Consider the following 57,671-nt stretch of genomic DNA (forward strand, 5'->3'; position numbering starts at 1 on the left):
GAGATCGGACGGATACCTTGTGGAACCGCGTTGGCGGTGCACGGGGTGTTGCGGTCTGGTAAGTTTGCTCTTTGATAAGTGAATAGGTTGGTGCGTTTGTGGACGTGCCTCTGTCGCGGGTTGGTCTGACCCGTGGATGGTCCGAGCAGTCGGAGTATCCATGCTAAGTGACGGAGGCGTTGGCGTTCATAAGCGATAAGTTAAGTGTTGATTGTGTGAATGCACTGCACTTTCTCTGTGCGGGTGTCACTTGCTCGGTCTGCCGGTCATTATCTGACCGGTGGTTTGAGTGGATGGCTCCTGTGCATGTGTGGGCAATGAGCGCGATAAGGGCATTCGGTGGATGCCTTGGCACCAGGAGGCGATGAAAGACGTGGCACGCTGCGAAAAGCCATGGGGAGCCGCGAGCAGGCTTTGATCCGTGGATATCTGAATGGGGCAACCCACCCAGCGATGGGTATCATGTTCTGAATACATAGGGACATGAGGCGAACCCGGGGAACTGAAACATCTAAGTACCCGGAGGAAAAGACATCAATTGAGATTCTGCTAGTAGTGGCGAGCGAACGCGGAACAGGCCCGTGATGATTGTGGAAGAAGCAGAACGGAATGGAAAGTCCGGCCAGAGCGGGTGATAGCCCCGTATGCGTAGTGTCCACAGTGATCCTTGAGTAGGGCGGGACACGTGAAATCCTGTCTGAACATGGGGGGACCACCCTCCAAGCCTAAATACTCCCTGGTGACCGATAGCGAACAAGTACCGTGAGGGAAAGGTGAAAAGCACCCCGACGAGGGGAGTGAAAGAGACCTGAAACCGAATGCCTACAAGCAGTCGGAGCCTCTTATGGGGTGACGGCGTACCTTTTGTATAATGGGTCAGCGAGTTTCTGTTTGCAGCAAGCTTAAGCCGTTAGGTGTAGGCGCAGCGAAAGCGAGTCTGAACAGGGCGACGAGTTGCTGGCAGAAGACCCGAAACCGAGTGATCTAGCCATGGCCAGGCTGAAGGTGCGGTAACACGCACTGGAGGGCCGAACCCACGCCTGTTGAAAAAGTCGGGGATGAGCTGTGGCTAGGGGTGAAAGGCCAATCAAACTCGGAAATAGCTGGTTCTCCGCGAAATCTATTGAGGTAGACCGTCGAGTATTACCCCGGGGGGTAGAGCACTGGATGGGCTAGGGGGGCCCAAAGCCTTACCAAACCTAACCAAACTCCGAATACCCGGAAGTATGAGCTCGGCAGACAGACAGTGGGTGCTAAGGTCCATTGTCGAGAGGGAAACAGCCCAGACCACCAGCTAAGGCCCCCAAATCGTGGCTAAGTGGGAAAGGATGTGGGGATTCCAAAACAACCAGGAGGTTGGCTTAGAAGCAGCCATCCTTTAAAGAAAGCGTAATAGCTCACTGGTCTAATAGAAACCCTGCGCCGAAAATGTAACGGGGCTCAAGCCACGTGCCGAAGCTGTGGGTGCATACTATGTATGCGCGGTAGCGGAGCGTTCCGTAGGTCTGTGAAGGAGACGGGGTGACCCTCTCTGGAGATATCGGAAGTGCGAATGCTGACATGAGTAGCGACAAACAGTGCGAGAAACACTGTCGCCGAAAGTCCAAGGGTTCCTGCGCAAGGTTAATCCGCGCAGGGTGAGCCGGCCCCTAAGGCGAGGGCGAAAGCCGTAGTCGATGGAAACCGGGCAAATATTCCCGGGCCTGCCAGAAGTGACGAATACAATATGTTGTCGGGTCTTATCGGATTGATCCGGCTTTTGGCGTATTCCAGGAAATAGCTCTGGCATATAGACCGTACCCGAAACCGACACAGGTGGACTGGTAGAGAATACCAAGGCGCTTGAGAGAACGATGCTGAAGGAACTAGGCAAATTACTTGCGTAACTTCGGGATAAGCAAGACCCGTCAGTGGGCAACCATCGGCGGGTGGCACAGACCAGGGGGTAGCGACTGTTTAGTAAAAACACAGGGCTGTGCGAAGTCGAGAGACGACGTATACGGCCTGACGCCTGCCCGGTGCCGGAAGGTTAAGAGGAGGTGTGCAAGCACTGAATTGAAGCCCCGGTAAACGGCGGCCGTAACTATAACGGTCCTAAGGTAGCGAAATTCCTTGTCGGGTAAGTTCCGACCTGCACGAATGGCGTAACGACTTCCCCGCTGTCTCCAGCATCGGCTCAGCGAAATTGAATTCCCCGTGAAGATGCGGGGTACCCGCGGTCAGACGGAAAGACCCTATGAACCTTTACTGCAGCTTTGCAGTGGCATCAGAGACATTCTGTGTAGGATAGGTGGGAGGCTTTGAAACCGGGGCGCCAGTTCCGGTGGAGCCATCCTTGAAATACCACCCTGACTGTTTCTGATGTCTAACCGAGGCCTGTTAGCCAGGTCCGGGACCCTGCATGGTGGGCAGTTTGACTGGGGCGGTCGCCTCCCAAAGTGTAACGGAGGCGCGCGATGGTGGGCTCAGGCCGGTCGGAAACCGGCTGTCGAGTGCAATGGCATAAGCCCGCCTGACTGTGAGAGTGACAGCTCGATCAGAGACGAAAGTCGGCCATAGTGATCCGGTGGTCCCGCGTGGAAGGGCCATCGCTCAACGGATAAAAGGTACTCTAGGGATAACAGGCTGATCTCCCCCAAGAGTCCACATCGACGGGGAGGTTTGGCACCTCGATGTCGGCTCATCACATCCTGGGGCTGGAGCAGGTCCCAAGGGTTCGGCTGTTCGCCGATTAAAGTGGTACGTGAGCTGGGTTTAGAACGTCGTGAGACAGTTCGGTCCCTATCTGCCGTGGGTGTTGGAGACTTGAGAGGATTTGTCCCTAGTACGAGAGGACCGGGATGAACATACCTCTGGTGCACCGGTTGTCGCGCCAGCGGCACAGCCGGGTAGCTAAGTGTGGACGGGATAACCGCTGAAAGCATCTAAGCGGGAAACCCACCTCAAAACAAGGTCTCCCCAAGGGCCGTGATAGACCATCACGTCAATAGGCCAGGTGTGGAAGCGCAGTAATGCGTGCAGCTAACTGGTCCTAATCGCCCAATAGGCTCATTCCATAGCCCCCTTGAAAGGGCAACACACATGCACAGCAGTCATCCACTCTCAACACATGACAAAAAACACCAACCCATCCACATCCCCTCCCCATACCGGGGAGACTGGATGACCTGGTGGCAATGGCGGGGAATGATCCACCCGATCCCATCCCGAACTCGGCCGTGAAATGCCCCAGCGCCCATGATACTGTGCCTCAAGGCACGGGAAAGTCGGTCGCCGCCAGGTCTTCCAGTCTCCCCAAACAAACGCGGGGTGGAGCAGCCCGGTAGCTCGTCAGGCTCATAACCTGAAGGCCGCAGGTTCAAATCCTGCCCCCGCAACCAAGCTTAATACACTGAATATGATACAAAAATGCCGCCCCCAGAGGCGGCTTTTTTGCGTCCAGATTTCCACCGCAGGAAACACATAGGAAACAGACGGAAAGGTACCGGAGCGCATTTTTGTCAACTTTCACAAATGCGTGATTTGAGAGCGGGGCACCCGGTCGCCTGTTTCGGGGTATCATTCTAGGCTTGTCGAGTCAGGACAGTCTGCCCTTCTGCTGTCCGTATCAGGAGATGCACGAGCAGCCATGGCCGCAGACGAACTCACGGGACTGATCCATTATCTCGGTCAGGAGGACTGGCAGGAGTGTTTTGGCGAAGTGCTCGGCGATCACATCGGTCCGGCGCTGGAAGCGGGCGACATCTCCTTCGAGGAACTGGCGGAGATGATCGGCCCTGACGTTGCCATGACGCTGTGGGGCTGCGCTTTCGAAGATTTTCTCGGGCAGGACCGGGACGATGGCCGGAACTTCGTCGACGTTTACCTCAAACGGCGGGGCTGGAAGGAAGGGCCGCGCAACAGCGCCTACATGCGTGCCCTCAAGGCTTCGGTCATGAGCCTGTATGAAGTCTCGGATATCAAACCCGGCCAGAGCCTGATGGCGCGTGACCTGCTGCGGGGTGGGGAACCCGTTCTGGTGCATGAAGGCACGGCTACCCGGACGCTGGAACAGTGGGACCGGATTGCAGCGCGTCTCGTACCGTCCGATGGAAAGACCATTCTGGCAGGCGGGCTGCTCGCCTATTCACGGGGTGCCTGCGAAGATCTGGCTGCGAACCTTTATAGGGCTCTGCGGAAAAGACGGGGCAAGGCCGAGTTTCCGAAAGTCGATACGCAGACGCTGCATGAACTTGCGCCGATGTTCACGCTGACCTGGCTGTTTCGGACACTGGAGGACACAGCCCGGCAGATGGAGGGGCCAGCGCTGTTCAATGGGGACGGAGAGGATCTGGTCTTCCACGAAGTATGTTTCCCGCTGGCAAAGGGCGTGACACAGAAGATAGTGGCGGACGTGCTTGACGGGATCATGGCCCTGCGACCGGAAAACCGGTCATTCTGGAACTGGCTGAAAGAGCCGATGAGCAATCCCGTGGGCAAGGCTGGACGAGATGAAAACGGGCGGTTCCTGCGCACGGAGATGGATGATGGTGCGATCGTGCTGGGCACGCTGGATCTTAAGGGGCGGCAGTTGAGGCTGCAGGTGAACTCGAAAGAGCGTGCCGAACGTGGCCGTGCCATGCTGCAGGCTGGTCTGGGAGATCTCGTGCGCGCTCCGCTCACGCAGATCATGACGCCGGCGCAGGCGATGGAAGACCGGGGGACGCATGGACGTGAGGTCTCGCCAGAACTGCAGATCCCGCCCGAGGAGGAAGCCCGGATTATCGGGCAGATGCTGGAGCGGCACTATCGGCAGGTGCTTGATGAGCCTGTTCCGGCTCTGGGGGATATGACGCCACGTCAGGCCGTCCAGACAGCCTCAGGGCGTAAAAAGGTGGCCATCTGGTTGAAGGATATCGAAAACACTACGGTCCACGCCCAAGGGAGTGGCGGTGCCATGGCTGCCTACGATTTTGGGTGGATGTGGCGCGAACTCGGAATCATCAGGCTCAGGAAATAGTCCGCTTACGCCTCATGTCGGACATACAGCTGTCCAGATCGTTTTCTGCATAAAGCCAGCGTGATCTCATCAGAACTCTGAAATTGCTTGGAATTCCCGCCTTGAAGGAAACCACAAATTTCCATAGAAATCCCCAAAAAGGTGATCTTGGGAAAGTGCTTCGTATGGCAGCTGACATCATGAGCATTGATGAAGTCGCCCACTATCTCAGTATCAACAGGAAAACCGCTTGGCACTTTGCGGTCGACAGCAAACTGTCAGGCTTCCGCGGTGGTGACACCGAGCGGTTTTGGCGCATGGATATTGAGGACTGGATCAAGCGTGAAGCCAGTCCGAAGAAGGACAAAAAGAGATGACCGGCCAAGCACAACGCGCAGCGCTACAACGGAAAATCTGGGACATCGCGAACGATGTGCGCGGCTCAGTCGATGGCTGGGACTTCAAGCAATATGTCCTCGGCACGCTCTTTTACCGCTTTATCAGCGAGAATTTCGCTGCGTATATCGAGGGGGGTGAAGAGGGCATCGATTATGCGGCTCTATCCGATGACGTCATCACTGATGACATTAAGGACGATGCCATCAAGACCAAGGGCTATTTCATCTACCCCAGCCAGCTGTTCACCAATGTGGCAGACGACGCCAACACGAATGACAGCCTGAACACCGATCTGGCGCAGATTTTTGCGGCTATTGAATCCTCGGCCAATGGCTATCCGTCTGAGCCGGATATCAGGGGCCTGTTCGCCGATTTCGACACGACCAGCGCGCGCCTCGGCAATACCGTCACGGAAAAGAATAGCCGATTAGCCAAGGTGCTTAAGCGCGTTGCGGAACTGGATTTCGGAGACTTCGACAACAGCCAGATTGACCTGTTCGGTGATGCCTATGAATTCCTGATCTCTAACTATGCCGCCAATGCGGGCAAGTCTGGCGGGGAGTTTTTCACTCCGCAACATGTCTCAAAGCTCATCGCGCAGCTTGCCATGCACGGGCAGGAAAAGGTCAACAAGATTTACGACCCGGCCTGCGGCTCCGGCTCACTGCTGCTGCAAGCCAAAAAGCAGTTCGATGAACACATCATTGAAGAGGGTTTCTTCGGGCAGGAGATCAATCACACGACCTATAACCTCGCCCGCATGAACATGTTCCTGCACAACATTAATTATGACAAGTTCAATATACAGCGTGGCGATACGCTCACCCAGCCGCATTTCCAGGACGAAAAGCCCTTTGATGCCATCGTTTCCAACCCGCCCTATTCGGTGAAGTGGATCGGCTCGGACGATCCGACTCTGATCAACGATGACCGCTTTGCTCCGGCGGGAGTGCTGGCGCCCAAATCAAAGGCCGATTTCGCCTTTGTACTCCATGCGCTCAGCTATCTCTCGGCCAAGGGTCGCGCGGCGATCATATGCTTCCCGGGGATCTTCTATCGCGACGGCGCAGAGAAGAAGATCCGTCAATATCTGGTCGATAACAACTATGTCGAGACGGTCATCGCGCTCGCCTCCAACCTTTTCTACGGAACGACCATCGCGGTAACGATCCTGATCCTCGCCAAGAACAAGACCGACACGGCCATCCAATTCATCGACGCCAGCGGGGAAGAATTCTTTAAGAAGGCCACCAACACCAATCTTATGACGGACAAACACATCGCGCGGGTGATGGAGATTTTTGATCGCAAGGAAGACGTCGATCATGTCGCCGCCTCTGTGCCGTATGAGACCATCGTGGAGCGCAACTATAACCTCTCGGTCAGCTCCTATGTCGAGCCGTGCGACACGCGCGAAGTGATCGACATCAATGTCCTCAATGACAAAATTAGCACGACAGTTGAGCGGATCAATTGGCTTCGTGCCGATATTGACGCCATCATTGCGGAGATCGAGGCATGAGCGCGGCGGGGTTTCTGGAGAAGCTTCTGGATGGGGCTGAGGTAGTGTGGGTGCCTTTGGGAGATGAAAGCTTTTTCGAGATCGCCAATACCGCACGCAGGCCGGTCAAAGCCTCTTTGCGCGCAGCTGGAGAAATCCCCTACTACGGCGCGAACAACATTCAGGACTACGTCGACGGCCATACGCACAACGGCGAATACGTCCTTATCGCTGAAGATGGTTCAGCAAGTCTCGAAAATTACTCGATCCAATATGTTCAGGGGAAATTCTGGGCCAACAACCATGTTCACGTTGTGAGGGGAGCCGACGGAGTCGATACGCGGTTTCTATTCCACTATTTGACGACGGCCAACTTCCTCCCGTTCCTATCGAGCAAAGGACGGGCAAAGCTGACAAAGGGAAATTTGATTCAAATCACGGTCCCTATCCCATGCCCTGATGATCCGGAGAAGTCGCTGTCGATACAGGGGGAAATTGTCCGGATACTCGACAGCTTCACTGAGCTTACCACTGAACTTACTACTGAGCTTACCGCCGAGCTTACCCAGCGCAAAAAGCAATACAACCATTACCGCGAACAACTTCTGACTTTCGATGACGGTGAGGTGAAGTATTTGCCAATGGGTGATGAGCGAGTGGGAAAATTCATTCGCGGCGGCGGACTGCAAAAGAAGGATTTCATCAGTTCAGGCGTCGGCTGCATTCACTATGGTCAGATTTATACGCACTATGGAACTCATACCGGCAGAACCAAAAGCTATGTTTCGGAAAACTTTGCTCGCAAAGCTCGCATGGCGAAACCTGGAAATCTGGTAATCGCAACCACAAGTGAAAATGATGACGATGTTTGCAAGGCTGTCGCTTGGTTAGGTGATCAAGACATCGCAGTTAGTAGCGACGCTTGCTTTTATGCACACAAATTGAACCCTAAATTTGTTTCGTACTTCTTCCAAACCGAACAGTTTCAATTACAGAAAAGGCCTTATATTACTGGTACAAAAGTCAGACGCGTGAACGCCGATAACCTTGCCAAAATACTGATTCCCATACCCTCTTTGGGGGAACAAGCCCGTATCGCTGCCATCCTCGACAAGTTCGACACGCTAACCACCTCCCTGACCGAGGGCCTGTCCCGCGAAATCGAGTTGCGCGAAAAACAATATGCTTATTATCGCGATCAGCTGCTGAGTTTTCCCAAGCCTGACGCAGGGGCAGCGTAAATGGGACAGACGCTGCCCGAGATCGCGGAGAAGCTGCGAGACGCCTCCAAAAAGGTGCAACTGATCTATGCGTTCAACGCCTCCGGCAAGACGCGCCTTTCACGTGAATTCAGGGAGCTGATCGACCCGAAGACCGAGGCGCGGGATGACGAGCATCGCCCCAAGGTGCTCTACTACAACGCCTTCACCGAAGATCTGTTCTACTGGGACAACGATCTTGAGGGGGACATTGAGCGCAAGCTCAAAATTCAGCCGAACGCCTATACAAAATCCGCCTTTGAAGATTTAGGCCTTGATGGCAATGTCATCGCAACATTCCAGCGCTACACGCAGCCAAATCTGACACCACGATTCAGTACGGACTTTTCGGAGGTCACTTTCTCCCTTGAGCGCGGCACCGATACGAGTACCGGCAATCTGAAGATCTCCAAGGGCGAGGAAAGCAACTTCATCTGGAGCGTCTTCTACTGCCTGCTGGATCAGGTCATCAGCACCCGTAACGTCCCTGACGTCGATGAGCGCGAGACGGATCAGTTTAATGATCTCGAATATGTCTTCATTGACGACCCGGTTAGCTCGCTTGATGACAACCACCTCATTCAGCTTGCAGTTGATATCGTGGACCTGATCAAGAGAAGCGACACGGTGAACGGTCTAAAGTTCATCATCACAACGCACAGCCCGCTTTTTTTCAACGTGCTGTTCAACGAGCTAAATAGCAAAACGTGTTACATGCTGAATCGGTTTGAGGATGGAACGTTCGAGCTGACAGAGAAGAGTGGCGATTCAAACCAATGCTTTTCTTATCACCTGTACCTTAAGAAGACGTTGGAGGAGGCAATCGCGACGGACAAGATCGAGCGCTATCACTTCACCCTGCTGCGCAATCTCTATGAAAAGACATCGAACTTTCTGGGCTATCCGCGATGGTCAGACCTGCTGCCGGGCGAACAGCGCCTTTACCTGAAGCGCATTATTCAGTTTACAAGCCATAGCACGCTCTCCAGCGAGGCTATCCCCGACCCCTCGCCGGAGGAAAAGCGGACGGTGAAGCTCCTGCTGGATCATCTGCGCAACAATTACAGCTATTGGCAGGGGGAGGCCCCAAATGCCTGAGCAGACGACGTCGATCGCCGAGACTAATCGCTTTATCGTTCTCGATAAATATGTGCGCGCCTGGGAGGTGGCTGACAGCTATCAGTCTGAGGCCGACTTGGAGCGCGAGTTTGTTCAGGACCTGCACGATCAAGGCTATGAGTATCTGCCTGACCTTAAATCAACCAGCGCCATGCTAGCGAATATTCGCGTTCAGCTGCAAACTCTCAACGATGTTCAATTTACAGATAAGGAATGGGTGCGCTTCGTTGAGACCTACCTGGATCGACCCAGCGACACTGCCACGGACAAGACCCGCAAGATCCACGACGACTACATCTTTGACTTCGTCTTCGATGATGGTCGTATCCAAAATATCTATCTGGTTGATAAGGCCAATGTCTGCCGCAACAAGGTTCAGGTCATCAAGCAGTTCGAGCAAACAGGCACTCATGCGAACCGCTATGATGTGACCATTCTGGTGAACGGACTGCCGCTGGTGCAAGTCGAGCTGAAAAAGCGCGGCGTCGCCATTCGGGAAGCGTTCAACCAGATCCACCGTTACAGCAAAGAAAGCTTCAACTCGGACAATTCGCTCTTTAAGTACCTTCAGATCTTCGTAATCTCGAACGGTACGGATACGCGCTATTTTGCCAACACGACCAAGCGCGACAAGAACAGCTTTGACTTCACGATGAACTGGGCGCAGGCTGATAACAGCTTGATCCGGGACCTGAAGGATTTTACGGCGACCTTCTTTGAGAAGCGCACGTTGTTGAACGTGTTGTTGAACTATTCCGTTTTCGATGTTAGCGACACGCTGCTGGTGATGCGCCCCTATCAGATCGCGGCGACTGAACGAATCTTACGAAAGATCAAAAGCTCGTTCGAAGGCAAGACGCTTAGTAAGCCGGAAAGTGGCGGATATATCTGGCACACTACAGGCTCAGGCAAAACGCTGACCAGCTTCAAGGCGGCCCGCCTTGCCACGCAGCTCGACTTCATCGACAAGGTCTTTTTCGTGGTCGACCGCAAGGACCTCGATTTCCAAACGATGAAGGAATATCAGCGCTTTTCGCCGGACAGCGTCAATGGATCGGACAGTACAGCCGGGTTGAAGCGAAACCTCTCCAAGGACGATAACAAGATTATCGTCACGACCATCCAGAAGCTCAACAATCTGATGAAGAGCGCAGGGGACCTGCCGGTCTATACCCAGCGCGTCGTCTTCATTTTCGACGAGTGCCATCGCAGCCAGTTTGGTGAGGCACAGAAGAACCTCAAGCGGAAGTTCAAACAGTTCTGCCAGTTCGGCTTCACCGGCACGCCGATCTTTTCGGAAAATGCTTCGGGTGCGGAGACGACGGCCAGCATATTCGGAAGCGAACTTCATTCCTATGTGATCACCGACGCGATCCGCGACCAAAAGGTGCTAAAGTTCAAAGTCGACTACAACGATGTGCGCCCGCAGTTCAAAGCGATTGAAACCGAACAGGACGAAAAGAAGCTGACCGCCGCTGAAAACCAGCAAGCTCTTCAGCACCCAGCACGAATCTCTGAAATTTCTCAGTACATTCTCGATAACTTCCGCCGCAAGACGCATCGTCTTTATGGAGACAATAAGGGCTTCAATGCCATGTTCGCGGTGAGCAGTGTTGATGCAGCTAAGCTCTATTATGAAAAGCTGAATGCGCTTCAGGACGGTAGCGACAAGCCGTTGAAGATCGCGACCATCTTTTCATTTGCCGACAACGAAGAACAGGATGCGATTGGCGACATTCCTGACGAGAGTTTTGAGGTTTCAGCGCTGAATAGCAGCGCCAAGGAATTCCTGAACGCTGCGATCACGGACTACAACGCCTATTTCCGAACGAATTTCAGCGCAGATAGTAAGGGCTTCCAGAATTATTACCGGGATCTGGCGAAACGGGTGAAGTCCAAGGAAGTTGACCTGCTCATTGTGGTTGGCATGTTCCTGACCGGCTTCGACGCGCAAACCCTGAACACGCTGTTCGTCGACAAGAATTTGCGTTTTCACGGTCTTATACAAGCCTACTCCCGTACCAACCGCATTTATGATGCGACCAAGTCCTTCGGCAACATCGTTACCTTCCGCGACTTGGAAGAGGCGACCGTCAAGGCAATCACACTCTTTGGCAACGCCAATACCAAGAATGTTGTTCTGGAGAAAAGCTACTCAGAATACATGGAAGGTTTTACGGACCAGACGACAGGCGAGGCAAGGCGAGGCTTTATCGATGTCGTCCGTGAGTTGAAAGAGCGTTTCCCGGATCCCACTGCCATCGAAAAGGAAGCGGACAAAAAGGCCTTTGCAAAGCTGTTCGGCGAGTATCTCCGTATTGAGAATATCCTTCAGAATTATGATGAGTTCTCCAACCTAAAAGAACTTCAGGAGATCGACGAGAGTGACGTGGAAGCGATGGGCGCGTTCAAGGAGCGGTGTCATTTAAGTGATGATGACGTTGACGAGCTCAAAAGCATCGAAATGCCCACTGATCGAAAGGTCCAGGATTACCGTTCGACCTACAATGATATTCGGGATTGGCTTCGCCGTGAAAAGGCTAGCGCCGAGCAGGGTGAGTCAACGATCGACTGGGAGGATGTCGTCTTTGAGGTCGACCTCTTGAAGTCCCAGGAAATAAATCTGGATTACATCCTTGAGCTAATCTTCGAGCACAACAAAAAAACGAAGAGCAAGTCAGAGCTCGTTAGCGAAGTTCGTCGTGTCATTCGTGCCAGTATTGGCAACCGCGCGAAAGAAAGCCTCATTGTGGATTTCATCAATCAGACAAACCTAGACGAACTGAGGGACAAGGCAGGGGTAATTGAGGCTTTTTTTGCCTTCGCACAAGCCGAACGATGCCGGGAAGCGAAAGAATTGATAACCGATGAAAAATTGAACGCGGAGGCCGCCAAGCGCTATATTGCAACGTCGATCAAGCGTGAATATGCGAGCGAAAATGGCACAGAGTTGAACTCGATCCTTCCAAAAATGAGCCCGCTCAATCCAAAATACCTGACCAAAAAAAGAGATGTGTTCCAGCGCATCTCTGCGTTCGTTGAAAAGTTTAAGGGTGTGGGCGGAAAAATTTAGGCATGTTCACGACTTTAGATGACTGTACCTATTAAGCGCAGTCAACAGTCCACCGCACATAACCCTCGAAAACAATCTAGGAATCCGGCCGCTTCCGGATCGGGAGAATGCTTTCGCAAGGGCACGAACTATACGCCGGAGTAATCGGCTGGCGCTAGCAGCCTGTCGGGTTGGGGTACCCTGTGAAGGGGTAAGGCTGTAGAGTGTCGCGATGAGCCGCTTCATCCCGTTTGACCGATCCCAGCCGTATCTTCTGCCGCCTGATCTGACGTCGTGGCTTCCGGCTGACGATATGGCGCATTTCATTGTCGCAGCTGTTGAGCGGGTTCCGATGAGTGCGTTCTGCGTGCCAGTGCGCACGGGAGGCAAGGCGCAGTATCATCCGCGCCTGATGCTGGCCCTTCGTAAGCACCCGGCGACTGCCGCCTTGCTGAATATTTCTATTCTGGTTCAGCTATGAATCATGAGCGATTCAAGAGATAGAGACGCGGTACTACCTGCGAGTGTCGCAGGTAGTACCGCAGAGAGGCTCCAAGGGAGCGGTATGGAGGCAGGAGAGCGAGACAGGCTGGCGGAAGCCTCGCGGATCGAGATCGTTTCAGATCGCCGCCGCTGGCACGCCCCTGAATTTCGCGCGCGCGTGGTCATCGCGTCCTACGAGAGCCGGCGCCCCGTAAGGGAGGTGGCTGCACAGTATGGTGTTCATCCAAGCCTGGTGTTTCGGTGGCGGCGAGAGGCCCGGGCCAAAGCGCAGGGCGGAACATCGTTCGTGCCTGTCATGGTGGCTCCGGCACCTCAGCCGCAGGCATTGGAGCGTCGAAGCGAACAGGGAACGCCGCCTGGCCGAGCGGTCAGCGTGGTCTTTCCGGACGGTGTGCGGCTCGAATTCGACACGGGGCTGTCCGCTGATCGTCTGCGTGAGATTGTGGGCGCGCTGCGGTCATGATTCCGCTTCCCTCCACGCTGAGGATATGGCTGGCGGCCGGCGTGACCGATATGCGCCTCGGGATGCCCGGGCTGGCCCTGAAAGTCCAGGAAACGCTGGGTCGTGATCCTTTCGCCGGCGACGTTTATGTCTTCAGGGGAAAGCGCGGCGACCTGGTGAAACTGATCTGGCACGATGGCGTAGGCCTGTCATTATATGCGAAGCGGATCGAGCGTGGGCATTTCCTCTGGCCCTCGGCCAGGGACGGGGTGATCCATCTTTCCCCGTCACAATTAAGTTGCCTGCTGGAAGGGATCGACTGGAGAAACCCGCAGAAAACCTGGAGACCCGAACTGGCGGGATAATAAAAACTGCGCCAGATCAGCATATACTGGTACTCTTTTGAGCGCCCATGTGGTCAACTGTCTTCATGACGGGAGACACGGACGAGATGATGGCCCTGCGCGCGGCACTTGCCGCGGTCGAGGCGCGCGCTCAGGTCGCCGAATTCCGGGCGTCTTCTGCCGAAACCCGGGCCACTGCCGCTGAAACCCGAGCGATCAGCGCCGAGGCGCAGATCGCCCATCTCAAGCACCTCATTGCGCGGATGCGCCAGGACCGTTTCGGGGCCTCATCGGAGCGGGGGCGCCGTCTGCTGGCCCAGTTCGAACTCGAACTGGAAGATCTGGAGACGGCGCACGCCGAGGATGCGCCGGAAAACGCTCCGGATCCTGCCGTGCGGGCGACAGCGCCCCGGCGCAATCACGGTCGCCAGCCGTTGCGCGCCGATCTCCCGCGCGAACGGGTCGTCATCCCCGTGCCGACACATTGCCCGTGCTGTGGCGGCGAGCGCCTGAGCAAACTGGGGGAGAGCGTCACCGAGACGCTGGAGGTGATCCCGCGCCAGTTCAAGGTGATTCAGACGATACGCGAGAAATTCACCTGCCGCGACTGCGAGAACATCATCCAGCCCCCGGCACCTTTCCACCCGATCGCGCGCGGACGGGCCGGGCCAAAGCTGCTTGCGGGCATCCTGTGCGACAAGTTCCTGCAGCATCTGCCGCTGAACCGGCAGAGCGCCGCATTTGCCCGTGAGGGGATCGATCTCGATACCTCGACGCTGGCCGACTGGGTGGGGGCCTGCACGGCGACGCTGGCGCCCCTTACCGCGCTGATCCGGGCACATGTGCTGGCAGCCCGGCGTCTGCATGCGGACGATACCACAGTGCCCGTGCTGGCCAGGGGGCGCACCGTGACCGGACGGTTGTGGAATTACGTGCGCGACGATGCCCCATTTGGCGGCCTCGCGCCCCCAGCCGTGTGGTTCCGCTACTCCCGAGACCGCAAAGGTGAACATCCGGCCGACCATCTCACCGGCTGGACCGGAATCCTGCAATCAGACGCCTATGGCGGATACACCCACCTGGCAAAGCCGGGACGCCAGCCCGCGCCTGTTGTTCCGGCCGGCTGCTGGGCGCATGGACGCCGGGGACTGTTCAAGATTGCCGAAAAGGACAAGGCGCCACTCGCCATAGAGGCCGTGCGCCGGATCGACGCCATATTCGACGCCGAACGCGCGATCAACGGCAGCTCCGCCGCACATCGGCTGGAGATCCGCAAGGAGAGCATCGCCCCGCTGGTCGAGGAGTTGCTCGACTGGATGCGCGATACCTGCCGGCGCATGTCGTCCAAAAACCCCATCGCCCAGGCAATGAACTATATTCTCAGACGGGGCGATACATTCACGGTATTTCTGGAAGACGGTCGGATCTGTCTGACGAATAACGCGGCGGAACGCGCAATCCGGGGTATCGCACTGGGGAGAAAAGCCTGGCTGTTCGCCGGCTCCGATCGTGGCGGTGAAAGAGCCGCCGCCATGTATTCCCTCGTCGTCACCTGCCGCCTGAACGAGGTCGATCCTCAGGCATGGCTCGCCGATGTGCTCGCCCGCATCAACGACACTCCCAACCCACGCCTCCATGAACTCCTGCCCTGGCATTGGAAACCCATTGCTCAAGGCGAGAATAACGTCGCTGCCTGATCACGCCCGCGTCTCTCGCCGGATGGTTACGGCCCTTCTGATCTTCAGCTATGCGAACGGGTTGTTTTCCTCACGCCGGATCGAGCGGGCGACATATCGCGACATCGGGGTACGCTTCGTGGCGGCGAACCTGCATCCGGATCATGATACGATTGCGACCTTCCGCCGGACGAACCGGACAGCCATTGAAGCTGCATTTGCGCAGGTCCTGCTTCTGGCGCGCGAGACGGGTCTGCTGCGTCTGGGTGTCGTATCGATTGACGGCACGAAAATTGATGCCGACGCTTCGAAATACCGTTCCCTGCGCTACGACCGGATCAGGGCACTGCGCGAACAGCTGGCGGTGGATATCGCGAAACTGATGGACCAGGCGGAGCACGCGTAACCATCCGGCGAGAGACGCGGGCGTGATCAGGCAGCGACGTTATACCAAGGGCTACTGTCTCTGACTCATCTGTGAAGTGACGCGAAGGGCCTGTTCTGATTCTGTCGTGAGAGGGAGGATCGGGAATGGCTGGTGCGATTGCCTTACGGACGGATTATACGGCTTCTGCGTTACGGCGTCTGGCCTCTCGTACGCGGGATGCGAATGTTGCACGGCGCCTTTTGTCTCTGGCTGCGGTGCGCGACGGTGCCAGCCGGGGCGAAGCGGCGCGGATCGGCGGGATGGACCGGCAAACCCTGCGGGACTGGGTGCACCGGTTCAATGCTGCGGGGCCGGATGGCTTGCACGATCAGTGGCGCAACGGGTCGGTCTGCCGCCTGACAGCGGACCAACTGGCAGAATTATCGGCGCTGGTCACGACAGGGCCTGACCGTGCCCGGGACGGCGTGGTGCGCTGGCGTCGGGTCGATCTTCAGCGGGGCATCGAAGAGCGTTTTGGCGTCTCCTATCACGAACGCCATGTCTCCGCCCTGTTGAAGCGGCTTGGGTTCAGCCACGTCAGCGCGCGTCCGCGTCACCCCGGACAGGATCCGTCCGTCATGGACGCGTTTAAAAAAACTTCCCCACGATCCTGAGCGCCCACACCGGGCATCTGCCCAGAGGCAGGCGGATTGAACTCTGGTGGCAGGACGAGGCCCGCATCGGGCAGAAAAACGGTCTTGTCCGGCAATGGGCGCGGCGTGGCACCCGACCACGCCAGCCTGCCGATCAACGCTATGAGAATGCCTGGCTGTTCGGCGCCATCTGCCCCGCACTCGGCAAGGCGGCAGGCCTGGTGTTGCCGTTTACCGGCACGGCCAGCATGCAACTGCATATCGAGGAAATCTCACGCTGCGTCGCACGCGGAGCGCATGCCGTCGTCCTGCTCGATCGTGCCGGCTGGCATACAACACCCAAACTCAGACTGCCGCGCAACGTCAGCCTGATCTTCCTGCCGTCCCGCGCGCCCGAACTGAACCCGGTCGAGAATATCTGGCAGTTCCTACGCGCCAACTGGCTGTCCAACACCGTGTTCAGCGGCATCGAACACATCATCGAAGCCGCATGCACCGCATGGAACAACCTCACCGCCCTGCCACAGACCATCCGATCCATCGGCCTCAGAAAATGGGCTCATATAGGTCAAAGGTGATAGCCCGTAGTATTACGACCTCAGATCCCGGCCCGAAGAAAGGGGGGCGCACCAAATAACCGAACCCTGGCGGCTCGCCATGAAGGACAGGCTGGAAACCACAGAAGCCGGAGATCTTTACAGAATACGCAAACAGACCGTGGAGCCGGTCTTTGGAATTATCAAAAGCATCATGGGCTTCAGCAGATTCAGCTTGCGTGATCTTGCAAAAGTTACGACTGAATGGACTCTCGTTGAACTCGCATATAACTGAAAAATAATGGCACGGCTTCAGGAAGAACAAGTCGGGTTAACCGCAGTCTTATGATCCTGACAATGGCCAACCCGACAGACTGTTAATCTGATTACATGAAAAGATGTCGGGAATTTCCCCCAACGCCTTTGGTATCACTTTATTTAAAATAACTAAATAAAATTTATTAATATAGAACGATAAAAACTCACGCTGAAAAAAATAAATAATGTATTTATAATTTATTCATAAAAAATTTTGTTTTGGATTAAAGATCGGCGCTAATTGAAAACTTGAAAGTTTCAGGATCGCCCATAACCAGATCACTCTGGTAAACCGAAGCCCAGTAGCGCTGGTTACCGATGTTATCGACCTCAAAGCGCGCGGTCAGCGGCTTTTTGGCTGCAAGGAAGGTATAACGGGCCCCAAGGTCGAAACGTGACCATGCCGGCAGGTGCGTCGTGTTCATGCTGTTGAACTGCTGCTTGCCAGTGCTGATGACACGGCCAATCAGTGTCAGCCCTTTTACGAAAGGCACGTCGTATTCAAGGTTGCCATTGATGGTGTAGTTCGGCACACCGATCACGGTCTTGCCGTCATATGCTCCGCCCGCGGTCTGCATCTGCTTGGCGTCGATCAGCGTCAGGCCACCGTTGAAGCGCAGGCCGCGCAGGATCTCGCCATTGAAGGTCAGTTCCATGCCCCGGTTCCGCTGCCTGCCGTCCTGCGTATAGATTTCCTGCCCGGTATTGCCGTAGGCTTCGGTCATGCCCTGTGGCATGGATGTCTGGAAAAATGCGACACCCGCAGCAAAGCGGCCGATATCATATTTGGCGCCCACTTCGTACTGGGTGCTCTGGTATGGGGCGAAGACCTGCCCGGCATTGACATAGGTTGCGCCCACTGTCTCCCCTGCCGAAAGCCCCTGGATTCGGTTGAAATACAGCGCCGCATGTTTGACCGGATGAATGACCAGGCCAATGACGGGCGAGAACGCCGCCGCATCATAATGGGTGCTGAGCTTGCCGGTGCCATAGGCGAAGGAGTCTGACAGGATATCCTGGTAACGGAAGCCCCCCGTCAGCGCGATGCGGTCGTGCCAGAATGTCATGGTATCGGACAGGAACAGGCTGTACAGCTTGTTCCACGCCACCCGGCCGGGACTGTTCAGACTGCCGCCGCTATAGGTTTCCTGCGGGGTGAACTGTGTAGGGTGATAGATATTGCCTGCCTGTGAGGTCAGGCTCATGGAATAGGCGGCATCTGATTCCTCCCATATCGCCGACCCGCCGGCATTGATTTCGTGCCTGATCGGGCCGGTGGTCACATGCGCATGAATACCGGCCTGCGTGGCCTCGTTCATGACGTTATACGCATCCGCCATCGCGCCCACGGTGCCGGCGCCAGTGCGGGAATTGGTCAGCGTGGTGGTGGCGTAATTACCCATTTCGTTACCGCCCTGCGCGCCGAATTTGCCATACGCGGTAATGTGGCTGCCAAAATCATGCTCGATGTTCAGCGTGCCGAACAGGTAGCTCAGATCGGTATAGGCCCAGCGCTGGCCCCAGTTTTCTGATGGTGCGGTTGCCCGGGGTGCAGGCATGCTGTCGGACAGGCTGGAGACGATGATCGCGCTACGGCCGCCAAAAACCTGCTGTTTCTGGTAATTCATGTTCATGTCGATGCGCGTGTCATCATTGTGCCAGTCAAAGGCCGCGCCAAGTGCCACGTCGTCGCGCCGCTCGCCCCTGATCGCCGTCTCCCCATCCATGCCGGCGGCGTTGAAACGGAAACCGAAGGCATGGTCCTTGCCAAACCGGCGGCTTATGTCAAACGCGCCACCGCCCTGTCCGCTGCTGGTATAATCGCCTGTGATGCGCGTAATGTCGGTTGCCGCCGCCCGTTTGGGGATCAGGTTGACATTGCCGCCCACGGCCGAACCACCGGGGGCTGCGCCATTCAGGAATGCGCTGGCACCATTGAGCACCTGCACTGAATCATAAAGCTGGGGCGAGACAAGCTGCCGCGGGGTAACGCCATACAGGCCGTCAATGGCCACGTCATCTCCATACAGGGTGAATCCGCGGATCTGGAACAGCTGCGCGTAATTGCCATACCCCATGGTGGTGCGCACGGTGGGGTCGTTCAGCAGCACATCGCCCAGTGTCTGTGACTGCTGGTTCAGAATCAGGCTGGAATTGTAGCTGCGGATGTTGAAGGGTACGTCCAGGCCTTTCTTCTTGCCAAGTGCGCCCAGATCACCACCGCTGCTGACATACATGCGGTTCTGGCGGGCGGCTGTGACGACAATGTCCTCGTGCTGTGCCGGCGCGGCATCCGGCGTGTTTTCTGCTGCTGTATTCCTGCCATTTGCCGCAGTGCCGGCAGGTGGCACATTGGCGGCGGAAGACTTCACTTTTTCCTGCACTGGATCAGAAGCATCTGTTGCAGCGACAGCCGCCATCCGGCCTTCCATGCCCATCAGCACGGTGGAGGCCAGGAAGGTGCTCAGGCAAAGCGCACGAAGATTCATTATCAAAGCCCATAGAATGATGTTTCCCGACCCTTATTTCGCAAATGATAGTAACTTGCAATACCAGATGCGTGCCCGTACGGGCACATGTGCTCGAAATTCGTCATCAGATCTTCCGCGTATCGTCACCTCGATAGAGCCCGTCATGTCTCTGATGTTAATGAGTGTTGCCCGCAGTTCTTGTCCGGATGCCAGCCGTCATACGCAATCTGGAATGAGTCGCGTACAGCCGAAGATGCATGACCGTGAACGCCGCTCCGGCACTTTGTAATATTTTGTATTCGGCAGGGCTTTGTCCCGCTATGGCGGAAAGACGCCGTGTAAACGGCAACATGAAAGATCCGAAAACAGTTGTCTCGGGCGCCTCATGATCCGGGAGAATAAGGAGCGGGCGAAATGCTGCCCTGATATAATTGATGACGTGATGTCATGGGCCTGCGCGCCAATGGTGGCATGGGCTGAGGGCAGCAGGCGTGAAAGGAAAAAGCACTATGGGCAGGCAGGCTGTAGTAACAAGTCGAAGCGTTTTCCGCCTGAATTTCCTGCACACGTGGCGTGTATGGTTCTGCAAGAAGAGAAGAACCATCCCATGCGCTGGGTCGTAGTGATGATGATCGCACTTATTGGAAATATCCCGTCAGCAGAAGCACGGACACGCTTCGATGCACAGCAGAAATCACATGCACCGGCTGCCTGATTCAAATAAAAACGTCTCCACAAAGCCTGGGATAATTCAGAATGGCAGGGTCTATACCATCGCAGAATGCATATAGTACCTGAAAGGTCGTAATATATATTTTTTACGGTATTTGGATCACGATATTGTCATGACAGCAAGGAAAGTGCACAAGCACCATACTCTCCAGGCTGTTGCCACCGTCATTCTGCCAGTTTCGAATCCATAATATTTTCAGCGGTATTATGTCTGTTTTCAGATTCGCCGGATCAGAATCTATGATCCAAGACAAAGATGTACCAACGCAAAAAATCATTTTCCTGCGACAAGAGATGCGTTGTGTGAGTATTGACATGTTATAACGTTCAATGGTTAATTATGTCATAATAGGGATTCGTAAATCTGGGTTTATATGGGTGGAACGTAAATCAATGTCGATACAATTGTTTTTCAATCTTGGAACAACGTCTGCGCGCAAACCTGTTCCGGTTGAAAAACGGATTGAATGTCAAAGCCCTGCAATCCTGCGTTCACTCGGATACTGTACGGCCCTGACAAGTCTGGTTGTGTGGAGGAATCTGTTCCAGGGCATGAAACAGAATCTTCGCATGCAGGGATATAACGGCGCGGTCAGGCCCATATCGACAGCCATTCTTGTTCTGGGTTTCCCGGTTGCGGCATCCGCACAGTGCGTTACAGGCACAAACTCGATTTCGTGTTCCGGAAGTACGCAGACAACGACAGTCGGCAGTATTACAAACGGATTGTCCGTTAAGAGCCCGATCCGAAAGTTTTTCAACCCTGACAATGCCTTGCTGTCCGTCGTGTGAGCATTCGGATTGAGGCGATCAATGTCCATGCGGTTGAGGAAGCAATGGATTGTTCCCAATCTTTGGCGAGCCGCCTGCATCGTCCCAGCCATGCGAATGTCCGTTCCACCACCCAGCGACGCGGCAGGATCTGAAAACCCTTCACCGTATCGGACCGCCTGATGATTTCGAGGGTCCATTTTCCCATGGAGGCGAGCGCGGATCGCAATTTGTCGCCAGCATAGCCGCCATCAGCGAAGATGTGGCGCAGCCAGGGAAAGCGCCTGCGTATCGCTGCCAGAACATCAACGGCCCCATCACGGTCCTGGATATCAGCGGCATGAACGAGGAGAAAGATCAGGAAGCCGCAGGTATCCGTCACGATATGGCGCTTGCGGCCCTTGACCTTCTTCCCCGCGTCATAGCCCGAAATCCCGCCGCTTTCCGTGGTTTTCACCGACTGGCTGTCAATCACGCCCGCGCTCGGAGAGGCGTCACGTCCCTCGATCTCGCGCAGGCTCATGACCAGCACCGTATTCATGACCTCGAACACTCCGGCATCACGCCAGGCGTAAAAATAGCGCCTGATGGTCGAGACCGGCGGAAAGCATTTCGGCAGCAGACGCCACGCACACCCGGCCGAGGCTATGTAGAGCATCGCATTGACCACCTCGCGCATATCCGTCGTGCGCGGACGACCGCCCCGTTTCGCCGGGGGCACAAATGGCATGATCAAAGTCCACTCCCCGTCCGTCATGTCCGATGGATATCGCAATCTTTCCCGGCTATACTCGCGCCGGGCAATACCAGTCCATGTCACCATTCACTCCATCTCTCTGCAAAGACGGATGAATCACAACAGGCTGGTATTGTTCAAAAACTTTCGGATCGGGCTCTAAGATCGCGGCTGATGATACCGTCTCGACATACAGTAACGCGAACACCGATCCCTCTACAGTTGCAAACGATGCGGTTGTTGTCGGGGGAGGCGGTACAGTCGAGATAGCGGGAAAGATTACTACCGAGTCAGATAACCCCTATACACCCCTATATGCCAATTCACTGGGTGGGACCATCCCCGGCCTGAACAGTACCGACACTATAGAAGGGGAAAGCGGAACAACGATCACTGTTGATTCCGGCGGTCAGGTTCTTGCCACAGGTTCCCAGAAAACGGCGGAAGCCATCAACCTTACCGGTACCGGTAATACCATAATCAATAATGGCACCATATCGTCAGACAATGCAGATGCAATGTATTTCAATGACGATAAAGCCAATGTTACGTCAGCATCAAGCACTGCAACAATAATCAATAATGGCATTATTGCGGGATATACGTCGCAAGGCACCGCAAACAGTGGTATGGTTGCAATCGGCGAAGGTGGTTCCGAAACATTCGATATCACCAATGAATCTGGCGCCACGATCGAAGGTCAGATCAAGCTCAGCAAGGGCGCTACCAATCTGGAGGTCGATCCGGGTTCAACGATTACCGGAACTGTCAGCACCCAGGGCAACAGCGCCAATACGCTTGTTCTTGGCGGTACGGCCGCAGAATCTGCAGCCGCTGGCGCGCTGACCATGTCTTCCGCCCTTCAGGGGGGTGTCGAGGGGTTTGCTACCCTCGACAAGGAAGGAACGAGCACCTGGCAGGTAGACAGGTCCCTCAATTCGGAACTGGTCAATGCCAAAGGGGGCAGTCAGGCTGTTACAGTTGATGTGAATGCAGGTACCCTTGCCCTGACGGCAGACAACAGTTCGTTCAATGGAACCATGACGGTCGATACCGCAGGCACGTTGAAAATTGGCGACCAGGCGGATGGTGTGGGCACGGCCGGCAGCCTGACCGGGAATGTGACGGATAATGGTGCGGTTGTCTTTGACCGTAGCGACAGTGCCACCATGTCTGGTCTGGCCATTGGCGGCACGGGAAGCGTGACACAGGAGGGGAGCGGCACAACAACCCTCGATACGGCCCAGACCTATAGCGGGGCGACAACGATCAGTGCAGGCACCCTTGCCCTGTCCGGTAGTGGCAGCGTGACGGATTCCAGTGGTGTTACTGTCAATTCGGGCGGGACGTTCGATATCAGCGGTACGACATCCGGCACGTCCGTCCAGACCCTTGATGGCACGGGTGGTGTTTCACTGGGGAGCCGGACCCTGACGCTATCCAACGCCAGCGGCAACTATGGCGGCGACATGTCGGGTACGGGCGGGCTGACGGTGGCTGGCGGGACGGAAACGCTGGCGGGGGCGAATACCTATACCGGCATGACCACGGTGGCATCTGCCGGCACACTGGATGTGACCGGATCAGTTGCCGGGAATGCCAGCAATGCCGGCAACCTGAATGTGACGGGCACGGTTGCCGGCACGGTCGGCAACACCGGGACGATGGATGTCAATGGCGGCAAGGTGGGCGCCACAACGAACAGCGCCACGCTTACGGCGGAGAACGGCACGCTGGCGTCGCTGGATAATACAGGTAACGCCACCCTGACGGACAGCACCGTCTCAGGCGCGCTGGCGAACGGGACGGGCGGCACGGCCACCGCCACGGGCGGAACGATCGGCAGTGCAACGAACGCCGGGACGTTGACGCTGGGCGCGGGCAACACGGTAACGGGCGATGTGGCCAACACCCCGGGCGGTGTGCTGACACTGGATGGCGACACGATTAACGGGACGCTGGCCAGCAACGGAACCAGCCTTGACGTGACGACGAATGGCGCATCCGCGGGTTCGCTGTCGGGTAGTGGCAATGGCACGCTCGACGGCACCCTGACGCTGACGAACGCGGCGGATACCTATTCCGGCGCGCTGTCTGGTGCGGGGGGGCTTACGGTTTCGGGCGGGACGGAAACTCTGTCGGGCGCCAATACCTATGGCGGTGCGACGACAGTGGCGTCCGGCGCGGTGCTGCAGCTTGGCACGGGTGGGACGTCCGGTTCCCTTGATGGCACGTCTGGCATCAGCGACGACGGCACGCTGGTCGTGGACCGGTCCGATGCAGTCATCCTGTCCGCACCCGTTTCCGGCACCGGTGCGCTGGTTCAGGCGGGCGCGGGCACGACAACCCTGACCGGCGCCAACAGTTACAGCGGTGGCACGACCATTTCCGGCGGCACGCTGGCGGGCACGACCACAAGCTTCGGTTCCGGTGCGATTACCGATGATGCGGCGCTGGATGTCGATGTCGCCTCCACCGATACCGACAGCCTCGCCAACACGGTCACGGGCACTGGCAGCCTGACCAAGACAGGCAGTGGCACGCTGGTGCTTGATAACGCCGCCGACAGTTACAGCGGCGGCACGACCGTAAGCGCGGGCACGCTGCAGGTCGATGGCAATGAAAGCCAGATCGGCGGCACGACGACGGTTGCGTCGGGCGCCACGCTGTCGGGTGTCGGGACCATGGGCGGGGATGTCACGATTGCCAGTGGCGGCACGCTGTCACCCGGTGATGGCACCAATAGCGTCGGCACGCTCGCCATTGGTGGCAACCTGACCGAGGAAAGCGGTTCCGTCGCGAATTTCGATATGGGCCAGGCCGGGACAGTGGGTGGAAAATATAACGACCTGGTCAGTGTCGGGGGCAACCTGACGATAGCGGGCACCCTGAATGTCAGCCAGAGCCCGGGCGGTGATTTCGGGCCGGGTGTCTATCGCCTGTATGATTATGGTGGCACGCTGACCAATAATGGCGTGACACTGGCCGGGACGGATGAAACACTTCAGACATCCGTCAACAACGAAGTCAATCTGGTCGTGGCGGCGACTGGCACCCAGGAGCAGTACTGGGATGGCAGCAATGTCAACGGCGACCACGGCAGCGATGGCACATCCGGCAACGGGCAGGTCAATGGCGGCAATGGCGTATGGACCGCACCGGGTGGCAGTGGCGATGGCAACTGGACCACTTCGTCCGGAACGGGCAATACCCCCTCCACGCAGGGCGCATTCGATATATTCGAAGGCAAGGGTGGCACCGTCACCGTTGATGACAGCAGTGGCGATGTGACGCTGAGCGGCGCGCAGTTCGCCAATTCCGATGCGTCCAGCGGCGGCAGATATGTCATTACCGGTGATACGCTGTATTCATCCGGCTCGGACCTGACGCTGCGCGTCGGTGACGGTACGGCCGCCGGTGCGGATACGGTCGCGGAAATCGATTCAAAGATTGATGACAGCAAGGTTGCGGGTGGCACGACCCTGACCAAGACCGATGGCGGCACGCTGATCCTGGGCGGTAACAACAGTTATAGCGGCGGGACCGATATTCAGGGCGGCACGCTGGTGGGCACGACGTCCAGCTTCGGCACGGGTGCGATCAATGACGAAACGGGCGCCAGCCTGACGCTGGACCAGGACACGGATGGCACGCTGGGCAACGGGCTGGGCGGCTCCGGCACGCTGGTAAAGGACGGTTCGGGTGATGTCACGATTGCCAGTGATGATTCCGGCTTTACCGGCAACACCAGCATCAATGACGGTACCCTGACGGTCGATGGCTCGCTGGCGAATTCCAGCGTGACCGTGGGCGGGGCGGGGACGCTGGCTGGCACCGGGACCGTGGGGTCGACCACCGTTGCCAATGGGGGCACGCTGTCACCTGCGGGCGGCAATGCGCTGGGAATGCTGACGATTGACGGCAACCTGAACATGGGGGCCGGTTCCACCTATGTCGTCAATGGCGGGAGCGCGGGGCAGAGCGACCTGGTATCGGTTACCGGCGGGGCGACCCTGAATGGCGGCACGGTCGAATTCACGGTTCCCAGTGGCACCAGGCTCAAACCCGGGACCGAATATACCATCCTGACCACCGGGACCGGGGTAACGGGGCAGTTTGCGGGGCTTTCGACCAATCTTTCGGATGCCTATACCTTCCTCTCGCCCGAACTGCTTTATACTGCGGACGACGTGGATATTACGCTGGGCCGGAATACGACGACCTTCGAATCCGTTGCGAACACACGCAATGAACGCGACGTGGCGGCCGTGCTGGATGGCATGGGTGGCAGCAATGCGATGGTAAACGCCATCGAACAGTTGAACGGGGCACAGGCGCGCAAAGCCTTTGATGCCCTGTCGGGCGAGATCCATGCATCCGCCCGCACTGCGCTGATCGAGGACAGTTTTTATGTTCGCAATGCCGCGATTGACCGCCTGCGCAATGCCGCGTGTGATCCCGGCGCTGACGCCAACCAGAAGACGGCAACCCTGAAGGGCCGCAGGACGGATGGCACCTGTATGCAGGACCGCGTGACGTTGTGGGGTGAGGCCTTCGGGTCATGGGGCCATAATTCCGGTGATGGCAATGCAGGTGGCATGAACCATTCCGTTGGCGGCTTCGTGCTGGGGGCAGATGCACCGGTCTTCAAGACGTGGCGCGTTGGCGGACTGGTCAGCTATGGCCGCTCGACCTTCAGTTCGGAAGGAACCGATGCGTACGGGCACAGCAACAACGTAACGGTTGGCGGCTATGCCGGGACACACTGGGGGCATCTGGCCCTGCGCATGGGTGCGACCTATACATGGGCGATGATGTCCACCAGCCGGAGCGCGTCCTTCCCTGGTTTTTATGAAAAGCTGAACAGCAGCTACAATGGCGGCGTGGCGCAGGGCTTTGGTGACCTGGGGTATCGCTTCGACCTCGGCAAGACCGCGATCGAGCCGTTCGGTAATGTCGCCTACGTCAACATGCATACGGACAGCTTCCGTGAACATGGTGGGGCTGCGGCGCTGAACGGGCGCGCCATCGATACGGGCACGACCTATTCCACGTTCGGCGTGCGCATGTCCTCCGTATTCCATGCTGGCAACGTCCTGCTGGTGCCGGAAGGCAGCCTGGCTTACCGCCATACCTTTGGCGCTACGGTTCCCACCACGCGCGAAGCGTTTGCCGCGGGCGGCAGTTCGTTCGATGTCGCCGGTGTGCCCCTGTCGCGTGATGCCGCCGTGCTGAACGCCGGCCTGCGTGCGCACCTGACGGATCGCCTCGAACTGGGTATTTCCTATATCGGCCAGTACGGTAACCGGTCGGTGGATAGTGGCCTGCGCGGACGTTTTGCCTGGAAGTTCTGATCCGGGCATAGCGATTTTTTTGATCAATCTACATCTGGCCGACTGGTCGGTGCCGGTCTGATGTCTGTACGAGATTTTGAATAATGAACTGGAAAATCATAGCAGGTTCCGTTGCATCACTGGCCATCTTCGCCGTAGCGGGGACGGAGGTGGCGCAGCATGCTACAGCATCCACATCCAGTACAAAGACTGAAGCACCGACAACGGGAGCACCCGTATCAGCAACGGATGCGCATCTGTTGCCAGGCGGGGCTACGTCCATCAATGAAACCTATCAGGACTGGCGTGTCATCTGCCAGCAGGCGGACAAACGGGCCGGCTGCATCATGGTGCAGCAGGTCATTGACCAGAAAACCCGCAAGACGGTCATGAATATGGAATTGTCGACCGACCGGCAGGGCCTACGTGGCATTGTGCTGCTCCCGTTTGGTCTGGATCTGGGCAAGGGGATTGCACTCAAGGTGGATAATACGGTTTTGGGGCAGCCCATTGCCTTCAGGACATGCCTGCCGGCAGGCTGCATTGCCCCGTTGTCCTTTGATGTATCTGCTCTTTCCCATCTGCAGGCCAGCAAAACCATGCAGATTGCAGCCGTTTCGGTACGGGGGCAGAATATCGCCTTTCCAGTATCCCTGAACGGGTTTTTCAATGCGTTTGGTCGTATCAAGGCGATAAGTAAATAAAAGCACGGTGTACTGTCGGCCCTGGCTGCTGGTGGCCGACCGTAAGACCGTCCCGGCGCATCGCAACGTGCCATGACGGACGGCAACCAGCCGTATTTACAGATATTATGTCTGCACCGGGAATATCCGGTCAGTGGCACCCGTTACTGCCATGGCCATGATGCCCCGGAATATGCCCCGTATTGCCAGACGCCATGATTCTGCGCCCCAGCACGGGCGCCCACCATCCCCAGTACCACAAGGCCTGGCAGGGATACGGCAGATACGGTTCATGACACCATGCCGGCGTCAGCCCTCTCGCTCTTGAAGCAGGTGTGGCACAATTACTTCCTGACCGGTACAAAACCCTCACAAATCCACAGGATCGAAAACCTGTGCGGGACAATCGGGGACCGGGGTCGTGCCGCAATGCGTCAGGGGCACCGTGCATGGCCATTTATGCCCGCACTGCATATAGCAGCAAGTTGCATCCCCGGTCCCAAATATTAAGACGTGATACTAATTTACATCAAATATAGATTGGCCGGATTATTCACAAACTTGTGTTATTTATGAACTAAATCTTTCTTATCCGTAAATCGATAGACATCCTGTTCCGATAGCCGAACCCGTGGCCCCAAACCGCCCGGGAAGGGAGAGCAGACAATGTATGTCATCAAGACATGCGTCAAAACCAAGAACAAGTCTGCAATAACATGGTATGGCTTTCCTGCCCGTATCAGGCTTCTGGCCGTTACGATGGGGATGCTGTTTGCCTGTTGCATGCTCGCTTCCGAAGTATTGGCGCAGACAGAAACCGCCAAGACCGCCTTTACAAGCCATTATGAACCCGCTGCCTTTCCCATGACCGAAATGGGACAGGTGGCGATCGGCCCTCTCGTACCCATGCTGACCGCCACGCCCCATCTGTTCGGAAACTGGGGCGGCATACAGCCGTGGCTGACAAATCGGGGCATATTCCTTAATGTTACCGTCAATGAAGAATACATGGGTAACATTACCGGCGGCAAGCAGCGCGCCAACGTGCTGGCAGGCCAGGTCGCGGGTGCGCTGGACATAGACTGGCAACGCCTGGCAGGGATTCCATCGTTCTGGACCCATATGCTGGTCATCAACGGGCACGGCAACAGCCTGTCCAATGCCATGGGGGATTCGGTCACCAACCCTGAAGAAATATATGGCGCACGTGGCAACGTGGTTGCCCATCTGGTGGACATGTATGCTGACAAGGGCTTCCTGCGCGATCGCATCATCCTTTCGGTCGGTGTCATACCAACAGGCAGTTTTTTCAACCAGGATTATCTTGCCTGTTCGTTCATGAACGTATCGGTGTGCGGCAATCCGGCACCTTCCAAATACGTGCCGGGCGGACGAGACTGGCCTTCGGGCAACCTCGGTGCGGTCCTGCGGGTAAGGCCCACGCTGCGGACCTACATCATGGGTGGCATATTTGCCGTCAGCCCCCATGCCTATAACGGCGGCATATCCGGCTGGGCGCTGGGACAGGACGGACTGGGCAAGCTTTCCTCCCAGGTCGAGATCGGATGGAGCCCCTCCTTTGGCAGGCACCACCTGCTGGGCCACTACAAGATCGGGTACTGGTACGACAATTCCCGCTATCCCAACCTTTATGCCGACATAAACGGCAACTCCTTTCAGGCGAGCGGCCTGCCGCGGCGCTATGAATCCGGCATGAACGCGGCATGGCTCATGTTCAACCAGATGATCCACCGCAGCGGGGACGGACTGGCAAACGGACTGATCGTGATTGGCGGCGTTGATTATACGCAGGGCAGCCAGGTGGCCATGCGGGATCATGAATGGATCGGCCTGCTGCAAAGCGGCACCCCCTGGGGCCGCCCGCTGGATCAGGTGGGTGCGATGTTCCAGTACATGGAAATGAGCCATACCGTGGCCCTGCAGCAGGAATCCTCGCTTGCACTTGGGCTGCCCTACCTGCCCAATCAGTGGGGCGCCGTTTACGGCATACAGAGCCATGAAAACGTATGGGAAGCCTTCTACAGCATCCACGTTGCGCGTGGCACGGCTTTCCAGCCTGATTTCCAGTACCTGCAGCGCCCCGGGGCCACGACAACCTTCCATGATGCGGCGGTGATCGGGTTCCAGTTCACCACCAATCTCTGAACGGTCCGGTCAGGCTTTTCCGCTGAAATTCTGCACAAATAATAAGTAAAAACGTTTTCTGAACCCGGATATGCAGAAAAAATATTCTTGCAAGAAGATAACATTCCAATATCGGGAAACGTTATTGAAAAAATATAAAAAAGGAATGCAGCATGACGGAATACGTTGGCGCGATAGACCAGGGCACGACCAGTTCCCGCTTCATGATATTCGACCGGAAGGGAACGGTTGTTTCCGTCGCGCAGAAGGAACACCGCCAGATCTATCCCCAGCCCGGCTGGGTTGAACATGATCCAATGGAAATTCTTGAAAATACCAATGAAATGATTGGTGCCGCGATGGCGCGCGCCAATCTGGGTGCGCCCAGCCTGGTGTCGGTCGGCATAACCAATCAGCGCGAGACCGCCGTGCTGTGGGACAGGACAACGGGCCTGCCCCTTCATAACGCCATTGTATGGCAGGACACCCGCGTGGACCAGCTGGTCAGTGAATATGGCCGTGACGGGGGGCAGGACCGCTTCCGCGCCGTGACCGGCCTGCCGCTGGCAAGCTATTTTGCCGGTCTCAAGCTGCGCTGGCTGCTGGATAACGTGGAGGGCGCGCGCCAGAAAGCCGAAAGCGGGCAGGCGCTGTTCGGCACGGTTGACAGCTGGCTTTCATGGAACCTGACGGGAGGTACCAAAGGGGGCATTCATATCACCGACGTGACCAATGCCTCACGCACCCAGCTCATGAACCTGAAAACCTGCGCGTGGGATGAGGACATGCTCGAGGCATTTTCCATTCCCGCCGCATGCCTGCCCCGTATCGTGCCGTCATCACAGGTGTATGGCACGATCACGATCCCCAGCCTGCAGGGCACGAAACTTGCCGGTATTCTGGGGGACCAGCAGGCGGCCCTGGTCGGGCAGACCTGTTTTGCGCCGGGGGAAGCCAAGAACACCTATGGAACCGGTTCGTTCCTGCTGATGAATACCGGCACCGATCCGGTCCAGTCTGGGGCAGGGCTGCTGACAACGGTGGCCTACCAGTTCGGCACGGAAGAACCGCGCTACGCGCTGGAAGGCTCCATTGCCATTACGGGCGCGCTTGTGCAGTGGCTGCGCGACAATCTGAAGCTGTTCGATCTGGCGACACAGATCGAACCGCTGGCGCGCAGCGTGGCGGATAATGGCGGCATCTATATCGTGCCCGCCTTTTCCGGGCTGTACGCGCCTTACTGGAAGGAAAATGCCCGTGGCACCATTGTCGGGCTGACCCGTTACGTCACACGCGCGCATTTTGCACGCGCGGCACTGGAGGCAACGGCCTTTCAGGTGCGCGATGTGGTCGCCGCGATGGAGGAGGACAGCGGCATCATCCTGAGCAGCCTCAAGACGGATGGCGGCATGGTGGCGAACGAACTGCTCATGCAGTTTCAGGCCGATATCCTGAATGTGCCGGTCGTGCGCCCGAAGGTGGTGGAAACCACCGCCCTGGGCGCGGCCTATGCTGCAGGCCTGGCCGTTGGTTACTGGAAAAATATCGATGACCTGCGCGCCAACTGGGAAGTGGACCGCACCTGGCAGCCCACGATGCCGGCCGAACAGCGCAGCCGTTACCTGGCATGGTGGAAAAAGGCGGTACAGAAATCCTTTGACTGGGCGGAGTGATCCGGGTCCGGTCCAATACATAAGGAAACAGGCCAATGAATCGGGAATTCCTGGGCGAGCTGATTTCTGAAGCTCTTGCCGTATTCATCATCATTGCCTTCGGTGATTCGGTGGCGGCGATGTATCTCCTCTATGATCCCAGCCCATACCTGCAGTCCTACTGGGGGGTATGCATTGTATGGGGGCTGGGGGTGACTGTCGCCATCTATGCCACCGGGTCGGTATCGGGCACGCATGCCAACCCGGCGGTTACCCTTGCGCTGGCAACCTATCGCGCCTTTCCGTGGAAAAAGGTGCTGCCCTACTGGATGGCGCAGGTCGCAGGCGGCTTTGTGGGGGCAGGGCTGGTCTATGCGCTTTACTATCCTGTCATCAACCATTTCAATGATATCCACCACCTTGCCCGCGCGACTGGTGGCGGGGCGGGCGTGTTCTTTACCGCCCCCGCACCGGGCATAACCGTATGGCATGCCTTCAGTGATGAAATCATCCTGACCGCCATACTGATATTCGGCATCTTCGCCATTACCGAGCAGTATAACGAAATGGCGCCCGGCGCCAATTTCGGTGCGCTGATCATCGGTTTTCTGGTTGCGGCCATTGGCGCCTCCATGGGGTATCTGGAAGCATGGGCCATCAATCCGGCCCGCGATCTCGGCCCCCGACTGTTCGCCTGGCTGGCGGGCTGGCATGCGGCCGCCCTGCCTGCTGCGGGCCATTACTGGTGGGTGCCCATTGCCGGGCCACTGATCGGGGGACTGCTGGGGGCCACGGCCTACGAGTATCTGGTATTTCCCTTCCTGCCCGCGCAACTGCGTGCACAGAAGGCACTGCAGGGCAAGATCGAGGAAGAAAGCATCATCATAGGGGAGTGATGGCCCTTTCCTGCCGGCCCTGCCTTCCCGACACGGTGGCGGCAGGGTTGCAGGTCCGTTATCCGACAGGAAGGAGTGAGCCGGGCAGATGGATGTTGTCATTGGTATTGATGTGGGAACAGGCAGCGCGCGCGCGGGGGTTTTTACGCTTGATGGCCACAGGCTTGGCGCGGGTAGTACTCCCACCCGTACATGGCAGCCGCGCCCCGACCACATGCAGCAGTCTTCCACCGACATATGGCGTGCGGTGTGCAACAGCGTGGCCACCGCCCTGTCCCTGGCACGCGATGCGGCCGCAGGGGCACTGAAAGTATGCGGCATCGGGTTTGATGCAACCTGCTCACTGGTTGTGGTCGGTCCCGACGGGGGGCCACTCTCCATTGATATGGATGGTGCGCCGGAGCAGGACGTGATCCTGTGGATGGACCATCGCGCCATGGCCGAAGCCGCCGAAATCAATGCAGGTCAACACGACGTGCTGCGCTATGTGGGCGGTGTGATTTCACCCGAGATGGAAACGCCCAAGCTGCTCTGGCTCAGGCGCCACCTGCCCGATGTGTTTGCCCGCGCCACCCTGTTCCTTGACCTGCCGGATTACCTGACCTGGCGCGCAACCGGAGCCACGTCACGCTCACGCTGTTCGACCGTGTGCAAGTGGACCTACCTCGCCCATGAAAACCGCTGGGACGATGCCTATTTCCGTGCAATCGGGCTGGGCATGCTGGCTGATGAGGGCTACCGCCGCATCGGCACCGACATCAGGGCGCTGGGCGCGCGTGTCGGTGCCGGGCTGGACAGCCGCGCTGCTGCGGAGCTGGGCCTGCCGGCCGGTACGCCGGTCGCGGTTTCCGCCATTGATGCGCATGCGGGGGGCATTGGCGTGATCGGTAGCACGATCGGGGATGAACCGCCTGTGCTCAACCGGCGGCTGGCGCTGATTGGTGGCACATCAAGCTGCCATATGGCCGTCTCTCCCCAGCCCCGCTTCGTACCCGGGGTATGGGGGCCCTACCGAGATGCCATGCTGCCGGACATGTGGCTGAATGAGGCGGGCCAGTCAGCCACCGGCAGCCTGATTGACTTCATCATCACGACCCATCCCGCCACACCGGCATTGCGCCAGCAGGCCGAAAGGGAAGGCAGGACGATCTATCAGGTCCTGAACGACCTGCTTGCCGCATCTGAAGGCGGCAGGCCCGCGGGAACGCTGACGGAAGAGCTGCATGTCATGCCGGATTTCCATGGCAACCGTTCCCCCCATGCCGACCCGACACTGCGCGGCATGATCAGCGGGCTGGGCCTGAGCGCCACGGTGCGGGATCTGGCCGTGCTGTATCTGGCAACCATACAGGGACTGGCCTATGGCACGAGCGATATCGTGGCGATGCTGAACCGGCAGGGCTATGCGATCGATACGATCATCGCAACAGGGGGCGGTACGAAAAATCCCGTTTTCCTACGCGAGCATGCCAATGCCACGGGCTGCCGCATCGTGCTGCCGGAAGAACCCGATGCCGTGCTGCTGGGCAGCGCGGTAATGGCCGCCGTGGCGGCGGGAACCTATCGGACAATCGGGGCGGCCATGGCGGCCATGACACGCGTGCGGGCGGAAATATTGCCCGTTGCGGAAAGTGCCCGCTTTCATGAAGCGAAATTCCAGGTCTTTGCACAGATGCATGCCGACCAGATCCGCTACAGGCAGATCATGAACAAATAAGGTTTCTGGCATGGGAACTACATGATGCCCATGGCACTTTACAGGAAAAAAACAGAACCCTGTCCACCTGACAGAATACCAGAAAAAATCCATAAAAATCAATAAAGGGTATTATAATGGTGACTTCCAGGATCGTGGCCTGCATGACCACCATCGGCCTGTTGATGGCAGGCGGCGCGCAGGCGGCCGGCACGCTTACAATCGCTACCGTCAATAATGGTGACATGATCATCATGAAGGAATTATCGGGGGAGTTTGAAAAGGCCCATCCCGATATCCACCTGAACTGGGTAACACTGGAAGAGAATGTCCTGCGCCAGCGTGTCACGACCGACATCGCAACCCATGCAGGGCAGTTCGATATCCTGACCATTGGCAATTACGAAGTGCCGATATGGGCAAGGCAGGGCTGGCTGGCCGAACTCAGGCCCGGTTCCGATTACGGTATGGATGACATCATACCCTCCGTCCGTGCGGGGCTGAGTGTGGATTCCAAACTGTATGCCCTGCCTTTCTATGCAGAAAGTGTGATGACCTATTACCGGACCGACTTGTTTCAGAAGGCTGGGCTGACCATGCCGCAGCACCCCACCTATGACCAGATCCGCACCTATGCTGATAAAATTACTGACAAGGACAGCCAGATCTACGGCCTGTGCCTGCGCGGCAAGCCGGGCTGGGGGGAGAACATGGCCTATGTCAGTTCGCTGGTGAATACATTTGGCGGGCAGTGGTTTGGCATGGGGTGGAAGCCGATGCTCGACACCCCTGAATGGAAGGCGGCGCTGACATGGTACGTATCGGGCATGAAGGCCGATGGCCCGCCAGGGGCCACATCCAACGGCTTTAACGAAAACCTTGCCCTGTTTGCCAGCGGCCATTGCGGCATCTGGGTTGATTCAACGGTTGCGGGCGGCCTGCTGTTCGATCCCAAACAGTCACATGTGGCGGACAGGGTCGGCTTTGCCGCATCGCCCACCGGCCCGTATGGCAAGGGACCGACATGGCTGTGGAGCTGGAACCTGGCCATTCCCGCTTCCTCCAGGCATGCGGATGATGCGCGCCTTTTCATCGAATGGGCGACATCGAAGACCTATGTCCAACTGGTAGCGCAGCGCAAGGGCTGGGTGGCGGTCCCGGCGGGCACCCGCGTGTCCACCTACGACAATCCTGACTACCAGAAGGCGGCCCCCTTCGCCACATTCGTCCATACCGCCATAGACACGGCTGACCCCAACGGCCCGACAAAGCAGCCACGCCCCTATGGTGGCGCGCAGTTCGTGGGCATTGCCCCCTTCCAGGGCATTGGCACCCAGGTTGGCCAGACGGTGGCGGCAGCACTGTCGGGCCAGATGGCGATTGAACAGGCGCTAAGTGCGGCGCAGGCCGCCGTGACACGCACCATGCGCCAGTCCGGTTACCTGCACTGAAGGGGGCGACAATGCACAAGGCAGCCATACACACGCCCGCAGTCGCCCAGCCAGCAGGCAGGGCGGCCCGCAACCGGGACCTGCAGGGCTTCGTGCTTCAGTCACCCGCCATCATGCTACTGCTGGTCTGGTCGGTCGTACCACTGCTCATGACGCTGTGGTACTCCATGCGCAACTACAACCTTGTTGACCCCACGCAACAGGGCTTCGCGGGCATCAGCAATTACTGGTATCTGCTGACCGACCCGGATTTCCTGACATCGCTGGAAAACACGGCCATCCTGGTGGGTGGCGTGCTGGTCATATCGGTGGGGTTGGGTACCCTGCTGGCCGTTTTGTACAATGAGGAATTCGCAGGGCGCAACATCGCCCGCATTCTTGTCATCTCGCCCTTCTTCATCATGCCCACGGTGGCCGCCCTGCTGTGGAAGAACCTGATGCTCCATCCGATCTATGGCGTGTATTCCGCCATGATGCGGGCGGTGGGCCTGACACCGGTTGACTGGCTGTCACGTTACCCGCTGGCAACGCTGGTCATGATCGTATCGTGGGAATGGCTGCCCTTTGCGGTCCTGATCCTGCTGACTGCCATGCAGTCGCTCGATACCGAACAGAAGGAAGCCGCACGCATGGATGGCGCGGGCATGGTGGCGCAGTTCATCAACATCACCCTGCCTCACCTGTCGCGCGCGATTACGGTCGTGATCATGATCGAGACGATTTTCCTGCTGACCATATTTGCCGAAATCTCGGTCACCACGGCAGGGGGCCCCGGTGTCGCTTCCACCAACCTTGCCTTCCTCATCTACTCGCGTGCGCTGTTGCAGTTTGACGTGGGCGGGGCGTCGGCAGGGGGCGTGGTGGCCATTGTCATTGCCAATGTGGTGGCAGCCTTCCTGCTGCGCGCCGTGGCCCGCAATCTGGAGACCTGACATGGCACGCACCAGCACACGCCTGCGCCATGGCGCAACCGGCATACTGGCCTGGGGCATCGCCCTGTGGATGTTCTTCCCGATCCTGTGGATGTTCCTGACGGGCTTCAAGAGCGAACCCGACGCGGTTGCAACACCGCCGCATATCGTCTTCAGTCCAACGCTTTCAAGCTATCGGGATGTCTTTGCGCAGGAAAGCTACTGGCATTTCGCCATCAACAGTGTTGTCATCTCGACGGTGGCAACCCTGCTGGCGCTGCTTGTCTCCATCCCTGCGGCCTATGCCATGGCGTTCCTGCCGGGGCCGCGCACGCGCATGACGCTGCTATGGATGCTGTCCACCCGCATGCTGCCTGCCGTGGGCGTGCTGGTGCCGATCTACCTGCTGGCCCGCGCAACCGGCCTGCTGGACAGCCGGACGGGGCTGATCATCATCTACATGCTGACCAACCTGCCCATCACGGTATGGATGCTCTACACCTTCTTCCGCGAAGTGCCGGTTCCCATACTGGAAGCGGGGCGGATGGACGGGGCCACACGCTGGCAGGAAGTCACACAGGTTCTGATGCCGCTTGCACTGCCGGGCATTGCCTCGACCGGGCTGCTCTCCCTCATCCTGTGCTGGAATGAAACGTTCTGGTCACTGAACCTGACGTCCTCCGCCGCGGCACCGCTGACAACCTTCATTGCTTCCTTTTCCTCCCCCGAAGGGCTGTTTTTCGCCAAGCTGTCCGCCGCCTCGACGCTGGCGGTGGCCCCCATCGTGATCTTTGGCTGGGTGAGCCAGAAACAGCTTGTGCGCGGCCTGACATTCGGGGCGGTGAAATAAAGCCCCACGGCCCGCACGCCACACCCCACGCCCCCGTAACAGGAACGCACAGACCATGGCGACCGTAGAACTGCGCAGCCTGCGCAAGACCTATTCGAGCGAGGAAATCATCAAGGGTGTCTCTCTTTCCATTGCGGAACGGGAGTTCATCGTGTTCGTAGGCCCATCGGGCTGTGGCAAATCCACCCTGATGCGCATGATCGCAGGGCTGGAGGACATCAGTGCCGGTGACCTGCTGATTGACGGACGGCGGGTAAACGACACGGAACCCGCACGCCGCGGGGTGGCCATGGTGTTCCAGTCCTACGCGCTGTATCCACACATGACCGTCTATCGCAACATGGAGTTTTCCCTGCGGCTGGCAGGCATGCCCGAAGCCGAGCGACGGCAGCGTATCAGTGATGTGGCGCGCATCCTTCAGCTTGATCCCTATCTTGATCACAAGCCGGGCCAGCTGTCGGGTGGTCAGCGGCAGCGCGTGGCGATCGGGCGTGCGATCGTGCGCAACCCCAGGGTCTTCCTGTTCGATGAACCGCTGTCCAATCTCGACGCCGCATTGCGCGGGCAGATGCGCGTTGAACTGGCCAGCCTGCATCGCCGGCTTGGCGCAACCACAATCTATGTAACCCATGACCAGGTGGAAGCCATGACCATGGCCGACAGGATCGTGGTGCTGAACAGGGGGGGCGTGGAACAGATCGGCACCCCGCTCGAACTCTATCACCGGCCCCGCAACCTGTTTGTGGCGCGCTTCATGGGATCCCCCGCAATGAACCTGCTGCCCGGCAGCCTTCATGCGCTTTCCCCGCAAGGGGTCATGCAGGTGCGGGTCGGGGCGGTCAGCGTATCCATCCCCATGCAGCCGCAGCAGCCCGGACTGGAAGCGGGTGCCCCGGCCACGCTGGGCATCCGGCCCGAACATATCCGTATTGATCCGCATGGAGCAGTCGCAGGCGTGGTCGAAGTCAGTGAACGGCTGGGGGCGGTCACGCTGCTGCATGTACGCCTGCCTGACGGGCAGATGATCGTGGTGCAGACGGACGGGAACAACATGAACCGTGCCGATATGCCCGTAAACCTGACGTTTGAGGAAGAACACTGCCATCTGTTCGATGCGAATGGCCTGGCGCTGGCCCGCGGGGTGGAGCATCCCCTGCTTGCCAGCGTAGGGTAAACGATCCCTTTTTTCAGGATACAGGCATATGTATACGGAAAAACTCCGCCTTGACGGGCGTGTCGCGGTTGTAACCGGCGGCGCGCAGAACATCGGTCTGGCCTGCGTTACGGCGCTGGCGGAATTCGGCGCCCGCGTCATCATTGCCGATCGCGATGCAGAACTGGCGGCGGATGCCGTGAGCGGACTGGCGGCGCGGGGGCTGGATGTATCGGCCACGCTGCTTGACGTAACCGATACGGCACAGGTGGATGACTGCGCTAAGCGGATCGGGGCGGAGGAAGGCCGTGTCGATATCCTGGTCTGCAGTGCCGGGATATGCATTTCCGAAGTCCGGGCCGAGGACATGACGGACGGCCAGTGGCTCAGGCAGATCGATATCAATCTCAATGGGATTTTCCGCTGCTGCCGGGCATTCGGCCGCATCATGCTGGAACAGGGCAGGGGCGCGATTGTAAATATCGGGTCCATGTCGGGCCTGATTGTCAACCGCCCGCAGGAACAGGCGGCCTATAACGCATCCAAGGCCGGCGTGCATCAGTATACACGATCACTCGCGGCGGAATGGGCCATGCGCGGGGTGCGGGTCAATGCGGTCGCCCCCACCTACATCGAGACCACCCTGACCCGCTTTGGCATGGAGAATCCACGCCTGTACGACGCATGGCTGGAGGGTACGCCCATGCACCGCGTGGGCCAGCCCGACGAAGTCGCCTCGGTCGTGCAGTTTCTGGCATCGGATGCAGCCAGTCTGATGACCGGGGCCATTGTCAATGTCGATGCCGGGTTCACCGTATGGTAGATTACCGGAACAGGCAGCAAGGATGAATCCACTGCCTGATCATTCATTTAACCCGACCGGAATGGCATCCGGCCGGGTCTGCTCCCGTTAAGGATCAACACTCCGGGACGCTACCCGCCCATGGTGCCCGTCCGTCAGTACGGACCGTTCCCCTCCGATTCCTGACAGGGCCTGAATCATGCCTGCTCCCGGCTGATCAGAGCGTTCCGAACCTACGCAAATTTACGCAATGGACCTGTCGGGTACAGGCTGTAAGATCAGCGGCGCGATAGCGAAGGGCGGAAGTGGGGTCTGTGATTACACCTCTCCAGCGTGCAAGAGGGCAGTTTGGACTGGAAGTCAGGGCCTCCGGCTCCCGCACCCGCATGGCCGATCTGGTGCAGGCGGGGTGCTGTCGCCTGCTTTTTCCGCGCGTCGCGGGGCAGGGGGTGGAGGCCGCCACCGTCAACATATCTGGCGGCATTGCGGCAGGGGACCGCATCGAAGGCCGTCTTGCCTGTGGGGAGGGGACGGATCTTCTGGTGACTTCACAGGCGGCGGAGCGGATCTATCGCGCCCGCCCCGATGATGCGCCAGCCGAGATCACGGTCACATGCCGGATTGAGGCCGGTGCGCGGCTTGAGTGGCTTCCGCATGGCACGATCTTTTTCGATGGCAGCCACCTGCGTCGCCACATGACGGTGGATATGGCGGGCTCCTCCACCTTCCTGTTTCTGGAAAACCGGATATTCGGCCGCCAGGGCTCGGGGGAGCGTCTGTCGCGGCTGGCCGTCCGCGACCGCCTGTCCATCCGGCGTGATGGCGAAGCGCTGCTGGAGGACACGTTGCGGCTGGAAGGCACGGATGTGTCGGACCTGCTGGCACAGCCCGCCATCGCAGGCGGGCAGGGAGCCGTGGCGACACTGGTGCTGGTCAGTCCGCAGGCCATGGACCTGCTGCCTGCCCTGCGGTTGCAACTCGGGGCACCCGAATGCGCGGGGTTTGCCGCCTCGGCGTGGAATGGCATGCTGGTGGTAAGGGGGCTGGCCCGGGGGGGCTGGCCGCTGGAGGGTGCCGTGCGACACATCCTGCCCGTATTGCGGGGCGCACGGGCCATGCCTTCCACATGGCGGTCATGATGATGGCGGGGCGAGACAGGCGGATAACGGAGAGCGGATCGAGACATGAAGCTGACACCCCGAGAAAAGGACAGGCTGCTCATTTCCATGGCGGCGATGGTGGCCCGGCGCAGGCTGGAGCGTGGCGTGCGCCTGAATTACCCCGAAGCCGTGGCCCTGATTACCGACCATGTGGTGGAAGGGGCACGTGACGGGCAGAGTGTTGCCGATCTCATGGCCAGTGGTGGCCATGTGCTGGCGCGCGCGCAGGTCATGCCCGGCGTGGCCGAGATGATCCATGACGTGCAGGTCGAGGCGACCTTTCCCGATGGTACGAAACTGGTGACAGTCCATGACCCGATACGCTGACCCGCTGCCCGAAGGCGCCGTGCCTGGCGAAATCCTGCCTGCCGGTGGTGACATTGCCCTAAACGACGGCCAGCCCCGCCGCGTGCTGCGCGTGACCAATACCGGTGACCGCCCTGTACAGGTCGGCAGTCATTACCATTTTGCCGAGGTCAATCCCGCCCTGCATCTTGACCGCGCGCAGGCGCTTGGCTGGCGGCTGGATGTGCCATCGGGTGGCGCCGTGCGCTTTGAGCCGGGGCAGGAGCGTGACGTGACACTGGTGCCGCTGCGCGGTTTGCGGCGCGTGATCGGCTTCAGGGGGGATGTGATGGGGGGCGTGGATCAATGACCCGTCTTGCGCGGCATGATTATGCGGGCCAGTTCGGTCCCACCACGGGCGACCGGGTGCGGCTGGCGGATACCAACCTGCTGGTGGAGGTGGAAAAGGATTTTACCATCTATGGCGAGGAAGTGCGTTTTGGCGGCGGCAAGACCATCCGTGACGGCATGGGCCAGTCCCAGGTCACGCGGGCGCAGGGCGCTGCGGATACCGTCATCACCAATGCGCTGATCATCGACCACTGGGGTATTGTCAAGGCCGACGTGGCGCTGCGCGACGGGCGGATCGCGGCCATTGGCAAGGCGGGTAATCCCGATATCCAGCCCGGTGTGGACATCATCATCGGGCCGGGCACGGAAATCATCGCAGGTGAGGGTAAAATCCTGACGGCGGGCGGCATGGACAGCCACATTCACTTCATCTGTCCCCAGCAGATCGAGGAAGCGCTGGCATCCGGCATCACCACCATGCTGGGCGGGGGCACCGGGCCTGCCACGGGCACGGCGGCCACCACCTGCACGCCGGGTCCGTGGCATCTGGCGCGCATGCTGCAGGCGGCCGACGCCTTTCCTGTCAACCTGGCCTTTGCGGGCAAGGGCAATGCGTCCCGCCCCGAAGCGCTGGAGGAAATGGTGCGCGCGGGGGCAAGCTGTCTGAAGCTGCATGAGGACTGGGGATCGACACCCGCCGCCATCGACTGCTGCCTGGGCGTTGCCGACCGGATGGACGTGCAGGTCATGATCCATACCGACACGCTGAACGAAAGCGGCTTTGTTGAGGACACGATCGCGGCCTTCCGGGGCCGCACCATCCATGCCTTCCATACCGAAGGGGCGGGCGGTGGCCATGCGCCGGACATCATCCGGGTGGCGGGGCTGCCCAATGTGCTGCCGTCTTCCACCAACCCCACGCGGCCGTATACGCGTAATACGCTGGACGAGCATCTGGACATGCTCATGGTCTGCCATCACCTTGACCCGAAGGTGCCGGAGGATATCGCCTTTGCCGAAAGCCGCATCCGGCGCGAGACCATCGCGGCGGAGGATATCTTTCACGACATGGGCGTGCTGTCCATGATGTCATCCGACAGCCAGGCCATGGGCCGCGTGGGTGAAGTACCGCTGCGCACATGGCAGACGGCCCACAAGATGAAGGCCCAGCGCGGCCCGCTGCCGGGTGATGGCGCGGCGGACAATAACCGGGTCAAGCGCTACATCGCCAAATATACCATCAACCCGGCGATAGCCCACGGGGTATCGCATGAAGTCGGGTCCATCGCGGTGGGCAGGCTGGCGGATCTTGTGCTGTGGGACCCCGCCTTCTTTGGCATCAAGCCCGATCTGGTCATAAAGGGCGGCGCGATCGCCTATGCCATGATGGGCGACCCGAACGCCTCCATCCCCACGCCGCAGCCGGTGCATGGCCGGATGATGTTCGGCGGCTATGGCGGCGCGCTGACACATACAAGCCTGACATTCGTGTCAAAGGCGGCGCTGGAGGATGATATCGGCCGGAAACTTGGCCTGAGCAAGGGCCTTGCCGCCATATCCGACACGCGCGGCGGCATTGGCAAGAGCAGCATGATCCATAACGACGCCATGCCGCATATCGAGGTCGATCCTGAAACGTATGAGGTGCGTGCCGATGGCGTGCTGCTGACATGCGAGCCTGCCGACATCCTGCCCATGGCCCAGAGGTATTTCCTGTTCTGATGACCCGTGTTGCCGAAATCTTGCCAGCGGGAAGCTGGACCGAAGACAGTGCGGCGGATGTATTCGCCGCCGATTATGAGGGCCGCCACCGCCGGCGCATGATGCTGCCCCTGCGTTCGGGCGCGAAAGTGCTGCTGGACCTGGACCATGCCCGCCTGCTGCATGATGGTGACGGCCTGCGGCTGGAGGATGGCCGTATCATACGGGTCGAGGCCATGGCGGAGGACCTGATGGCAGTTACCGCACATGACGCGCTGCATCTGCTGCGGCTGGCCTGGCATCTGGGCAACCGGCATCTGCCCGCCGCCATTGAAGAACAGCGTATCCTTGTGCGTCAGGACCATGTGATTGCCGACATGATCCGTGGCCTTGGTGGGCATGTCCGTACCGTGCAGGCCCCCTTTGACCCCGAAAGCGGGGCCTATGCCGGGCGCACGGGCGCACATGGACACACTCACGATCACAATCACGACCATGCCCATTCCCATGACCATGGCGGCGGTCACCACCATCATTCGCATGACTGACCACGCGCCGCTGGCCGGGCAGGATTTCCTGCGGCTCCTGTCATGGGTATCGCCTGCTTTCCCTACGGGCGGCTATGCCTACAGCCATGGACTGGAATGGGCGGTTGAGCGCGGCGCCGTATGTGATGTGGACACGCTGTGCGCATGGATCAGCGCCCTGTTGCGGCATGGCAGCATGGGCAACGACCTCATCATCCTGCACGCGGCATGGAATGCTGGCGAGGATGACATGCGCCTGCGTGATATCGCCCGGTTCGCCTGTGCCTGCGCGTCATCACGGGAGCGGTATGAGGAAACCATCCATCAGGGCGAGGCCTTCCTGCGCGCGGCCGGGGTATGGGACGTCGTACCGCCAAGGGCTGCCCTGGCGGGCGTGCGCTGGCCCCTGCCAGTGGCGCAGGGAGTTGTGTTCCGTCGTGGGGGTGTTGCGTGTGGGCAGGCCGTGCTTTCGGGGGGATATGCGGCAGTGGCCGCCCTTGTCTCCGCCGCCGTAAGGCTGGTGCCGCTGGGCCAGACCGACGGGCTGCGCGCGCTTTCCCGGATGGAGCCCGTTGTGGCGGCGGTGGCGCGGCATGCACGGGAGCAGACACTGGAAGACGTGGGCGGGGCCTGTTTTGGCTCCGACCTTGCGGCCATGCATCACGAAACCCAGGAAACAAGGTTGTTCAGGACATGACAAAGGCAAAACACGGTCCGCTGCGCGCGGGCATTGGTGGACCGGTCGGCACGGGCAAGACGGCATTGATGGATGCGCTGTGCCGCCATTTTCGGGATGACTACAATATCGCCGCCATCACGAATGACATCTACACGCGTGAGGATGCCGAATTCCTGACCCGCGCGGGTTCGCTGCCGCCCGAGCGGATCATGGGCATCGAGACTGGCGGCTGCCCGCATACCGCGATTCGTGAGGATGCCAGCATCAACCTGTCCGGCATTGCGGAACTGACGGACCGCTTCGCCGGGCTGGATCTGGTGCTGGTGGAAAGCGGGGGGGACAACCTTGCCGCCACCTTCAGCCCGGAACTGGCGGACCTGACCATCTATGTCATTGATGTCTCGGCTGGTGACAAGATCCCGCGCAAGGGTGGGCCCGGCATTACACGCAGTGACCTGCTGGTCATCAACAAGATCGACCTTGCGCCGCATGTGGGCGCGGACCTTGGTGTAATGGACCGTGACAGCAGGCGCATGCGCGGCACGCGGCCTTTCGTGTTCGCCAATATCCGTGCGGGCGAGGGGGTGGAGGCGATTGCCCGCTTCATTATCGAACAGGGTGGCCTGTAACATATCGGTTCGGTAAGGGCGGGCGGCCTTTACGCCCTGAACCCGTTCCGGCCGCAGGCGGAACGACGCGTATGTCGGCGCGGCACGTGCCGGTTATCTGGCCGGACGGTTGGGTACGGCGCGGTTCCTGCCAGATAAAAAGCCTTGAAAGCGGCCTTTCTAAGTAATTTCACGCATCCCGTTCTGCCGGTGCAATTTCGTAATGTTTCCCTGTTGCCAGTCGGTGACCGCAGCCACAAGGGGACGTTCATGATTGCGCCTGTGCACCGGTTCATGATGAACCGGAAGAAAAAACTGCTGCGTTGCGGCAGTATCCTGTCGGCCTGTGCCGCAATCGGGACCGCCCTGCCGCAGCAGGCCCGCGGCGCTACAACCGTCAATTTTGGCAAGGACCAGTTCTTTACCCTTGGCTTGGGTGTCAGGGCGCAGTATCTCAGCCATGATACCACCATGCCGAAGAATGGCGATGCCGCCAGCGCCAGCGATCTGCGTATCTACATGGGTGCGCAGTTCCATAAATACGTCAAGTCCACGCTCAACCTTGAACGCCTGCGTGACGGGAACTGGAACGTGCTCGATGGCATCCTGCAGGTCGAGCGGTGGAAGGCGTTCAATGTCTGGGGCGGCCGCATGCTGACCCCCAGTGACCGCTCAAACCTTGATGGCCCGTATTTCCTCAGCACCTACGCCTTCCCGCTGGTATCGCAGTATCCCGGCGCGTGGTCGGGGCGTGATGACGGCATTTCCGTATGGGGCAAGCTGCTCAAGGACCACTTCCGCTACGTGGCGGGTGTCTATCGCGGGCATAACTGGGTCAGGGGTGGATCCAACTATGGCGAACATCCGCTGTTTGCCGCCCGTCTGGAATACAACTTCCTCGATCCCGAACCCTCGCCCGCCTATTACACGGCCAGTACCTATTACGGTAAGGCGGACATCCTCGCCATTGGCCTTGCCGGGCAGTATGAAACCGATGGCGTGGGCACCGCGGAGCAGAAAGGCGACTACAGGGCATGGAATATTGATGGCCTGTTCGAAAAACGCATCGGCAAAAACGCCCGCGGTGGCGTGTACACGCTGGAAGGGGCGTACTACCAGTACTATACCGGCGGCGTGAAGGATATTGCCGCGGGCTACGGGCAGAAATCAGCCGATTACGGCAATGTGGGCGGCGTCAGTGACGGCACGGCGTTCCTGGCCAGCACGGCCTACCTCATCCCCTACAGGCTGGGCTGGGGGCGGATCCAGCCGCTGGTGCGCTATCAGGAGTTCCGTTTCAGGAAGGACATGTATGGCCCCGGTCACCCCAAGACCACGCAGTTCGATGCCGGCGCCAATTATGTCATGGACGGGCATAACCTGCGCTTCACCTTTGATTATGCCCGCTACAAGCCCCAGGGCACGCGCGCGATCGGCGCCTTCCTGCTGGGCATGCAGTTCCAGTACTGAAGGCGGCGACCCCGTCATACCATCTGAAAGGCGGCCCGGTTGCAGCCACCGCCGGGAGATATCCGAATGCTGATCTTCACGCGACAGGTTATGGGCACGGCTGTCATGCTGGCCTGCGGGTTCGCGCCGGGCATGGTGCATGCGGCACCGAAGCCCGCGCTTGAAACACTGGACTGCCGCCATCTTCTGGCGGAGGACGTAAGGCTGTTCGATCGGCTGACCGCATTGCAGCGCAGCGAAGCCCGCGCCGTTGCGAAGGACGCGGCGCCGGAGGAAAAGGGCTTTTTTGTAAAATTCGATCCCGTACCGGGTCTTGGCATCATGAAGGGTGCGACCCTGACCCCGGCCGGTCACCCCGTGCAGGAGGATGCGACCGAACGCAGTCTCGATCAGGTGCGGCAGAAACTGACAGCCGTGCGCGGCATGGAACAGCGCAGGCTATGCCCGGAGGTCGCGGCCCCCGACATGCAGCAGGACCGCCTGTCCGATGATGGGGTCCGGAGCGCCCGATAGGGTGAAAGGGCCCTACTCATCGCGCAACAGGCGCGATGCGGTGGCCGCGGCCGCGGCGCGCGTGCTCAGGCCGGTCTTGTTGTAGATCTGCTCGATATGCTTGTCGATCGTGCGGGGGCTGACCTGCAGGATATCGGCAATGTCACGGCTGGTCTTGCCGCGTGATATCCATAAAAGCACTTCCGCTTCCCGCGTGCTCAGGCCCAGTCGCTCACGCAGTATCCGTTCGGGAAACAGCGCCTGTCGGGTAATACGCAGCAGCAGTTCGTCCGGCCCGGTGGCGCCGACCAGGATCAGGACGAATTCGTGCTCGCCCATGCCCTGGCGCAGCAGTACCCCACCGGGTGCGGGCAGCATGCCGGGCAGAGGGATGGCGGCCCCCGTCGTGTCCGCCAGTTCATCCAGGATAAGCCCGGCTTGCGGGGTGGCCCACAGCACGGTGCCGGTGCGGCTGGTGGCGAACAGGAAGCGCCCGGCATGGTCCAGCGCGCCATGGGCCGAGCGGATGCGCGCCGCCGCTTCGATGCGCACGCCAATACGGGCCATGACTTCTTCCAGCCGCAGGGGTTTTGTCACGTAATCAGCTGCCCCGGCCTCAAAGGCGCGGATGACGTGTTCCGTCTCGGTCAGGCCGGTCATGAAGATGATGGGCACGGCAGCCAGCCGCATGTCATGGCGCAGGGTCGTGCATACATCCCACCCGTTCATGCCGGGCATCAGGGCATCGACCATGATCAGGTCGGGCACGGTGCGCGCCACCACCTCCAGCGCGGCCCGGCCCGACTGTGCCAGCAGCACCGTATAGCCGCCTTCGGCCAGTGTTTCATCCATAAGAGCCCGATCCGAAAGTTTTTCAACCCTGACAATGCCTTGCTGTCCGTCGTGTGAGCATTCGGATTGAGGCGATCAATGTCCATGCGGTTGAGGAAGCAATGGATTGTTCCCAATCTTTGGCGAGCCGCCTGCATCGTCCCAGCCATGCGAATGTCCGTTCCACCACCCAGCGACGCGGCAGGATCTGAAAACCCTTCACCGTATCGGACCGCCTGATGATTTCGAGGGTCCATTTTCCCATGGAGGCGAGCGCGGATCGCAATTTGTCGCCAGCATAGCCGCCATCAGCGAAGATGTGGCGCAGCCAGGGAAAGCGCCTGCGTATCGCTGCCAGAACATCAACGGCCCCATCACGGTCCTGGATATCAGCGGCATGAACGAGGAGAAAGATCAGGAAGCCGCAGGTATCCGTCACGATATGGCGCTTGCGGCCCTTGACCTTCTTCCCCGCGTCATAGCCCGAAATCCCGCCGCTTTCCGTGGTTTTCACCGACTGGCTGTCAATCACGCCCGCGCTCGGAGAGGCGTCACGTCCCTCGATCTCGCGCAGGCTCATGACCAGCACCGTATTCATGACCTCGAACACTCCGGCATCACGCCAGGCGTAAAAATAGCGCCTGATGGTCGAGACCGGCGGAAAGCATTTCGGCAGCAGACGCCACGCACACCCGGCCGAGGCTATGTAGAGCATCGCATTGACCACCTCGCGCATATCCGTCGTGCGCGGACGACCGCCCCGTTTCGCCGGGGGCACAAATGGCATGATCAAAGTCCACTCCCCGTCCGTCATGTCCGATGGATATCGCAATCTTTCCCGGCTATACTCGCGCCGGGCAATACCAGTCCATGTCACCATTCACTCCATCTCTCTGCAAAGACGGATGAATCACAACAGGCTGGTATTGTTCAAAAACTTTCGGATCGGGCTCTAAGGCCCAGCACTGCCGGGTCGTCATCAATGACAAGAACGGTCTTGCGGGTCGTGTCGGGCGTTGTCATGGCGCGGGTGGCTCCAGGTGATGCCGCAGGGCTTCGAGCTGATAGGTGGCGGCCAGTTCACCCAGCGGGGCCAGTGCTTCGCGCAGGGTGGGGTTTTCGGTCTGGAGCATGACAAGATGCTCACGCAGGCGCCGCATGTTGCCGGCATCGAGCAGGCCCAGAAGCGTGGCGCGTTCCGCCTCGGGCAGGGGGGCTGCCGGGGCTGTCGGCCCGTCCACCGTGCCAGCCATGCCGTCTGTCGGAAAAATCCATGCCAGGTCAAGCATCTGCCCGATTTCGGTGATCAGCACGGACAGGTTCACGGGTTTGCCCAGCACCGGGCAGTCATCCAGCGAGGGGACATGGCGGTCCGCGCTCTCCACCAGATTGCCGGTCAGGAACATGATCGGTACGGAGGAAAAGGGAGACTGCCGTATCCGTAGCGCAAGGTCGCGCCCGTCCATGCCCGGCATGGACAGATCCAGCAGCAGCAGGTCCGGGCGCACGATGGGCAGGCGGTCAAGGCATTCCGCGCCATTTTCCGCGCCCTCGAACACAAAGCCGCAGTGTTCAAGGATTTCGCGCATGATCAGCCGGTGTTCGGCATTGTCGTCCACCACCAGCACGGTGCGCCGCGTGCCTTCATATCCGACCGGAATGGCAGGAAGCTGGGGTGCAGGTTCCACCTGCCGGTTCGACAGCATGAGCCGCACGCGAAAGCGCGAGCCTTCGCCCGGTTTGCTGGTGAATGTCAGTTCCCCGCCAAGGATTTCCGTCAGCAGCCGGGTAATGGTCAGCCCCAGCCCGGTGCCCGGCACGCCCGCGCTTCCCGCGCCGCGCTCGAAGGGTTCGAATATGCGGGTGTAGTCGGCCTCCGCAATGCCGGGTCCGGTATCGGCTATGATGAATTCCGCGATCTGGCCATGCCAGCGGGCGGAGAATGTCACGCTGCCACGGCGGGTGAACTTGACCGCATTGGACAGCAGGTTGAGCAGGATCTGGCGCAGGCGGTGCTCGTCACACGTGACCACGGCGGGCAGGTAGCCGGGCTGCCAGACAAGATCCAGCCCCTTGGCCATGGCCTGCGGGCGGATCATCTGGGCAACCGATTCAAGGAAGGCGGGCAGGGCGACGGTATCGGCATGGAGTTCGATCCGCCCGGCCTCGATGCGCGATATGTCGAGCAGGCCCGACAGGATGCTGGTGATGTGCTCGCCACTTTCGCGCATGGTGCCCAGCGCCCTGTGGCGTTCGGGTGGCAGGCGTGCGTCATGCTGCAGAAGCTGGATATAGCCCATGATGGCGTTGAGTGGCGAACGGATTTCATGGCTTATGCCGCTGATGTAACGGGTCTTGGCCAGGCTTGCCGCCTCCGCCTTTTCCCGCGCGTGCTTGAGCGCATGGTCGGTGCGGCGGCGGGCGCGGATCTCGTTCATGAGCAGCCGGGTCTGGTGCAGTGTCTCACGCGTGGCCGTGCGGCGGCCTTCCTGTGCCATGACCAGCAGCCACGTCCCGATGGCGCTGGCCACAAGGACAAGCAGGAACATGCCGTTCCACGCATATCCCATCTGCCATGCCACCAGCCCCAGCCCAAGCGTCATGCCGCCCAGCATGAGCGCAAACCGCCCGCCCGGCGCCAGAAGCCTGCGGCGCACGGAAGGCGGCAGGGCGCGCAGGGGGGCCGTCAACTGGCTGCCCATGCGTGTGGAAACCGGCTTGCAGCGGTCACGGCAGCGCCCGTCCAGCGAACAGCACAGTGAGCAGATCGTCCCGCCATAGGCAGGGCAGGATGCCATGTCCTCCGCCTCGAACGTATGTTCGCATATCACGCATTCCATGGCCGGACGCGTGTTCCACCCGGCAGGCTGCGGACGTGCCAGATAGGTGCGGCCATGTGTCAGCCATGCCAGCACGGGTGCCGTGGCCCAGGCCACCGCCAGCGTCAGGAAGGGGGCGTAGGCGGCGGCATGGGCGCCAAAGGCCCCGCGGTAGGCGGCCAGGCCCGTACCTGCGGCCAGCGCCCATGCCCCCAGACCCACAATGTTGAAATCCGGCAGCATGGCGCGCTTGAACTCCACCAGCGCGGGGCTGAGGCCAAGCGGCTTGCAGATGGTCACGTCCCCCACGATCGCGCCAATCCATGCACAGGCCAGCACGCCGTACAGCGTGATGCCGGTCTGGATCGTGCTGACCAGTCCCGCTTCCATCAGTACGAACGCGATGGCGACATTGAATACGACATAGAATACCCGCCCCGGATGGGTATGGGTCAGGCGGGAGAAGAAATTCGACCATGCCAGCGACCCGGCATAGGCATTGGTGATGTTGACCTTGACCTGCGCCAGCGCGACAAGGGCGACGGTCAGGAAGGTCGCGACCGGTGCCGGCGTGAACGTGCCCCATGCAAAGCGGTACATCAGGCCGGGCTGCACGGCCTGTTGCGCCGGAAAACCTGCCCGCAGCAGGATCCATGCCAGCAGTGACCCCGCCAGCAGCTTGAAGGCATCCAGCACGGCCCAGCCCGGGCCGCCCAGTATTAGTGCTGTCCACCACTGCCGCCGGGTGGCAGCGGTGGGGGGTGGCAGGAAGCGCAGGAAATCGATCTGTTCGGCGCTCTGGCACACCAGCACGATCATGAGCGAGGCCGCCGTGCCTATGGCGATGGGGTCCAGCATGCCGGGCCGGGTCAGCAGGCCACCCGAACGGGTCCATGCATGCAGCAGGTCACGATGTGTTGCCACCACAACGGCCAGCGGAATGATGTTCAGCGCGAACCAGACCGGCTGTGTCGCGATCTGGAAACGGGCGATGAACGTCATGCCCCACGTGACCAGTGGAATGACGATGGCCGCGCACAGCAGGTAGGCCAGCCATAGCGGCATGCCCAGCAACGCATGCAGCGTACCCGCCAGTATGGCCGCCTCCAGCCCGAAGAAGATGAAGGTAAAGCTGGCATAGAGCAGGGACGTGATGGTCGAGCCGATATAGCCGAACCCCGTCCCGCGCGTCAGCAGGTCGATATCCAGCCCGGCGCGTGCCGCGGTCACGCATAGCGGCAGGGTGATGGTGAAGATGACAGCGGTGACAAGGGCGATGGCCACCGCCGTGTTGGCAAAACCGAAGGCCAGCGTAAGCGTGCCGCCTATGGCTTCCAGCGCCAGGAAAGAGATCGACCCCAGTGCCGTCAGCGCTGCGCGCATGGGTGTTGCCGTGCGGGCACGGCGCGCGGTGAAGCGCAGGGCGTAATCCTCGAATGTCTGGTTCGCGGCCCAGCGGCTGTAGGCCCGGCGGGGACGTACGATACGCAGGCGGCTGGTCGGGTCGGGCACGGTTTACGGTTTCCACGGTCTGGGGCGGCGGGGCCCATCATCGTAACGCAAAGGGCTGCGGGACATACGCAGGAATGCGTATGGGAAAGGCTTTCCTGTCGGTTGATAATGGATGGAGCAGCAAAAGGACCGTTCATCATGCCTGTCAACCGGCCCCATCTTTCCCGGCGTGCGTTCGGACGTCTTGCCCTTGCCTCCTCGGCGGCTGCTGTGGGGGGGATGTGGCGGTCCGCCCCGGCGCGTGCGGCAGCCCCCACGGGTGAGCCGATCAGGGTGGGCATCCTGCATTCCCTCTCCGGCACGATGGCCATCAGCGAGACCACGCTGAAGGATGTCATGCTTATGCTGATTGCCGAACAGAACCGCAGGGGGGGCGTGCTGGGGCGGCCGCTGGAACCCGTGGTGGTGGACCCGGCCTCCAACTGGCCGCTTTTTGCCGAAAAGGCGCGCCAGCTGCTGTCGGTGGACAGGGCGGCGGCCGTGTTCGGCTGCTGGACCAGCGTGTCACGCAAATCGGTGCTGCCGGTGTTCGAGGAACTCAACGGCATCCTGTTCTATCCCGTGCAGTATGAAGGACAGGAATGCAGCCGCAACATCTTCTATACCGGTGCTGCCCCCAACCAGCAGGCTATCCCGGCGGTTGATTACCTGCTGAGCGAGGACGGCGGCGGGGCAAGGCGGTTCGCGCTGATCGGCACGGACTACGTCTATCCGCGCACGACCAACCAGATCCTTGTCAACTACCTCAGGGCCAAGGGAATCGCGGAAGCGGACATCATGGTCAATTATACGCCGTTCGGGCAGTCCGACTGGCAAACCATCGTCTCCCAGATCAAGGCCTTTGGCTCGGCAGGCAGGAAGACCGCCGTGGTTTCGACCATCAATGGCGATGCGAACGTGCCGTTCTACAAGGAACTGGGCAATCAGGGCATTTCGGCCACCGACATCCCGGTCATGGCCTTCAGTGTGGGGGAGGAGGAACTGGCGGGCATGGATACCGCGCCGCTGGTGGGCCAGCTTGCCGCATGGAACTATTTCGAAAGCATCGACACGCCTGCCAACACCGCCTTCATCAAACAGTGGCACGACTATACCAAAAACCCCAAGCGTACCACCAACGACCCGATGGAAGCGCATTATATCGGCTTCAACATGTGGGTGCAGGCCGTAACGAAGGCAGGCACGACCGATCATGACAGGGTGATCGATGCCATGATCGGCATCCGCCAGCCCAACCTGACGGGCGGCGTCGCCGAAATGCTGCCCGACCATCACCTGACCAAACCGGTCTATATCGGTGAAATCCAGGAAGACGGCCAGTTCTCGGTCGTATGGAAAACGCCCGGCCTCGTACCCGGTCAGGCATGGTCGCCCTGGGTGCCGGAAACGAAGGATATGATCGGGGACTGGAGCCAGCCCGTCTCGTGCGGAAATTACAACAAGGCAACCCGGACCTGCCTTGGGCACAAACATGCTTAAAGCATGTTCCGCCTGCCTTGTGGCGGTGCTGTGGCTGGGGGCGGCGCTGCTGCCGGATGCTGCCCATGCCGATGCGTTCTCCGGTCTGTCCAGCGCCCGGCCTGATGAAATGACGGCCACCATTTCCGCGCTGGCCGGATCGGGTGATCCGCAGGCAGGCGCCGTGCTGCAGGCACTGGGGGAGCGGCATCTCTTCATGGCCCCGGATGGCGGTCTGTACATCCGCCATGGTGATACCTGCGTCGATGCCCGCACCGGCCAGCCTGTCGCCACCGTGCCGGAGGGGCTGAAGCCGGTGCGCCTGAACAACCGCATCCGCACGGCGCTGGCGGGCGCGCAGGCCGAAATGGCGCTGCTTGCCCCGCAGGCCGACATCCGGCTGAAGGCGGCGGACGCGCTTTATGGCCGGCATGATCCCGCCATGCTGCCCGCCCTTGACCATGCCCTGTCGGTGGAAAAGGACAGGGCTGTGCGCACGCGGCTCATGCAGGCACGTGCAGCGACCATCCTGGCCCGGCCCCCCGCGCAGGACGCGCAGGACCAGCGGCTGGTGGCGGTCCGGTCACTTGCGACGGCAGGCGGGCTGGAGGCGCGTGGCATTCTGGCCGGTGTCGCGCTGTCGGATGCGGAAGCGCCACCGGTGCGCCATGCCGCGCAGGCAGCCGTATCCAGCATCGACTGGCACCTGCGGGCATGGAGCGTGGCGCAGAATGCCTTTTACGGCCTGAGCTACGGTTCCGTGCTGCTGCTGGCGGCAACGGGGCTTGCCATCACCTTTGGCGTGATGGGCGTGATCAACATGGCCCATGGCGAGATGATGATGATCGGCGCCTATGTGACGTGGATGGTGCAGCAGGGCATCCGTGCCACCGTGCCCGCGCTGGAACCGGTGGCGATCCTTGTGGCCATTCCGGTCGCGTTCGCGGTGTGTGGCGCCCTGGGCATGCTGATCGAGCGGGGACTGATCCGCTTCCTGTATGGCCGCCCGCTGGAAACGCTGCTGGCCACATGGGGGCTTTCGCTCATCCTGCAGCAGGCCGTGCGGTCCATTTTCGGTCCGACGAACATTGCGGTGCAGACGCCTGCATGGCTTTCGGGTTCGGTTGCGGCCGGCGGCATGGACATCACGCTCAACCGGCTGGCCATCCTTGTTTTTGCGGGGCTGGTGCTGGGGGGTCTCATGCTGGTGCTGCGCCGCACGCCGCTGGGGCTGCAGATGCGTGCCGTCACCCAGAACCGGCGCATGGCGGCCCTGATGGGCATCCGCACGCCACGGGTTGACGCACTGGCCTTCGGACTGGGCGCGGGGCTGGCCGGACTTGCGGGTGTCGCGGTCAGCCAGATTGACAATGTCAGCCCCAATCTGGGGCAGTCCTACATCATCGACAGCTTCATGGTGGTGGTGTTCGGTGGCGTTGGCAACCTGTGGGGCACGCTTGCGGCCGCCATGGCGCTGGGCATGGGGGGCAAGGTGCTGGAACCGGCCATTGGCGCGGTGTCGGCCAAGATCGCCATTCTCGTGCTGGTCATTCTCTATATCCAGCGGCATCCGCGCGGCATGTTTCCCGTGCGTGGGCGGGGAGTTGAATCATGAACCCGTTTTCTATCCACGCGCCGCGCGGTCTGCGCGGCGTGACCTGGATGGCGGTGGCCGTGGTGGTGGCCGCCGGTGGGCTGGCCATGGCAAGCCTGCTGCCCGAGGGCAATCCCTTCCACGCATCCGCCTTTGTCGTGTCGCTGGCGGGCAAGTACCTGGCCTATGCCATGCTGGCGCTGTCGGTTGATCTGGTCTGGGGTTTTGCCGGGATCCTGACGCTGGGCCATGCGGCGTTCTTCGCGCTGGGGGGGTATGCCATGGGCATGTACCTGATGCGCGAGATCGGGGCGCGGGGGGTATACGGCAATGCCAGCCTGCCGGATTTCATGATCTTCCTGTCCTGGAAAAGCCTGCCATGGTACTGGTGGGGATCGGAACATTTTGCATGGGCCGCCTTTCTGGTCGTGGCCGTGCCGGGGGGGCTTGCGGGTGTGTTTGGCTGGCTTGCCTTCCGTTCGCGTGTCTCGGGCGTGTACCTGTCCATCATCACGCAGGCGCTGACCTATGCGCTCATGCTGGCCTTTTTCCAGAACGGGCTGGGTTTTGGCGGCAATAACGGGCTGACGGACTTCAAGGATGTTCTGGGTGCCGACCTGCACGCCCCCATGACACGCGCCGTGCTGCTGGTGGTGACGGGCGTGCTGCTGGCCGGCAGCCTGCTGGCCGCGCGCTTTGTGGTGGGCAGCCGTTTTGGCAACCTGCTGGTGGCCGTGCGCGATGCGGAAGACCGTACCCGTTTCCTTGGTTACCGTCCCGATCAGGTCAAGCTGCTGGTATGGGTATTTTCCGCCATGATCGCGGGGCTGGGAGGGGCGCTGTATGTAACACAGGTGGGTATCATCAACCCCGGCGAGTTCGCGCCCGCCAATTCCATTGAATCCGTGATCTGGGTGGCCGTCGGTGGCCGTGGCACGCTGTGCGGGGCGGTGCTGGGGGCGATACTGGTCAATCTGGGCAAGACGCTGTTCACGGCGTGGCTGCCGGAATTCTGGCTGTATGGGCTGGGGTTCCTGTTCATTGGCACCACACTGTTCCTGCCGCAGGGCATAATGGGCGTGCTGCGTCATGCCCGCAGGACACCCACGGAAGAAGTGACCCCGGAAGTATCGGACACGCAGGGAGATGAGGCATGACGGATGATCTGCTGCTCGACATGCGTGATGTGAGTGTGACGTTTGATGGGTTTCGCGCCATCAACAGCCTCAGCCTGTCGCTGCGCCCGGGTGAGATGCGCGCCATCGTGGGGCCGAACGGGGCGGGCAAGACCACGATGATGGACATCATCACCGGCAGGACCCGCCCCGATACCGGCAGCGTGCGCTTTCGCGGCCGTGACCTGACCCGGCTGGACGAGCCTGCAATCGCCCGGCTGGGCATAGGGCGCAAATTCCAGAAGCCGACCGTGTTCGAAGCCCTGAGCGTGAGCGAAAACCTGCTGCTTTCGCTCAAGGGCATCCGCTCGCCCTTTGCCGTGCTGATGGCGCGGCAGACACCGCGCGAGCGCGAACGGATTGCGCACCTGCTGCATCTGACCCGGCTGGAGGCAATGGCTGACCAGCCGGCGGGCGGCATGAGCCATGGCCAGAAGCAGTGGCTGGAAATCGGCATGCTGATGGGACAGGAACCCGACCTGCTGCTGGTGGATGAACCCGTGGCCGGCATGACTGATGCCGAAACCATGGCCACGGCCGACCTGCTGCGCGAGATCAACCGGACACGCAGCGTGGTGGTGGTGGAGCACGACATGGATTTTGTCCGTGCCCTGGGGGTGGCCGTCACGGTGCTGCATGAAGGCTCCGTGCTGGCCGAGGGCACGCTGGATGAGGTCAGTACCGACCCGCATGTGATCGAGGTCTATCTGGGGCGCTGAAGATGGCACCCGGGGCATGAAAGGAGGCGACGTACATGCTCGACGTCAAGGATGTACACCTGCATTACGGTGCCGCTATTGCCCTGCGCGGGGTTTCCATGCAGGCGCGGGCAGGGCAGGTGACCTGCGTGCTGGGGCGTAACGGTGTTGGCAAGACCAGCCTGATCCGCGCGATAACCGGCATGCATGCCACAAGTTCCGGCCGGATCGGGTGGGAGGGTGAGGACATCACGGGACTGCCCGCCTATGACCGCGCCCGCCGCGGTATCGCAACCGTGCCGCAGGGGCGCGATATCTTCCCGCTGCTGAGCGTGCGCGAAAACCTGGAGACCGGCTTCGCCCTCCTGCCGCGTGGGCAGCGCAGGGTGCGTGACGAGATCTTCGACCTGTTTCCCGTTCTGGCGCAGATGCTCGACCGCCGGGGGGGGGACCTGTCGGGTGGCCAGCAGCAGCAGCTTGCCATTGCGCGCGCACTGGTCATCCGTCCACGCCTGCTGGTGCTGGATGAACCGACCGAAGGCATCCAGCCCAGTATCATCAAGGATATCGGTGCCATCATCGGCATGCTGCGCGACCAGGGTGACATGGCGATCGTGCTGGTCGAGCAGTATTTCGATTTTGCCTTTGAACTGGCGGACAACATTACCGTGCTGGACCGGGGCAGGGTCGTGCTGGCCGGGCAGGCCCGTGAACTGATGGCGGAGGATGTGCGCGCCTTTATCACGATCTGAATAACGGGCATGAAGCCACTGGCAGGGTCAATCCGCATGTCCGTACATGCCTGCTGTGCTCCCCCGTGCCCGGCACAATGTCCCTTCCGTGTCGAAAGGGGGCTGCTTCTTCCCGGATCAGGGGTAAGG

At 59.7% G+C, this 57,671-nt stretch carries 41 protein-coding genes, 1 tRNA gene, 2 rRNA genes and 3 pseudogenes; 42 read left to right on the forward strand and 5 right to left on the reverse strand.

Features of this window, described 5'->3' with window-relative positions; translation table 11 throughout:
* Nucleotides 1-315: 315 nt before the first annotated feature.
* The 16 genes and pseudogenes from LDL32_RS00315 to LDL32_RS00390 all read left to right on the forward strand — a co-directional run.
* Nucleotides 316-3,056, forward strand: a 23S ribosomal RNA gene (locus LDL32_RS00315).
* A 110-nt stretch (nt 3,057-3,166) separates the two neighbouring features.
* Nucleotides 3,167-3,282 (forward strand): 5S ribosomal RNA (rrf, locus tag LDL32_RS00320).
* 21 nt (nt 3,283-3,303) lie between these two features.
* Nucleotides 3,304-3,380 (forward strand) — tRNA-Met (locus tag LDL32_RS00325).
* A 248-nt stretch (nt 3,381-3,628) separates the two neighbouring features.
* On the forward strand, nt 3,629-4,999 hold the full coding sequence (locus LDL32_RS00330) for a hypothetical protein (RefSeq protein WP_233063267.1): 1,371 nt from the start codon (nt 3,629-3,631) through the stop codon (nt 4,997-4,999).
* A 179-nt stretch (nt 5,000-5,178) separates the two neighbouring features.
* Nucleotides 5,179-5,355 carry a helix-turn-helix domain-containing protein gene (locus LDL32_RS00335; protein ID WP_233063269.1) on the forward strand — a complete coding sequence of 59 codons (177 nt, stop codon included), beginning with the start codon at nt 5,179-5,181 and terminating at the stop codon, nt 5,353-5,355.
* The gene (locus LDL32_RS00340) at nt 5,352-6,899 is read left to right on the forward strand and encodes a type I restriction-modification system subunit M (RefSeq protein ID WP_233063271.1); all 1,548 of its coding nucleotides are present in this window, start codon (nt 5,352-5,354) and stop codon (nt 6,897-6,899) included. Before LDL32_RS00335 ends, LDL32_RS00340 begins: the two co-directional genes overlap by 4 nt.
* Complete coding sequence (locus LDL32_RS00345; protein WP_233063287.1) at nt 6,896-8,119, forward strand: restriction endonuclease subunit S; 1,224 nt, start codon at nt 6,896-6,898, stop codon at nt 8,117-8,119. Before LDL32_RS00340 ends, LDL32_RS00345 begins: the two co-directional genes overlap by 4 nt.
* A complete protein-coding gene (locus LDL32_RS00350) occupies nt 8,120-9,235 on the forward strand; it encodes a hypothetical protein (protein ID WP_233063304.1) in 1,116 nt (371 codons plus the stop codon).
* On the forward strand, nt 9,228-12,329 hold the full coding sequence (locus tag LDL32_RS00355) for a type I restriction endonuclease subunit R (RefSeq protein WP_233063306.1): 3,102 nt from the start codon (nt 9,228-9,230) through the stop codon (nt 12,327-12,329). Before LDL32_RS00350 ends, LDL32_RS00355 begins: the two co-directional genes overlap by 8 nt.
* Before the next feature lie 211 nt (nt 12,330-12,540).
* Nucleotides 12,541-12,732 (forward strand): annotated as a pseudogene (locus LDL32_RS00360) (IS5/IS1182 family transposase); the annotation flags it as partial.
* Nucleotides 12,733-12,873: 141 nt separating this feature from the next.
* Entirely contained in the window at nt 12,874-13,275 is a 402-nt protein-coding gene (gene tnpA, locus LDL32_RS00365; RefSeq protein WP_039732708.1) for an IS66-like element accessory protein TnpA, read from the forward strand.
* Nucleotides 13,272-13,619, forward strand: coding sequence for an IS66 family insertion sequence element accessory protein TnpB (tnpB, locus tag LDL32_RS00370; protein ID WP_039734451.1), 348 nt, complete (start codon nt 13,272-13,274; stop codon nt 13,617-13,619). Before tnpA ends, tnpB begins: the two co-directional genes overlap by 4 nt.
* 65 nt (nt 13,620-13,684) lie before the next feature.
* The gene (gene tnpC / locus LDL32_RS00375) at nt 13,685-15,295 is read left to right on the forward strand and encodes an IS66 family transposase (protein ID WP_110548445.1); all 1,611 of its coding nucleotides are present in this window, start codon (nt 13,685-13,687) and stop codon (nt 15,293-15,295) included.
* Nucleotides 15,296-15,320: 25 nt separating this feature from the next.
* Nucleotides 15,321-15,677: pseudogene (locus LDL32_RS00380) on the forward strand (transposase); the annotation flags it as partial.
* 128 nt (nt 15,678-15,805) lie between these two features.
* Nucleotides 15,806-16,872, forward strand: a protein-coding gene (locus tag LDL32_RS00385; RefSeq protein ID WP_233063308.1) for an IS630 family transposase whose coding sequence is annotated in 2 segments (ribosomal slippage) — nt 15,806-16,292 and nt 16,292-16,872 — 1,068 coding nt in all. Because the reading frame shifts where the segments join, the coding sequence is not laid out codon by codon here.
* A gap of 13 nt (nt 16,873-16,885) precedes the next feature.
* Nucleotides 16,886-17,125 (forward strand): annotated as a pseudogene (locus tag LDL32_RS00390) (transposase); the annotation flags it as partial.
* 247 nt (nt 17,126-17,372) lie between these two features.
* On the opposite strand, the gene LDL32_RS00395 reads toward LDL32_RS00390, so the two are convergent.
* Entirely contained in the window at nt 17,373-19,637 is a 2,265-nt protein-coding gene (locus LDL32_RS00395; RefSeq protein ID WP_233063311.1) for a TonB-dependent siderophore receptor, read from the reverse strand.
* A 367-nt stretch (nt 19,638-20,004) separates the two neighbouring features.
* Between LDL32_RS00395 and LDL32_RS00400 the strand changes: the two genes are divergently transcribed.
* Entirely contained in the window at nt 20,005-20,334 is a 330-nt protein-coding gene (locus LDL32_RS00400; RefSeq protein WP_233063326.1) for a hypothetical protein, read from the forward strand.
* A gap of 774 nt (nt 20,335-21,108) precedes the next feature.
* On the opposite strand, the gene LDL32_RS00405 is transcribed toward LDL32_RS00400, so the two are convergent.
* Nucleotides 21,109-21,945: an IS5 family transposase gene (locus tag LDL32_RS00405; protein ID WP_048856220.1), complete on the reverse strand. Its 837-nt coding sequence runs from the start codon at nt 21,943-21,945 to the stop codon at nt 21,109-21,111.
* 542 nt (nt 21,946-22,487) lie between these two features.
* Here LDL32_RS00405 and LDL32_RS00410 point away from each other — a divergent pair.
* The 20 genes from LDL32_RS00410 (at nt 22,488) to LDL32_RS00505 (ending at nt 46,724) form a co-directional block, all read left to right on the forward strand.
* The gene (locus LDL32_RS00410; protein WP_233063335.1) at nt 22,488-27,212 is read left to right on the forward strand and encodes an autotransporter domain-containing protein; all 4,725 of its coding nucleotides are present in this window, start codon (nt 22,488-22,490) and stop codon (nt 27,210-27,212) included.
* 83 nt (nt 27,213-27,295) lie between these two features.
* Nucleotides 27,296-27,895 carry an invasion associated locus B family protein gene (locus LDL32_RS17780; protein WP_255673751.1) on the forward strand — a complete coding sequence of 200 codons (600 nt, stop codon included), beginning with the start codon at nt 27,296-27,298 and terminating at the stop codon, nt 27,893-27,895.
* A gap of 645 nt (nt 27,896-28,540) precedes the next feature.
* Entirely contained in the window at nt 28,541-30,040 is a 1,500-nt protein-coding gene (locus tag LDL32_RS00420; RefSeq protein ID WP_233063345.1) for a carbohydrate porin, read from the forward strand.
* 152 nt (nt 30,041-30,192) lie between these two features.
* Entirely contained in the window at nt 30,193-31,692 is a 1,500-nt protein-coding gene (glpK, locus tag LDL32_RS00425) for a glycerol kinase GlpK (RefSeq protein WP_233063354.1), read from the forward strand.
* A gap of 35 nt (nt 31,693-31,727) precedes the next feature.
* Nucleotides 31,728-32,567, forward strand: a complete 840-nt coding sequence (locus LDL32_RS00430; RefSeq protein ID WP_233063356.1) for an MIP/aquaporin family protein — start codon at nt 31,728-31,730, stop codon at nt 32,565-32,567.
* An 88-nt stretch (nt 32,568-32,655) separates the two neighbouring features.
* A complete protein-coding gene (locus LDL32_RS00435) occupies nt 32,656-34,284 on the forward strand; it encodes an FGGY-family carbohydrate kinase (protein ID WP_233063365.1) in 1,629 nt (542 codons plus the stop codon).
* Nucleotides 34,285-34,400: 116 nt separating this feature from the next.
* Nucleotides 34,401-35,714, forward strand: coding sequence for a sugar ABC transporter substrate-binding protein (locus LDL32_RS00440; RefSeq protein WP_370636602.1), 1,314 nt, complete (start codon nt 34,401-34,403; stop codon nt 35,712-35,714).
* An 11-nt stretch (nt 35,715-35,725) separates the two neighbouring features.
* Nucleotides 35,726-36,646, forward strand: a complete 921-nt coding sequence (locus tag LDL32_RS00445) for a carbohydrate ABC transporter permease (RefSeq protein ID WP_370636603.1) — start codon at nt 35,726-35,728, stop codon at nt 36,644-36,646.
* Nucleotide 36,647: 1 nt separating this feature from the next.
* Nucleotides 36,648-37,475 carry a carbohydrate ABC transporter permease gene (locus LDL32_RS00450; RefSeq protein WP_233063388.1) on the forward strand — a complete coding sequence of 276 codons (828 nt, stop codon included), beginning with the start codon at nt 36,648-36,650 and terminating at the stop codon, nt 37,473-37,475.
* Between the two features lie 55 nt (nt 37,476-37,530).
* Nucleotides 37,531-38,649 carry an ABC transporter ATP-binding protein gene (locus tag LDL32_RS00455; protein WP_233063391.1) on the forward strand — a complete coding sequence of 373 codons (1,119 nt, stop codon included), beginning with the start codon at nt 37,531-37,533 and terminating at the stop codon, nt 38,647-38,649.
* 28 nt (nt 38,650-38,677) lie between these two features.
* The gene (locus LDL32_RS00460; protein WP_233063400.1) at nt 38,678-39,451 is read left to right on the forward strand and encodes an SDR family NAD(P)-dependent oxidoreductase; all 774 of its coding nucleotides are present in this window, start codon (nt 38,678-38,680) and stop codon (nt 39,449-39,451) included.
* 293 nt (nt 39,452-39,744) lie between these two features.
* Nucleotides 39,745-40,569, forward strand: coding sequence for an urease accessory protein UreD (locus LDL32_RS00465; RefSeq protein ID WP_233063417.1), 825 nt, complete (start codon nt 39,745-39,747; stop codon nt 40,567-40,569).
* Nucleotides 40,570-40,614: 45 nt separating this feature from the next.
* On the forward strand, nt 40,615-40,917 hold the full coding sequence (locus tag LDL32_RS00470; protein WP_233063419.1) for an urease subunit gamma: 303 nt from the start codon (nt 40,615-40,617) through the stop codon (nt 40,915-40,917).
* The gene (locus tag LDL32_RS00475; RefSeq protein WP_233063444.1) at nt 40,901-41,245 is read left to right on the forward strand and encodes an urease subunit beta; all 345 of its coding nucleotides are present in this window, start codon (nt 40,901-40,903) and stop codon (nt 41,243-41,245) included. Before LDL32_RS00470 ends, LDL32_RS00475 begins: the two co-directional genes overlap by 17 nt.
* The gene (ureC, locus tag LDL32_RS00480; RefSeq protein WP_233063460.1) at nt 41,242-42,948 is read left to right on the forward strand and encodes an urease subunit alpha; all 1,707 of its coding nucleotides are present in this window, start codon (nt 41,242-41,244) and stop codon (nt 42,946-42,948) included. The genes LDL32_RS00475 and ureC overlap by 4 nt, the downstream gene beginning before the upstream one ends.
* On the forward strand, nt 42,948-43,475 hold the full coding sequence (locus tag LDL32_RS00485) for an urease accessory protein UreE (RefSeq protein WP_233063462.1): 528 nt from the start codon (nt 42,948-42,950) through the stop codon (nt 43,473-43,475). Before ureC ends, LDL32_RS00485 begins: the two co-directional genes overlap by 1 nt.
* Before the next feature lie 10 nt (nt 43,476-43,485).
* Entirely contained in the window at nt 43,486-44,151 is a 666-nt protein-coding gene (locus tag LDL32_RS00490; RefSeq protein WP_233068607.1) for an urease accessory protein UreF, read from the forward strand.
* The gene (ureG, locus tag LDL32_RS00495; RefSeq protein WP_233063464.1) at nt 44,148-44,762 is read left to right on the forward strand and encodes an urease accessory protein UreG; all 615 of its coding nucleotides are present in this window, start codon (nt 44,148-44,150) and stop codon (nt 44,760-44,762) included. Before LDL32_RS00490 ends, ureG begins: the two co-directional genes overlap by 4 nt.
* 273 nt (nt 44,763-45,035) lie before the next feature.
* Nucleotides 45,036-46,211 (forward strand): porin, encoded by a 1,176-nt coding sequence (locus LDL32_RS00500; RefSeq protein ID WP_370636727.1) that lies wholly within the window; start codon nt 45,036-45,038, stop codon nt 46,209-46,211.
* A gap of 66 nt (nt 46,212-46,277) precedes the next feature.
* Nucleotides 46,278-46,724 carry a hypothetical protein gene (locus LDL32_RS00505; protein WP_233063475.1) on the forward strand — a complete coding sequence of 149 codons (447 nt, stop codon included), beginning with the start codon at nt 46,278-46,280 and terminating at the stop codon, nt 46,722-46,724.
* Between the two features lie 12 nt (nt 46,725-46,736).
* Here LDL32_RS00505 and LDL32_RS00510 read toward each other — a convergent pair whose 3' ends face one another.
* From LDL32_RS00510 to LDL32_RS00520, 3 genes are all read right to left on the reverse strand, one after another.
* Complete coding sequence (locus LDL32_RS00510) at nt 46,737-47,555, reverse strand: response regulator (protein ID WP_233063492.1); 819 nt, start codon at nt 47,553-47,555, stop codon at nt 46,737-46,739.
* Between the two features lie 22 nt (nt 47,556-47,577).
* Entirely contained in the window at nt 47,578-48,414 is an 837-nt protein-coding gene (locus LDL32_RS00515; protein WP_048856220.1) for an IS5 family transposase, read from the reverse strand.
* 139 nt (nt 48,415-48,553) lie between these two features.
* On the reverse strand, nt 48,554-51,865 hold the full coding sequence (locus LDL32_RS00520; RefSeq protein WP_233063494.1) for an ATP-binding protein: 3,312 nt from the start codon (nt 51,863-51,865) through the stop codon (nt 48,554-48,556).
* 138 nt (nt 51,866-52,003) lie between these two features.
* Between LDL32_RS00520 and urtA the strand changes: the two genes are divergently transcribed.
* Genes urtA through urtE form a run of 5 tightly spaced genes read left to right on the forward strand, consistent with a single transcriptional unit; the run spans nt 52,004 to nt 57,542 of the window.
* On the forward strand, nt 52,004-53,344 hold the full coding sequence (gene urtA, locus LDL32_RS00525; protein WP_233063504.1) for an urea ABC transporter substrate-binding protein: 1,341 nt from the start codon (nt 52,004-52,006) through the stop codon (nt 53,342-53,344).
* Nucleotides 53,337-54,938, forward strand: a complete 1,602-nt coding sequence (urtB, locus tag LDL32_RS00530; protein WP_233063534.1) for an urea ABC transporter permease subunit UrtB — start codon at nt 53,337-53,339, stop codon at nt 54,936-54,938. The genes urtA and urtB overlap by 8 nt, the downstream gene beginning before the upstream one ends.
* 47 nt (nt 54,939-54,985) lie before the next feature.
* Nucleotides 54,986-56,074, forward strand: a complete 1,089-nt coding sequence (gene urtC / locus LDL32_RS00535) for an urea ABC transporter permease subunit UrtC (protein ID WP_233068609.1) — start codon at nt 54,986-54,988, stop codon at nt 56,072-56,074.
* Nucleotides 56,071-56,811: an urea ABC transporter ATP-binding protein UrtD gene (gene urtD / locus LDL32_RS00540; RefSeq protein WP_233063543.1), complete on the forward strand. Its 741-nt coding sequence runs from the start codon at nt 56,071-56,073 to the stop codon at nt 56,809-56,811. The genes urtC and urtD overlap by 4 nt, the downstream gene beginning before the upstream one ends.
* Nucleotides 56,812-56,846: 35 nt before the next feature.
* Nucleotides 56,847-57,542, forward strand: coding sequence for an urea ABC transporter ATP-binding subunit UrtE (urtE, locus tag LDL32_RS00545; protein WP_233063551.1), 696 nt, complete (start codon nt 56,847-56,849; stop codon nt 57,540-57,542).
* Nucleotides 57,543-57,671: the final 129 nt, after the last annotated feature.

The sequence above is a fragment of the Komagataeibacter sp. FNDCF1 genome (genome assembly GCF_021295335.1).
Classification (GTDB): Bacteria; Pseudomonadota; Alphaproteobacteria; order Acetobacterales; family Acetobacteraceae; genus Komagataeibacter.

Excerpts from the sequence above, each read along its gene's own strand:
- LDL32_RS00420 (WP_233063345.1), top strand. The coding sequence starts at position 28,541 with ATGTATGTCATCAAGACATGCGTCAAAACCAAGAACAAGTCTGCAATA.
- LDL32_RS00410 (WP_233063335.1), top strand. The coding sequence starts at position 22,488 with ATGGTTGCAATCGGCGAAGGTGGTTCCGAAACATTCGATATCACCAAT.
- ureG (WP_233063464.1), top strand. The coding sequence starts at position 44,148 with ATGACAAAGGCAAAACACGGTCCGCTGCGCGCGGGCATTGGTGGACCG.
- LDL32_RS00445 (WP_370636603.1), top strand. The coding sequence starts at position 35,726 with ATGCACAAGGCAGCCATACACACGCCCGCAGTCGCCCAGCCAGCAGGC.
- LDL32_RS00455 (WP_233063391.1), top strand. The coding sequence starts at position 37,531 with ATGGCGACCGTAGAACTGCGCAGCCTGCGCAAGACCTATTCGAGCGAG.
- LDL32_RS00475 (WP_233063444.1), top strand. The coding sequence starts at position 40,901 with ATGACCCGATACGCTGACCCGCTGCCCGAAGGCGCCGTGCCTGGCGAA.
- glpK (WP_233063354.1), top strand. The coding sequence starts at position 30,193 with ATGACGGAATACGTTGGCGCGATAGACCAGGGCACGACCAGTTCCCGC.
- LDL32_RS00355 (WP_233063306.1), top strand. The coding sequence starts at position 9,228 with ATGCCTGAGCAGACGACGTCGATCGCCGAGACTAATCGCTTTATCGTT.
- LDL32_RS00395 (WP_233063311.1), bottom strand. The coding sequence starts at position 19,637 with ATGAATCTTCGTGCGCTTTGCCTGAGCACCTTCCTGGCCTCCACCGTG.
- LDL32_RS00470 (WP_233063419.1), top strand. The coding sequence starts at position 40,615 with ATGAAGCTGACACCCCGAGAAAAGGACAGGCTGCTCATTTCCATGGCG.
- urtB (WP_233063534.1), top strand. The coding sequence starts at position 53,337 with ATGCTTAAAGCATGTTCCGCCTGCCTTGTGGCGGTGCTGTGGCTGGGG.
- LDL32_RS00350 (WP_233063304.1), top strand. The coding sequence starts at position 8,120 with ATGGGACAGACGCTGCCCGAGATCGCGGAGAAGCTGCGAGACGCCTCC.
- LDL32_RS00340 (WP_233063271.1), top strand. The coding sequence starts at position 5,352 with ATGACCGGCCAAGCACAACGCGCAGCGCTACAACGGAAAATCTGGGAC.
- LDL32_RS00400 (WP_233063326.1), top strand. The coding sequence starts at position 20,005 with ATGATCCGGGAGAATAAGGAGCGGGCGAAATGCTGCCCTGATATAATT.
- LDL32_RS00335 (WP_233063269.1), top strand. The coding sequence starts at position 5,179 with ATGAGCATTGATGAAGTCGCCCACTATCTCAGTATCAACAGGAAAACC.
- LDL32_RS00430 (WP_233063356.1), top strand. The coding sequence starts at position 31,728 with ATGAATCGGGAATTCCTGGGCGAGCTGATTTCTGAAGCTCTTGCCGTA.
- LDL32_RS00460 (WP_233063400.1), top strand. The coding sequence starts at position 38,678 with ATGTATACGGAAAAACTCCGCCTTGACGGGCGTGTCGCGGTTGTAACC.
- LDL32_RS00330 (WP_233063267.1), top strand. The coding sequence starts at position 3,629 with ATGGCCGCAGACGAACTCACGGGACTGATCCATTATCTCGGTCAGGAG.
- tnpC (WP_110548445.1), top strand. The coding sequence starts at position 13,685 with ATGACGGGAGACACGGACGAGATGATGGCCCTGCGCGCGGCACTTGCC.
- ureC (WP_233063460.1), top strand. The coding sequence starts at position 41,242 with ATGACCCGTCTTGCGCGGCATGATTATGCGGGCCAGTTCGGTCCCACC.
- LDL32_RS00515 (WP_048856220.1), bottom strand. The coding sequence starts at position 48,414 with ATGGTGACATGGACTGGTATTGCCCGGCGCGAGTATAGCCGGGAAAGA.
- LDL32_RS00345 (WP_233063287.1), top strand. The coding sequence starts at position 6,896 with ATGAGCGCGGCGGGGTTTCTGGAGAAGCTTCTGGATGGGGCTGAGGTA.
- LDL32_RS00510 (WP_233063492.1), bottom strand. The coding sequence starts at position 47,555 with ATGGATGAAACACTGGCCGAAGGCGGCTATACGGTGCTGCTGGCACAG.
- LDL32_RS00440 (WP_370636602.1), top strand. The coding sequence starts at position 34,401 with ATGGTGACTTCCAGGATCGTGGCCTGCATGACCACCATCGGCCTGTTG.
- tnpB (WP_039734451.1), top strand. The coding sequence starts at position 13,272 with ATGATTCCGCTTCCCTCCACGCTGAGGATATGGCTGGCGGCCGGCGTG.
- LDL32_RS00505 (WP_233063475.1), top strand. The coding sequence starts at position 46,278 with ATGCTGATCTTCACGCGACAGGTTATGGGCACGGCTGTCATGCTGGCC.
- LDL32_RS17780 (WP_255673751.1), top strand. The coding sequence starts at position 27,296 with ATGAACTGGAAAATCATAGCAGGTTCCGTTGCATCACTGGCCATCTTC.
- LDL32_RS00500 (WP_370636727.1), top strand. The coding sequence starts at position 45,036 with ATGATGAACCGGAAGAAAAAACTGCTGCGTTGCGGCAGTATCCTGTCG.
- urtA (WP_233063504.1), top strand. The coding sequence starts at position 52,004 with ATGCCTGTCAACCGGCCCCATCTTTCCCGGCGTGCGTTCGGACGTCTT.
- LDL32_RS00485 (WP_233063462.1), top strand. The coding sequence starts at position 42,948 with ATGACCCGTGTTGCCGAAATCTTGCCAGCGGGAAGCTGGACCGAAGAC.
- urtD (WP_233063543.1), top strand. The coding sequence starts at position 56,071 with ATGACGGATGATCTGCTGCTCGACATGCGTGATGTGAGTGTGACGTTT.
- LDL32_RS00435 (WP_233063365.1), top strand. The coding sequence starts at position 32,656 with ATGGATGTTGTCATTGGTATTGATGTGGGAACAGGCAGCGCGCGCGCG.
- tnpA (WP_039732708.1), top strand. The coding sequence starts at position 12,874 with ATGGAGGCAGGAGAGCGAGACAGGCTGGCGGAAGCCTCGCGGATCGAG.
- LDL32_RS00405 (WP_048856220.1), bottom strand. The coding sequence starts at position 21,945 with ATGGTGACATGGACTGGTATTGCCCGGCGCGAGTATAGCCGGGAAAGA.
- urtC (WP_233068609.1), top strand. The coding sequence starts at position 54,986 with ATGGCGGTGGCCGTGGTGGTGGCCGCCGGTGGGCTGGCCATGGCAAGC.
- urtE (WP_233063551.1), top strand. The coding sequence starts at position 56,847 with ATGCTCGACGTCAAGGATGTACACCTGCATTACGGTGCCGCTATTGCC.
- LDL32_RS00450 (WP_233063388.1), top strand. The coding sequence starts at position 36,648 with ATGGCACGCACCAGCACACGCCTGCGCCATGGCGCAACCGGCATACTG.